Origin of the sequence: Ramlibacter sp. GCM10027632, from assembly GCF_042675325.1 — a bacterium.
Lineage (GTDB): Bacteria > Pseudomonadota > Gammaproteobacteria > Burkholderiales > Burkholderiaceae_C > Ramlibacter.
The window spans coordinates 1-55283 of record NZ_JBHTGW010000014.1 but is presented as its reverse complement, the minus strand read 5'-3'; the positions used below and the strand labels follow the sequence as shown (position 1 = coordinate 55283).

Here is a 55283-nt window from a genome sequence, read left to right as displayed (position 1 = left end):
CCTCCGGTGCCCGCGCCCTGATGCAGCGGCAGGACGGCCTCACGCACAACCTGGCCAACGCCAACACGCCCGGCTTCCGCGCCGACGAGGTGGCCTTCCGCGCGGTGCCCGTGCGCGGCGACGGCGCCAGCACCCGCGTGGTCTCGCTCGAGGCCACCGCCGGCTTCGACGCCAAGGCCGGCGCGGTGCAGTCCACCGGCCGCGATCTCGACGTCGCCGTCAAGGGCACCGGCTGGCTCGCGGTGCAGACGCCCGACGGCGGCGAGGCCTACACCCGCCACGGCGGGCTGGAGGTCAGCGCCGACGGCACCCTCGTCGTCTACAACGGCATGCCGGTGGTGGGCGAGGGCGGCACCGTCAACATCCCGCCCGGCACCAAGGTGTCCATCGGCGCCGACGGCACCGTCACCGCGCAGGCCGGCAGCGGCCCGGCCCAGGTGGTCGGCCGCCTCAAGCTGGTGAACCCCGCGCCGGGCGAGCTGCGCAAGGGGGCCGACGGCCTCATGCGCACCACCTCCGGCGACCCCGCCGAGGCCGACCCCGCGGTGCGGGTGTCGTCCGGCGCGCTCGAGGGCAGCAACGTCAACGTCGTCGAGTCGATGGTGGGGATGATCGCCGCCGCCCGCCAGTACGAGGTGCAGATGCAGCTGCTTCGCAACGCCGAGCAGAACGACCAGCACGCCGCGCAGCTGCTGTCCCAGCGATAACCCGAACCCGAACGGAGAGCCGCCATGATGCGTTCCCTTGCCACCGCCAAGACCGGCCTGGAGGCCCAGCAGACCCAGCTGGATGCCATCACCCACAACCTCGCCAACGGCAGCACGCACGGCTACAAGCGCGCGCATGTCGTCTTCGAGGACCTGATGTACCAGAGCATCCGCCAGGCCGGCGCGCCCGACACGCAGCAGACCCAGCTGCCCACCGGCCTGCAACTGGGCACCGGCGTGCGGGCCGTGGCCACCGCACGCAACTTCAGCCAGGGCGCGATCAATTCCACCGGCAACCCGCTGGACCTCGCCATCAACGGCGCCGGCTTCTTCCAGGTGCAGCAGCCCGACGGCTCCCTTGCCTACACCCGCGACGGCTCGTTCCAGGTCGACGCGCAGGGCCAGCTGGTGAACTCCAACGGCCTGGCGGTGAGCCCCGGCATCACCATCCCGGCGACCGCCACCGGCGTGACCATCGGCCGCGACGGCATCGTCACCGCGCAGATGCCCGGCGCCACCGCGCCGCAGCAGATCGGGCAGATCCAGCTGGCCTACTTCACCAACCCCGCCGGCCTGGACCCGCGCGGCGGCAACCTCTATGCCGAGACTGCTGCCTCGGGCAACCCGCAGACCGGCAACCCCGGCTCGCCGGGCCTGGGCGTGATCCACCAGGCGGCGGTGGAAGGCTCCAACGTGAACATCGTCGAGGAGCTGGTGGCCATGATCCAGACCCAGCGCGCCTACGAGGTCAACTCCAAGGCGATCCAGACCTCGGACCAGATGCTGGCCCGGCTGGCGCAGCTGTGAAGGGGGCCCCGCCATGCGCGCCCGCATCGCCCGATTCGCCCGCTTCGCCCGGCTCGCCCGCCTGCTCGTTCCCGCCGCCGCGGCCCTGGCGGCCGGCTGCGCCACGGTCACCGTGCCCCCGGTCGACATGCACGCCGGCAGCCCCGCGCCGCAGGCCGCGCCGCTGCCGCCGGCGCCCCACGGCGCCATCTTTCAGGCCGCCGGCCACCGCCCGCTGTTCGAGGACCGGCGCGCCCGCATGGTGGGCGACTCGCTGATCATCGTCATCGAGGAGCAGGTCAGCGCCAGCCAGCAGTCCACCAGCAAGATGGACCGCAGCGGCTCGGTCTCGGCCGGCGTCTCGGCCATCCCCTTCGGATCGGCCCGCCTGCTCGGGCGCCTGGGCGTGGACGCGAACTCCGCCGCCACCCACGACGCGGACGGCAAGACCGGCAGCAACAACAGCTTCTCCGGCACCATCACCGTCCTCGTGCGCGAGGTGCTCCCCAACGGCTACCTGCTGGTCACCGGCGAGAAGCAGATCGGCGTGAACCAGAACGTGGACGTGCTGCGCTTCTCGGGCATCGTCGACCCCGCCCGCATCCGCGGCGGCAACCTGGTCAGCTCGATGCACGTGGCCGAGGCGCGCCTCGAGCAGCGGGGCCGCGGCGACGTCGGCCGGGTCCAGGGCATGGGCTGGCTCACGCGCTTCTTCCTCAGCGTCGCGCCGGTCTGACCGGGGCGGGCAGGGCGGTTCCAAATCGCCCCCGAACCCCCGCCTTATCCGCGCTTAAGTTTCCGGCGCCGGCTTCCATACTCGGTCACGTCATGCAAGTCTGGAGGCCCCCCATGTTCCCGATCGCCCGGCACTTCCTCTGCGGCCTGGCCCTCGTCCTGGCAGCGGCCGCCCAGGCCGCCGGCGCCGCCAGTGGCGGCAGCGAGCGCATCCGCGACCTCGCCAGCGTCTCCGGCGTGCGCATGAACCAGTTGATCGGGTACGGCGTGGTCGTCGGCCTGGACGGCAGCGGCGACGCCACCAACCAGGTGCAGTTCACCGGCCAGAGCGTGCAGTCGCTGCTGCAGCAGTTCGGCGTGGCGCTGCCCCCGGGCGTGACGCCGCAGATGCGCAACGTGGCCGCCGTCATGGTGACCGCCGCCTTGCCCGCCTTCGCCCAGCCCGGGCAGCAGATCGACATCACCGTCTCCTCCCTGGGCAACGCCAAGAGCCTGCGCGGTGGCACGCTGCTGCTCACGCCCCTGAAGGGCGCCGACGGCCAGATCTACGCCATGGCCCAGGGCAACCTCGTCATCGGCGGCGCGGGCGCGCAGGCCGGCGGCAGCAAGGTCGCCATCAACCACATGCTGGCCGGCCGCGTGCCGGGCGGCGCCACCGTCGAACGCGCCGTGCCCAATGGCGCGCTGCAGGCCGAGACCCTGCAGCTCGAGCTCAATGCCACCGACTTCAGCACCGCGCGCCGGGTGGCCGCGGCCATCAACCGCAGCCAGGGCGCCGGCACGGCCGAGGCCCTCGACGCGCGGGTCGTGCAGGTGCGCCTGCCGACCCAGGGCTCGCGGGTGGACTTCATCGCCGAGATCGAGAACCTCGAGGTGCTGCTCGCGCCGCCGCAGGCGCGGGTGATCGTCAACGCCCGCACCGGCTCGGTGGTGATGAACCAGTCGGTACGCCTGGGTCCCGTCGCCGTGGCGCACGGCAGCCTGTCGGTCACCGTCTCCAGCACGCCCGTGATCAGCCAGCCCAATGCCTTCAGCGGCGGGCAGACGGTGCAGGCCGAGAAGGTCGACATCCGCGTGCAGCAGGACCCCGGCATCCTGTTCAACCTGCCCGCCGGCGCCGAGCTGGCCGACATCGTCAAGGCCCTCAACACCCTGGGCGCGACCGCGCAGGACCTGATCGGCATCCTCCAGGCGATCAAGGCTGCCGGCGCGCTCAAGGCCGAACTGGAGATCATCTGATGCAGGCGTCCAACGTCCTCGGGGTCGACGCCCGTTCGCTCGACGGCCTGCGCGGCCAGGCCGCCAAGGACCCGAAGGCGGCCAGCCGCCAGGCGGCGGTGCAGATGGAGTCGCACTTCATGCAGATGGTGCTGCAAAGCATGCGCGAGGCCACGCCCAAGGCCGACGGCAGCGCCGGCAACGACACCTTCACCCAGATGCTGGACCAGCAGTTCGCGCGCCAGTTCTCGGGCCGCCCGGGCGGGCTGGCCGACCTGATCGAGAAGCAGCTGAATGCGCAGATGAAGGCGCTGTCGCCGCCGGCTTCCGCGGCGGCACAGGCCGCGCCGGCCGGGCCCGCGCAGGACGCCGGCGCCCCGGCGGCGGCGGCTGCACCGGCCGGCCCCGCCGCGCCGCGCGCCGCGAACGCGAAGCAGCAGGCCTTCCTGGAGCGCATGCTCCCCCACGCCCAGGCCGCCGAGCGCGCCACCGGCGTGCCCGCCTCCTTCATCCTGGGCCAGGCGGCCCTGGAGTCCGGCTGGGGCAAGGGCGAGATCCGCAACGCCGACGGCAGCGGCTCGTTCAACCTGTTCGGCATCAAGGCCACGCGGGGCTGGCAGGGCGAGGTGGCCACGGTGAGCACCACCGAGTACGAGGGCGGCCAGCCGGTGCGCCAGTCCGCCCGGTTCCGCAGCTACGGCTCCTACGCCGAGGCCTTCACCGACTACGCCCGCCTGCTGTCCACCAGCCCGCGCTACGCGCAGGCGGTGCGCAGCGACAGCGCCGAGGGCTTCGCCGGCGCGATGCAGCGCGCCGGCTACGCCACCGACCCGCAGTACGCCGCCAAGCTGGCGCGCACCATCAACCACACGCTGGCGCTGCAGCGCGCGCTGGCCTGAGGAACGCCGCATGACCTCGCTCCTGAACATCGGCACCAGCAGCCTGGCCGCGGCCCAGGGGCAGCTGACCACGATCTCCCACAACATCGCCAACGCCAACACGGTGGGCTACTCGCGCCAGGAGGCGCAGCAGGCCACCGCCGGCGGGCTGATGACCGGCGCCGGCTTCTTCGGCCGCGGCGTCGACATGGCCACCGTGCAGCGGCGCTACGACCAGTTCGCCGCCGCCTCGGTGCTGGCCTCCACCTCGCAGGCCGCGGCCGACGCCTCGCGCTCCGAGGCCCTGTCCCAGCTCGACGCGCTGTTCGCCAACGGCGACCTCGGCGTGGGCGCCTCCATCGACCAGCTGTTCGCCGCGACCGGCGACCTCGCCAACCGCCCCGGCGACACCGCCACCCGCCAGGCCTTCCTGGCCCGCGCCGCGGACCTCGCGCAGCGCGCCACCAGCCTGGGCACGCAGCTGCAGGACCTGGCCACCCAGGCCGATGCCCAGCTCGCCCAGACCGCCACCCAGGTCAACGACCGGCTCGCCGAGATCCAGCGCCTGAACGAGCGCATCGCCAGCCTGGCCGCCGGCGGCCAGCCGCCCAACGACCTGCTGGACCAGCGCGAGCAGGCCATCGCCCAGCTCGGCGGCCTGATGGCGGTGCGCACCGTCACCGGCGCCGACGGCAGCATCAACCTCTTCACCCCCGGCGGCTCGCCCCTGATCGTGGGCACCCAGCGCAGCGTGCTGGTGGCGGCGCCCGACCCGTCCAGCCCCGGCACCACCGGCCTGCGCCTGGACATCGGCACCGGCACCAGCCAGTGGCTCGAGGGCCCCGACCTCGGCGGCGGCAGCCTGGCCGGCCTGATGCAGTTCCGCGACCAGGACCTGCAGGCCGCCCGCACCCGCCTGGGCAGCCTCGTGCAGGGCCTGGCCGACGCCTTCAACGCCCAGCACCAGCTCGGCACCGACGCCAATGGCGCGCCGGGGCAGCCGCTGTTCGCCGTGGCCCTGGCCACCGACGGCGTGGCCAACGGGCTGAAGGCGCTGGCGCTGTCCGCCGCCCAGGTGGCCACCGGCCAGGCCTCGATGGTCGAGGCCGGCGCCGCCAACACCGGCGGCGCGCGCGTGGCGGCCTTCTCGGTCACCCGCACCACGCCGGACAGCGCGCTGGCGGTCTCCATCACCTTCAACAACCCGCCGACCACCTTCAACATCACCGGCCTGGCCGGCGGCAACCTGAGCAACGTGCCGTACACGCCGGGCCAGGCCATCCCGCCCGCGCCGGCCGACTACAACGGCTGGCGCCTGACGCTGGAGGGCGCGCCCGCCGCGGGCGACAGCTTCGGCCTGCAGGCCACTGCCTACCCGCGCTCGGACAACCGCAACGCGCTGGCCCTCGGCCAGCTCGCGCGCCTGGCCGGTGCCAACGGGACCTTCAACGAGGCCTATGCCGGGCTGCTGGCCGATGTCGGCAACCGGGTCCAGGGGGCGCGCGAGATGGCCAATGTCTCCGCCGCCATGAAGGACGAGGCGCTCGCCCGCCAGGCCAGCGCCGCGGGCGTGAACCTCGACGAGGAGGCTGCCAACCTGCTGCGGTTCCAGCAGGCCTACCAGGCCTCCGCCAAGATCATCCAGGCCAGCCAGCTGCTGTTCGACACGCTGCTGTCGGCCACGCGCGGATAAGCGCCCAGCGAAGGACCCGCCATGCGACCCACCACGCTCCACACCTCCCAGACCGCCTTTGCCGGCATCGAGGCGCGCCAGACCCGCCAGTCGCAGCTGCAGCAGCAGCTGGGCACGGGCCTGCGTGTCACCCGCCCCGGTGACGACCCGGTGGCCGCGGCGCAGGCCGAGATGGCCCGCTCGCACCTGGCCCGGCTCGCGCAGGACAAGCGCGCCACCGACCTGGGCCAGGGCGTGCTCGCCAGCGCCGACGACGCCCTGGCCCAGGGCGTGAACCTGCTGCAGTCGGCGCGTGAGTCGCTGGTGGCGGCCGGCAACGGCGCCTACAGCCCGGGTGAGCGCCAGGCCCTGGCGCTGGTGCTGCGCGGCGCCCGCGAGCAGCTGCTGGCCCTGGCCAACACCCGTGACGGCGCAGGCGGTGCGGTCTTCGGCGGCCAGGGCACCAACGCCGACCCGCTGGCCGGCGACATGCCGGTGTGGTCCGCGCCCTCGGGCGTGCAGCGCATCGGCGAGGACGGCCGCTACGCCGCCAGCGTGGACGGGCGCAGCAGCTTCATGACCATCCCGCAGGGCAACGGCGTCTTCGTCACCGCCTCGGCCGCGGGCAACACCGGGGCCGGCTGGATCGAGCCCGGCGCGGTGGCCGACGCCACCCAGCTCACCGGCCACTCGCTGCGCATCGACATCGGCGGCGCGCCGGGCGCGCTGACCTACAGCGTGCAGGACCTCGACGCCGGGATCACCCTGGTCAGCGCGCAGCCGCTGCCGGCCGATGGCACGCTGACCCTGCAGGGCCAGCGCGTGAAGGTCTCCGGCACGCCCGCGCCGGCCGATGCCTTCAACGTGTCGCCGGCCGGCCGCCAGAGCGTGTTCCAGACGCTGGACGAGGCCATCGCCACGCTGGAGACGCCGATGTCCAACCCCGCCTATGCCGAGCGCCTGGCGCGGGTGCAGGCCGGCATCGACCGCGCCCTCGACGGCATGACGCTCACGCGCAGCCAGGTCGGCCAGGCGCTGCGCCAGGTGGAGGACGCCGCGCTCGCCGGCGAGGACCAGGCCCTGGCCGCCGAGACCCGCCGCAGCACCCTGCGTGACCTCGACTACGCCTCGGCCATCTCCGACATGCAGAACAACCAGACCGCGCTGGAGGCCGCCCTCAAGGCGTACTCCAGCGTCGGCCGGACCACGCTGTTCCAGCTACTGCAAGGCTAGGAACTCCCGCGTGGCGGCGTCCACGCATTCGGGGTCGAACGTTCCGGAAGGGCCCGCCATGATCTCCCTCTCGCTTTCGCTCCAGGCCCTGGCCCGCTGCTTCGGCGGCCGCCCGCGCTCCCGTCCCCCGGCCAGCTCCGGGGCATCGTTCCACGGCCGGGCGGTCTCGCCGCTGGACCCCGTCGCCAGCAGCCGCGGGGCCCCCCGGCCGACGCCGGCGCCATCCCCCACGCTGCGTGCCCGCGAGCCCCGCCAGGCGGCGGGTACGGGGCTGCTGGCATGGCTGCGGGCCCGGCTTGCCGCCGCGGGCCGGCCTCCTCGCGGCGGGACGGAGGACCGGCCGGCCCCGGCGCGCCACGAAGTCGTCCTGCTGCGCGCGGGCCATCCACAGGCCAATCGCAGCGCCGTCGCCTGCGGCCTGCGGCGGCAGCTGCGGACCCTGCCGGCCGGCGCCAGCGGCGAGGCCATCGTCCGCAAGGTCGGCGCCGACATCGTGGCCTGCAGGTCGTCGCTCACCGCCGCGGACAAGGCCCACATCCTGGCCGGCATGGCCGACGCGCTCCTCGAGCGCGAGGCCGACCCGCGGGCGCTGCGGGCGGTGCTCGCGCTGGCGAGCGGCGGCAGGTCGGCGGACGTCCTGTTCAACGATCCCCGCTACGGCCCGCGCATCGCCGGGATCCTGGCGCAGGCCCTGGGCCAGGCGGTGAGCGAGGCGGCCCCGGCCGGCGAGGCCTTCGGCCGGGAGGTCTGCGTCCATCTCGCCGCCCGCTGCGAGCCCGAGGCCCTGGCGCAGGCGCTGGCGCAATTCAACGAGGCCTGCGCCGAGCGCCTCGACCGGGCCTACGCCTTCCTCTGAGACGCTGCGAGCGAATCCATCACGCCCGGGCGGGCCGCCTTCATTCCCGGCTCCTGCGCGGGGGGCGCCTCAGCCCTCCACCTCCCGCACCAGGGCCGCCGCCGCCGGCGCCGGCAGGTGCAGCAGGGTCCCGAGCTGCGCGAAATCCTCGGCCAGCGCCGGGTTGTCCCAGCCGCGCTCCAGGTGGCGGGCGATGCGCACGGCCAGCGCCACGCACTGCTCGCCCGGCGCCGCCAGCCCGGTGGGCAGCAGGTGGGCGCGCAGCGAGGGGGGCAGCCCCCAGGCCTGCAGGAGTCGGTGCTCGATCACTGCCAGCTCCACGCCCAGCTCCGCACGCTGCGCCTGCGTCTGGCGCATCTGCGGGTCCTGCGCCAGCCGGGCGGCGATGGCGGCCGCCTCCTGCGGCGCCTCGCACCAGAGCAGCAAGCCGCCGAACTGGGTGAGGAGGGCGGCCTGGTGCAGCACCTCGGCGTCCTCGTCCTGGCGGTGCACCGCGAAGGCCGCGGCCAGGCGCGCCGCGCGGTGGGCCCGCTGGACCAGGTCCAGCGCGCCCGCCAGCGCCGTCGGGTTTCCGTCCAGGCGCTCCTCCAGCGTCTCCAGCGGCGGCGGGCCGTCGAGCGCATGGAAGAAGGGCTCGATCCCGAGCAGCACCAGGCCGGCCGTCACCGTTTCCACCGGCCGCGACAGCCGCGGCCCGAGCCGCTGCGACACCAGGGCCAGCAGCCGCAGCGTCATCAGCGGGTCGCGCAGGACCACGTCGGCCAGGGCGTTGGCGTCCACCCGGTCGGGCCGCGCGCGCCAGGCCTCCAGGGCCTCGCGGGTGGCGGCGAGGACCGGCGCGGGTCGGCCGGCGAGGCGGTCGGCCCAGCGGTCGGTCGTGGCGGCAGGTGCGGCGTGCATGACGCCTTCTTCGGCGCGCCGCGCCGAAGCTGTAGCCGGGTGGAACCATTACGGATGAGCAGCCACTGACGGACCATCCCGGAGGAGCCCGCCATGAGCCTGCCGTCCCTGCGTACCCGACTGGTTCGCTGGCTGCGCCGCCTGCGTGACGCGGCCCGGCGCTGGGCCGGCCGCATGCCCCTGGCCACCGAGGCGCCCGCCCCCTTGCCTGCGGGCCCCCTGTCCCCCCTCCCGGCCCGCGGCGTCGACGGCGCGGCGGGCGCCCGGTCCCGGCCTGGCGTCGAGTCCGTGGCCCTCAGGCCGGCGCAGGCCCTCGTACGCCGCGCGGCGGGCGCGCCGCCCGTGCCGCTGCCCCTGCGGCTGGTGCGCGCCCTGCGGCGCGTCCTCGATCGCATCGACCCGCCCGCCCGGCCAGCCCCGGCCCGCGCAGGCCGCCTCACGCTGGCGCCGGTCGCCCCGGTGCTGCGGGTCGGCCCGTCCGCGGCGCCTGCCCGGCTGCCGGCACCCGAGCCTCCCGAGGCCGTTCGGTCGGCGGCGACGGCCCCGGCTTCCCAGGCGCCGGACCCGGACCCGGACCCGGACCAGGTGGCCATCGACGCACTCTTCGCCGAGCATGCCGGCGACATGCCGGGTCTGCTCGCCGCCTTGCGCGACCACCTGGCCCGTCAGGACTTCGCGGGCCAGCCGCACCGGCTGGCGCCGGTGGTGGCCGCGGTCACGCGGGACCCGGGGCCGATGCGCGAGGGGCCCACGCTGTTCGCCTTCTCGGCGCTGGTGGAGTTCCTGGTCCGGCACGCCGACCCGGCGCCCGTCGTGCGCGAGGTGCTGCTGACGGCCATCGCGCGCTGCCGGCCGGAACTCGCGTGGAGCCTGATGTTCGAGCTGTGCGCCCAGCTGGGCGGGGAGTGCATGCGCGAGGGCACCCGCGGCGCGCTGCATGCGTTCCTGATGGACCCGGGCCACCCGATGTCCAGTGCCACCCGCGCCCACATGCTCGATGCCTTCGTCAAGCGCGCACCGATGGTGATCGAGGACACGCCCGCGCCCTGAGGGGCCGGGCTGCCGGGAGACGCGGCCCGCGCGCCCCGCGTTCAGCGTTCAGCGTTCAGCGTTCAGCGTTCAGCGTTCAGCGTTCAGCGTTCAGCGTTCAGCGTTCAGCGGGCCCGGGCGACCTTGGTCGCCGCGGCGGCCTTGGGCGCCGCCTTCTGGGCCACGGCGCGCGCCGGGCCGGTGGCCTTGGCCGTCGCCTTGCCCCGGGCCTTGCCGCCAGCGCCGGCAGCGGCCACGCGCACCGGCAGTTCGACCACCACCGCCTGGCCCGGCTTGAAGCGGGCCGTGGGCGCGACATCGTTCCACTGCGCCACGTCGGTGGGCTTCAGGCGCAGGCGCGCGGCCAGGCTGGCCACGGTGTCGTTCTTGCCGGCCTTGACCGTGGTGCGGCGGGTCAGGATCTCGGGCGCGAGGCTCAGCTGCGCGTTGTCGGCGACATGGCCGGCCACGTCCTCGACCACGCCCGCGCCGCGCGGCGCCAGGACGGTGGAGCCCGCGCGAATCAGCATGCGCGGCGGGATGTTGTTGATCCCGCGGAATTCGGACTCGCTCATGCCCACGCGGCGGGCAGCATCGGCGACCGACATGGTGGCCGGCGCGGTCCAGGCCGTCCAGCTGGCATAGCGGCCCGCGGTGTAGCCGTCGAGGTTGCGCTGGAACACCTTGGCGTTGTCCCAGGGCAGCAGGATCTGCGGCGTGCCGGCGGCCAGGATCACCGGCTGCTTGAACGAGGGGTTGAGCGCCTTGAAGTCCTCCAGGCGGATGTCGGCCAGGCGGGCTGCCAGCTCCACGTCGATGTCGCGGGTGAGGGTGACGGTCTGGAAGTAGGGATGGTTCTCGATCAGGGGGAGCTCGACGCGCAGCGATTCGGGGCTGGCGACGATGTTCTTCACCGCCTGCAGCTTGGGCACGTAGTTGCGGGTCTCGTCGGGCATGTTCAGGTCCGCGTAAGAGGTGCCCAGGCCGGCGCGCTGGTTGCGCTGGATGGCGCGCGAGACGTTGCCCTGGCCCCAGTTGTAGGCGGCCAGCGCCAGGTGCCAGTCGCCGAACATGCCATGCAGCTTCTGCAGGTAGTCGAGGGCGGCGCGGGTGGAGGCCAGCACGTCGCGGCGGTCGTCGCGGAAGATGTTCTGGCGAAGCTCGAAGTCCTGCCCGGTCGCGGGCATGAACTGCCACATGCCGGCGGCGCGCGCGCTGGAGACGGCTTGCGGGTTGAAGGCGCTCTCGATGTAGGGCAGCAGCGCCAGCTCCAGGGGCATGTTGCGCCGCTCCAGCTCCTCGACGATGTGGAACAGGTACTTGCGCGAGCGCTCGGTCATGCGCTGGATGTAGTCCGGCCGGGTGGCATACCACTGCTCGTGCCGGCGCACCAGCTCGCCGTCCAGGTCCGGCATGGCGAAGCCGCGGCGGATGCGGTCCCACAGGTCCGGTGGGGTTTCCAGCGCCATGACGCCGCTGCCATGGGCGTCGCCCGGCGTGATCGGCTTGAGGGTCCCGCGGTAGGTGCGCGGCGCCGGGGTGGTGGCGGCGGCAGCAGCGGTGGGTGTCGGGACGGCGGCCTGGGGGGCGTTCCCGGCGGGTTCGGGCGGGACCTGGCCCGGTCCGGTGGCGCAGCCGGCCAGCCCCAGGAGCAGGGCCAGCGCGGCGAGGTGCAGCAGTTTCTTCATCTGAATTGGTTCTTCCATTCGCGCAGGGCGGCGAAGACCGCGGCCTCGTCGCCGCCGCCGGCCGCGGCATCGAAGCCGCGGGCCGCCTCGCGCACCGCGGGCAGCCGGGTGCGCAGGAACGGGTTGACCTCGCGTTCGAGCGAGATCGTGGAGGGCAGGGTGGGTTCGCCACGCGCACGCAGCTGTTCGCAGGCGTGCAGGTGATGGAGCAGCTTTTCGTTGCCGGGTTCCACGGCCAGGCCGAACTTCAGGTTGGACAGGGTGTATTCGTGCGCGCAGCACACCCGGGTGTGCCCCGGCAGCGCCGCCAGCCGGCCCAGCGAGGCCAGCATCTGCGCCGGCGTGCCCTCGAACAGGCGGCCGCAGCCGCCCGAGAACAGGGTGTCGCCGCAAAACAGCAGCGGCGCGCCGCCGGCGTCGTCGCAGTAGTAGGCGACATGGCCGGCGGTGTGGCCGGGCACGTCGATCACCTGGAACCGCAGGCCCAGCACGTCGACGGTGTCGTCGCCGCTCACGCGGGTGCAGGGCTCGGGAATGGGCTCGCGGGCCGGGCCGTAGACGGCGGCACCGGTGGCCTCGCGCAACGCCTGCACGCCGCCCGTGTGGTCCGCGTGGTGGTGCGTGACTAGAATCGCCTCGAGCCGCGCCCCGGCCCGCTGCAGCCCGGCGAGGACGGGGGCGGCATCGCCCGGGTCCACCACCACGGCCCGTTGTCCGTCATGCAGCAGCCAGAGATAGTTGTCCTGGAAGGCCGGCAGGGGTGTCAAGTTCATGAGCGAGCGGATTATAGGAATGCAGTCCTGGTTCGACACGCCCCCCGGCCGCTACCTGCGGGCCTGGGAGCAGGCGGCCTTCGACGAGGCCGTGGCCGACATCTTCGGCTACCACGCGCTGCAACTGGGCCTGGGCCCGCTCGACGCCCTGCGCACCAACCGCATGCCCCACCGCTGGCTGGGCCTGGAGCCCGGCGAGGACTGCCCGCCAGGCCCGGCCCCCGCCCTGCGCACCGGCCTGCATGCCTTGCCCTTCGACGCCGCCAGCCTGGACCTGGTGGCCCTGCCGCACTCCCTGGAGAGGAGCCAGGACCCGCACGCCACGCTGCGCGAGGTCGAGCGGGTGCTGGTGCCCGAGGGCAAGGTGGTGATCTCCGGCTTCAACCCCGCCAGCCTGTGGGGCCTGCGCCAGCGCCGGGCGCACCTGTACCGGCGCCTGGGCCTGGGAGAGCTGTACCTGCCGGCCGCGGGCGAGTTCATCGGCTGGCACCGGCTGCGGGACTGGCTGCGGCTGCTCAATTTCGAGGTGGAGGCCGCGCATTTCGGCTGCTGGCGCCCGGCCCTGGGCACCGAGCAGTGGCTGCAGCGTTTCGAGTGGATGGACGCGGTGGGCCAGCGCTGGTGGCCGATCTTCGGCGCGGCGTATTTCATGGTGGCGGTCAAGCGCGTGCGCGGGGCCCGGCTGATCGGCCCGGCCTGGAGGCGCCCGGCGACAATCGCGTCCGCGCCGATGCCCCTGGCCAATCGGGGGCACCGGGTGCGGCACCATCGACAAGACTCCACACAAGACATCGCTTCGTGAATTCCATCGTCATCTACACCGACGGCGCCTGCAAGGGCAACCCGGGCCCGGGCGGCTGGGGCGTCCTGCTCAAGTCCGGCCCCAATGAGAAGGAGCTGTTCGGCGGCGAACTCGGCACCACCAACAACCGCATGGAGCTCATGGCCGTGATCCAGGCGCTGCTCGCCCTCAAGCGCCCCTGCCACGTCACCCTCTACCTGGACAGCCAGTACGTCCTCAAGGGCATCACCGAGTGGCTCCCCGGCTGGAAGGCCAAGGGCTGGCGCACCGCGGGCAAGACCCCGGTGAAGAACGTCGAGCTGTGGCAGCAGCTGGACAAGCTGGTCAACGAGGGCGAGCACAAGATCGACTGGCGCTGGGTGCGGGGCCACAACGGTGACCCCGGCAACGAGCGCGCCGACGCCCTCGCCAATCGCGGCGTCGAGCTGGCCCTCAAGCGCTGAGGCGCCACGACCTTTCGACCTACCCCTTTCGGGGTGGGCTGTCGCGGGCTTGACGCGCCGTTCACACGGCGCTGATACATTGGCCTGTTACGCATCGAGACAAGTGCTGCGGGCACCTTCCTCCCCACCAGAGAATCAAAAGAAAGTTCGCGTCAATGGCAACCAGACCCCTTTACACCGTGGTGGCCGCCGTCGGCATCGCTGCCGCTTCCGGCGCTGCCTGGTGGTACCAGAACAAGCCCCAGCGCCCGGCCGATGCGGTTGCCGGCGCGGCGGCCCCGGCCGCTTCGGGGGCGGCCTCCGGCCCGGCGCGCGCGCCGTCCGTGGAGGTGGCGAAGGTGGAGGTGGCCCGGCTGGTGGATGACGCCCAGGCCGTGGGCACGCTGCGCTCCCGGCAGAACGTGGTGGTGCGCCCCGAGGTGAGCGGGCGCATCGCGCAGATCAATTTCCGTGACGGCCAGCGCGTGAAGCGCGGCCAGGTGATGGTGCAGCTCGACGACGAGCTGCCCCGCGCCCAGGTGGCCCAGGCCCGCGCCGAGTTGTCCATCGCGCAGGCGAACCACAAGCGGAACCAGGAGCTGGTGGCCCAGAACTTCATCAGCCAGCGCTCGGTCGACGAGAGCGGCGCGGCGCTCCAGGTGGCCCAGGCCAAGCTGGCCCTGGCCGAGGCCACCGCCAACCGCCTGCGCATCCTCGCGCCGTTCGACGGCATCGCCGGCATCCGCTCGGTGAACGTGGGCGACTACCTCAAGGACGGTGCCGACATCGTCAACCTCGAGGACCTGGACGCGATCCTCGTCGACTACCGCCTGCCGGAACGCTTCCAGACCAAGCTGCGCCCGGGCCAGGTGGCCAAGGTCGGCATCGACGCGCTCCCGGGCCGCAGCTTCAACGCCCGCATCCTGGCCATCGACCCGCTGGTGGACGCCAACGGCCGCTCGGTCGGCGTGCGCGGTTGCATCGACAACCGCCTGCAGCAGCTGCGTCCCGGCATGTTCGCCCGCGTGACCGCCGTCTTCGGCGAGCGCAGCGAGGCCCGCGTGGTGCCCGAGGAGGCCATCGTGCCCCAGGGCGGCAGGCAGTTCGTGATCAAGGTGGCCGACGGCGCGGACGGCAAGGTCGCCCAGCGCGTCGAGGTCAAGGTGGGCCTGCGGCTGCCCGGTAAGGTCGAGATCCTCGAGGGGCTCGAGCCGGGTGACACGGTGGTGGTCGCCGGCCAGCAGCGCGTGCAGCGCGATGGCATGGCGGTGCGCGTGGTCGAACCGGGCCGCGGCCCGGGCAATGGCGCGGCACCGGGCGCGTCGGCGCCGGCTGGCGCGGCCTCGGGCGCTGCGGCGCCGAATGCGACCGCGGCCTCCGCACCGGCCGCCGCGGTTGCCGCCACACCGGCTCCCGCCGCCGCGGCGTCTGCCCGCGCCGCCGGCAGGCCCGAACCCAAGCCCGAGGGCGTCGATCCGTGCCTGGCGCTGCTGGGCGGCGGGCCGGGCACCGGCGCCGGCCGCGACAAGCGCTCCTGATCGCGCAGGGAGGCCACCATGCAACTGCCCGAAATCTCCATCCGCCGGCCGGTCTTCGCGACCGTGCTGTCCCTGCTGGTGCTCCTGATCGGCGCAGTCAGCTTCAATCGGCTGTCGGTGCGCGAGTACCCCAAGATCGACGAGCCGGTCGTCACCGTCAGCGTGAAGTACCCCGGCGCCTCTGCCGAGGTGGTCGAGTCGCAGATCTCCAAGCCGCTGGAGGACTCCATCGCCGGCATCGACGCGGTCGACGTGATCACCTCGATCAGCCGGGCCGAGCAGAGCCAGATCTCGGTGCGCTTCCGCCTCGAGAAAGATGCCGATGCCGCCGCCGCCGAGGTGCGTGACCGCACCTCGCGCGTGCGAAACCGCCTGCCGGCCACCATCGACGAGCCGGTGATCGCCAAGGTGGAGGCCGACGCCTTCCCGGTGATCTGGCTGGCCTTCAGCAGCGACACCCTCAACCCGCTGCAGATCAACGACCTGGTGAACCGGGTCGTCAAGCCGCGCCTGCAGACCGTCACCGGCGTGGCCGACGTGCGCATCTTCGGCGAGCGCAAGTACGCGATGCGCGTGTGGCTGGACCCGGACCGCATGGCCGGCTACCGCCTGACCCCGCAGGACATCGAGGACGCGGTGCGCCGCAACAACCTGGACGTGCCGGCCGGCCGCATCGAGTCGAGCCAGCGCGAGTTCAGCGTGACCTCGCAGACCGACCTGGTGCGCGCCGGCCAGTTCGGCGACATCGTGATCCGTACCGTCAACGGCTTCCCGGTGAAGCTGCGTGACGTGGCGCGCATCGAGGAAGGGCCCGCCGACGAGCGCAGCGCGGTGCGCCTCAATGGCCGCCAGGCCATCTCCGCGGGGGTGATCCGCCAGGCCACCGCCAACCCGCTGACGCTGTCGGCGGGCGTGCGCGACATGATCCCCAAGCTCAAGGCCGACCTGCCCGAGAGCATCAACATCGAGGTCGCCAACGACAACTCGCTGTTCATCGACCGCTCGGTCAAGAACGTCTACAAGACCGTCGCCGAGGCCATCATCCTGGTGGCCCTGGTGATCTTCGTGTTCCTGCGCACGCTTCGCGCCTCGGTCATTCCCATCGTCACCATCCCGGTGAGCCTGATCGGCACCTTCGCGCTGATGGCGCTGGCCGGCTTCACCATCAACACGCTGACCCTGCTGGCGCTGGTGCTGGCCATCGGCCTGGTGGTGGACGACGCCATCGTGATGCTGGAGAACATCTTCCGGCACATCGAGGAGGGCATGGACCCGTTCTCCGCCTCCATCAAGGGCGCGCGCGAGATCGGCTTCGCGGTGGTGGCGATGACGCTGACCCTGGTGGCGGTGTATGCCCCCCTGGCCTTCACGCCGGGGCGCACCGGCCGCCTGTTCGTGGAGTTCGCGCTGGCCCTGGCCGGCGCGGTGCTGGTCTCGGGCTTCGTGGCGCTGACGCTCACGCCCATGATGTGTTCCAAGCTGCTGCGCCACAACCCGAAGCCGACCTGGTTCGACCGCAGCATGGAGCGCTGGCTCACCGCCCTGTCCACCGGCTACGCCCGGGCCCTGCGCTGGGTGCTGCTCACGCGCTCGGGCGCCGGCGGCGCGCGCGGCTGGCTGCTGCAGGCGCGCTGGCTGGTGCTGGCGGTGATGCTCGCCAGCGCCGGCGCCATCGCCTGGGTCTGGCCCTCGATGAAGTCGGAGCTGGCGCCGCTGGAGGACCGCGGCACCATCCTCACGGTGGTCAACGCGCCCGACGGCGCCACCCTCGAATACACCGACCGCTACGCCAAGGTGATCGAGCGCATCGCCAGCCAGTACCCCGAGTTCGACCGCATCTTCGCCAGCATGGGCAACCCCACCGTGTCCCAGGGCTCGGTGGTGATGCGCGCCCGCGCCTGGGAAGAACGCAACCGCACCACCCTGGAGGTGGCCCGCGAGATGGGGCCGCGCATCGCCGGCCTGGCGGGCGTGAGCGCCTTCGTGATCACGCCGCCCTCGCTGGGGCAGGGCTTCCGCGACCGGCCGCTGAACTTCGTGATCCAGACCTCGGACAGCTACGAGAACCTGAACCGGGTGACCCGGCAGTTCCTCGACGAGATGGCCAAGAACCCCGGCATCCTGCAGCCCGACGTGGACCTGCGCCTGAACAAGCCGGAGCTGCGCATCACCGTGGACCGCGACAAGGCCGCCGACCTGGGCATCGGCGTCGACGTGGTGGCGCGCGCGCTGGAGACCACGCTGGGCGGCCGCCAGGTCACCCGCTACAAGCGCGACGCCGAGCAGTACGACGTGATCATCCAGAACCGCGCCAGCGACCGCACCGTGCCGGAGGACATCGACTCGATCTACGTGCGCGGTCGCAACGACACCATGATCCCGCTGTCGGCCCTGGTGAAGACCCGCGAGAGCGTGAGCCCGCGCGAACTCAATCACTTCGGCCAGCGCCGCTCGGTCACCATCACGGCCAACCTCTCGCCCGACTACTCGCTGGGCCAGGCGCTGGAGTTCATGAACCAGACCGCGGCCAAGGTGCTCAAGCCCGGCTACAGCACCGACCTGAACGGCACCTCGCGCGAATTCCGCAACTCGCAGGGCGCGCTGGCCATCGTGTTCGTGCTGGCGCTGCTGTTCATCTTCCTGGTGCTGGCGGCGCAGTTCGAGAGCTTCGTCGACCCGTTCGTGATCATGCTGTCGGTGCCGCTGTCCATGATCGGCGCGCTGCTGGCGCTGAAGTGGTCGGGCGGCTCGCTGAACGTGTACTCGCAGATCGGCCTCATCACGCTGGTGGGCCTGATCACCAAGCACGGCATCCTGATCGTGGAGTTCGCCAACCAGCTGCGCGAGCAGGGGCTGGAGCTGGTGGATGCCGTGGTCAAGGCCGCGGAGCAGCGCCTGCGCCCCATTCTCATGACGACCGGCGCCATGGTGCTGGGCGCTGTGCCCCTGGCCATCGCCACCGGCGCTGGTGCCGAGAGCCGCCAGCAGATCGGCTGGGTGATCGTGGGCGGCATGTCACTGGGCACGGTGCTGACGATCTTCGTCGTGCCCACCATGTACCTGCTGTTCGCGCGCCAGGCCGTGCCGGGCGCGATCAAGGCCGAGGCCCGCGAGGCGTCGGCCCACCACGGCGACCTGATCGCCAAGTGAGCCTGGCCGCTCGCACCTCGTGAGGGTGCGGGCTGGTGAGCGCTGGCGGTGCCGGCGCCTCCTGCGGCGCGGTCGGCCCGGGGCCTCAGGCCTCCTCGGGCGCGGCCTCCTCGGCGCTGCGCGCGAACTGCTTGCGCACCAGCGCCTCGAAATCATCCAGCGGCAGGGGCCGCCCGAACAGGTAGCCCTGGAAGCGGGCGCAACCCACCTCGGCCAGGGCCGCCTGCTGCGCCTCGGTCTCGACCCCTTCGGCCAGCACCTGCAGGCCCAGGCTGTCGCCCAGGGCGACGATGGTGCGGGCGATGGCGCGGTCCCCGCCGCTGCCGGCGATGCCCACCACGAAGCGCCGGTCGATCTTGAGTTCGTCCAGCGGCAGGTGCTGCAGGTAGGCCAGGGACGAGAACCCGGTGCCGAAATCGTCCAGCGAGAAGGAGACGCCGTGCGACTTGAGCGTGCGCATGCGGCTGGCGGTGGCGCCGGGGTCGTCCAGCAGCACGCTTTCGGTCAGCTCCAGCTTCAACCGGTCGGGGCGCGCGCCGGTGGCCTCCAGGCGCGCCAGGATGTGGTCCACGAACGCCGGCTCGCGGAACTGGCGGGGGCTCACGTTGACGCCGATGGTCAGCGCCGCCATCACCGGGTCGCTGGCCCAGAAGGCGAGCCTTCGGCAGGCGCTGTCCACGGCCCATTGACCCAGCGCGGTGATCAGCCCGCCGCGCTCGGCCACCGGAATGAATTCATCCGGCGGCACCAGCCCGCGCACCGGGTGGCGCCATCGCAGCAGGGCCTCGGCGCCGATGATCCAGCCGGTGCCATCCACCTGGGGCTGGTAGAACAGCTCGAGTTCGCCGTCGGCCAGCGCCTTGCGCAAGCCCGCCTCGGTCTCGGCGACCGCCACCGCGCTGGCCTGCATGCCCGGCTCGAACAGCGTCACCGCATGCGCGCCGGCGCGCCCGTGGGTCAGGGCCAGTTCGGCCTGCTGCAGCAGGCCCTCGGCCGTTTCGGCGTCGTCGTCGCCGACGCGGGCGATGCCCACGGTGGCCGTGCAGTGCAGGTTGCGGCCCTCGACCTGCACCGGCTGCTGCGCCAGGTCCAGGAGGACTGCGGCCAGGCGGCGCATCTCGGTGGCCGCGATGTCCATCCCCGGCGACAGGCCCTTGGCCAGCACCGCGAACTCGCCGTTGCCCAGGTGGGCGACGACGCCCGAGTCACGCGCGCCCATGTCCAGGCGGCGGCCGATCACCTGCAGGAGTTCGTCGGCCTGCATCGTGCCGATGCGGGCATGCAGCGCGCCGAACTGCTCCAGGCCCACCAGCACCAGGGCGCCGCGCTCCCCGCGCCGGCGCATGTCGGGCAGGGCCTGCTCGAGGCGATCGAGGAACAGGCGGCGATTGGGCAGACCGGTCTGGGCGTCGGTGAAGGCCAGCACCTCGATCTGCTGCTGCGCCTGCTTGCGGGCAGTGATGTCGTGGACCACGCCGAGCAGGCATTCCACGCCTTCGAGCTCGAGCCGGGTGGCACTCATCTCGGCGACGATCACGCGCCCGTCGCGGGTGACGAACTCGACCTCCTGGTTGTCGCAGTGGCCGTGGAGCTGAAGGGTCCGCGTGAGCGCGATCCGGTCGCCGGGGCGTCGCCACAGCGATATCTCCAGCGCGGACCGGCCGATGATCTCGGAGGCCTTCCAGCCGAAGATCCGGGCAAAGCTGTCGTTGGCGGCGAGGAAGACGCCGTCGTCCAAGCGGGAGAGGCTGACCGCGTCGGGGATCGTGCGGAACGCGGTGCTGTAAAGCAGCTCGCTCTTTTCGAGCGCGTCATTCTGCCGCCGCAGGTTCATCAGCAGCATGTTGAACCGCTCGATCAGCTGCCCGATCTCGTCGGCGCGCCCGGGCGGCAGCGGCTGCACCCGGCCGGTGGCCAGGTCGTCCTCGGACAGGCCGGCGATGGCCTCGGCGGCCGCCTGCAGCGGCTCGAGCTGGCGGCGGATCACCCACCAGACCAGCAGACCCGAGGCCAGGGCCAGCACGGCGGAGGCCGCCAGCAGGCGCAACTGCATCTGGCGCGCCGGGGCGAAGGCGATCTCGGTGGGCATGGAGGTCACCAGGTACCAGTTGGCGACGGGGATGCGCTTGGCCGACGACAGCGATCGCACGCCCTGCGGGTTGGTGAGGATGGCGGAGCCCTCGAAGCCCTCGGCGAAGCGGTCGATCGCCGGCACGGCGCCCGGCGGCGGCATGGCGTCCATCACCCGCTTCGGGTCGGAGGCGGTGATCACCAGCCGGTGGTCCGGCGCCACCAGCAGGAAGGTGCCCTGCTGGCCGAACGGGCTGGCCTTCACCGCGTCGAGGAAGTTGGGCCTGTGCAGTTCGATGACGCCGGCGACCACCCCGGTGACCTCGCCGCGGATGTTGCGCACGGGCGCGGCCAGTACCAGCACCGGCACGCCCAGGGCCTTGCCCACCGTGGGGCGGCTGACGACGCGCTGGCCAGTGGCCATCACGGCGCGCACGTAGTCACGGTCCGAGTAGTCGAGGCCGACCCGGGGCACCGCCGTGGGGACCGAGGCGACCGCGGTGCCGCCGGGGTCGGTGATGAACAGGCCGCCATTGAACATCTGCTGGAGCGTCACCGAACCGGCGAGCAGCGCCTGCATGTCGCCCGGGTCCGCATGGCGCTGGCCGGCGAGCCGGCCGATCTCGTCCAGGGCCGCCAGGCGCTCGGACAGTTGCTGGTCGATGGTGTTCGCGAGGATCTTGCTGGCCTCGAACTGCTGCGCGCTCAGGAGCCGCTCGAGGTCGTCCTCGAGGAGGCGGTTGCCGTAGAGGCTGGTGGCCAGCGCGCTGGCCAGCATGACGACCAGGACCAGGATGGTCACCCGGGCCTTGACCGAGCTTCGGGTGAAGGCCTGGATGATGCGGTGCTGGTGCGGGGTGGCGAGGGGCATGCCCGTGTTCTCCTCGCCGCCGAGCTTAAACGAGCCGCAGGGGGGTCAGATCGCCCCGTCGAACATCAGCACGTCCACCTCGTCGCCGACGGCGACGTTGCCCTGCGCATGGTGCAGGACGACCAGGCCGTTGCCCTGGACCATCGAGCTGAGGACGCCCGAGCCCTGGTTGCCGGTGGTGCGCACGGTGAGGGCGCCGTCCGGCCCGGGGGCAACGATGCCGCGCTGGTACTCGGTGCGGCCGGGTTTCTTGCGCAGGGCCTCGGCGCTGCGCGCCCGCAGCAGCACGGGCGCCGTGTCGCGCGCGCCCATCATCCGCAGCAGGGCGGGACGCACGAAGGCCAGGAAGGTGACCATCACCGCCACCGGGTTGCCGGGCAGCCCGAACAGGACGGCGCTGCGTCCGCCCTCGGTGATGCGGCCCACCGCCATCGGGCGGCCCGGGCGCATGGCGATCTTCCAGAAGGCGACGTCGCCTAGCTGGCGCATCATGGCCTTGGTGAAGTCGGCCTCGCCCACGCTGACGCCGCCGCTGGTGATGATGGCGTCGGCCTGCGCCGCGGCCTGCCGGAAGGCGGCCTCCAGGCGGGCCGGTTCATCGCGCACCACACCCAGGTCGATGACCTCGCACCCAAGGCGCTGCAGCAGGCCGCGCACCGTGTAGCGGTTGCTGTCGTAGACCGCGCCCTCGCGCGGCGCCTCGCCCAGGCTCAGGATCTCGTCGCCGGTGGAGAAGTAGGCCACCTTCAGGCGGCGCACGACCTTCACCTCGGCCAGCCCCAGGCTGGCGACCAGGCCGCAGGCCGCCGGACCCAGGCGCTCGCCGCGCAGCAGGGCGGGGCGGCCCGCCATCAGGTCCTCGCCGCACAGGCGGCGGTTGTCGCCGGCCTTGAGCGCGCCGGCGGGGACCTCGATGCGGCCCTCGCCGGCGGGGCGGGTGAACTCCTGCGGCACCACCGTGTCCAGGCCCGCCGGCATGATGGCCCCGGTCATGATCTTCACGCACTGGCCCGGTCCGACCGCGCCCTGCCAGGCCTTGCCGGCCAGGGCGGTGCCGACCGGCTCCAGCACCAGCGGCGCGTCGGGGCGCAGCTGCGCGCCGTCGAAGGCGAAGCCGTCCATCGCGGAGTTGTCGTGGGGCGGCACGCTGATGGGGGAGACCAGGTCCTCGGCCAGCACGCGGCCCAGGGCATCGAGCACGCCCACCGTTTCGGACCCGGCGACGGGCTCGGCCAGGCGGGCCAGGAAGTCGTTGACCGCGGCGGCCGGCAGGGCCTGCGGGTCATAGCCCTGGAGCTCGGCGGCGATCTGCTCCAGTGTCTTCATCGCGGCTGCTCCAGCTGGCGCAGCTCGGCCAGGGTGTTGGCGTTGAAGAAGGCGTTCGGGTCGTCGAAGGGCACGACCACCTGCCGGTGCTGGGCGGTCCAGGCGTCGATCTTGCGGCCGCCGGCCTGGGTGAAGCGGGTCAGGCTGTCGATCAGGTCGGCCCGCAGCAGGCAGAACACGGGCTGGGTGCGCACCTGGCCGTCGGCCTCGGGCGCAGCGGCCATGGCGATCTCGGCATCCTGCGTCTCGAGCGCGGCGGCCAGGCGCTCGACCAGGTCCAGCGGGAACAGCGGCGTGTCGCAGGGCACGGTGACGAGGTAGGGCGTCTCGCAGTGCGACAGCCCGGTCATGAACCCCGCCAGCGGGCCGGCGAAGTCGGGCAGGGCGTCATGCCACACCGGCGCGCCGAACGACTCGTAGGCCGAGAGGTTGCGGTTCGCATTGACCAGGACCTGCGCCACCTGCGGCTGCAGCCGCATCAGGGTGTGCAGGGCCAGGGGGATGCCGTTGAAGTTCTGCAGGCCCTTGTCGACCCCGCCCATGCGGGAGCCGCGGCCGCCGGCCAGGACCAGGCCGGTGATGTCGAGGGAAGTGATCATCCGCCGATGTAGCTCATTTCGACGCGACGGCGGCCGCTGCCCGTGTCGGGCGCCAGCTCGCTGCGCAATTGGGAATAGCGGTCCGCGCGGCCCTGCCAGAGGTGGCCCACGGCCGCGGCGAGTTGGGCATCGCTGGCGCCGCCGCGCACCAGGGCGCGCAGGTCGTGGCCCTGCGAGGCGAAGAGGCACAGGTAGACCTGGCCCTCGGTGGACAGGCGGGCGCGGTTGCAGTCGCCGCAGAAGGCCTGGGTGACGCTGCTGATGAAGCCGACCTCGCCGCTGCCGTCCGCATAGGCCCAGCGCTGCGCGGTCTCGCCCGGCGCGCTGTGTTCCAGGGGCGCCAGGGGCATCTCGGCGTGGATCAGGCGCTGGACCTCGGCCGAGGGCAGGACTTCGTCCATGCGCCAGCCGTTGGTGGCGCCCACGTCCATGTACTCGATGAAGCGAAGCACGTGGCCGGTGCCGCGGAAGTGCCGCGCCATCGGCACGATCTCGTGGTCGTTGGTGCCGCGCTTGACGACCATGTTGACCTTGACCGGGCCCAGGCCCGCCCGCTTGGCCGCGTCGATACCGGCCAGCACCTCGGCCACCGGGAAGTCGACGTCGTTCATGCGGCGGAAGACGAGGTCGTCCAGCCCGTCGAGGCTCACCGTCACGCGGTTCAGGCCGGCGGCCTTGAGCGCGGCGGCCTTGCGCGCCAGCAGCGAGCCGTTGGTGGTGAGGGTCAGGTCGGGCGGGGCGCCGTCGACGGTGCGCAGCTGGGCCAGCTGCGCGATCAGCACCTCGATGTTCTTGCGAAGCAGGGGCTCGCCGCCGGTGAGCCGGATCTTGCGCACGCCCAGGGCCATGAAGGCGCGGGCCACGCGGGTGATCTCCTCGAACGTGAGCAGGTCGGCATGCGGCAGGTAGGGGTAGTCCTTGTCGAACACCTCCTTGGGCATGCAGTAGCTGCAGCGGAAGTTGCAGCGGTCGGTCACGCTGATGCGCAGGTCGCGCAGCGGCCGGCCCAGGGCATCGGCGACGCGCCCGTCAGCGGGCAGGGGCTGTTCGGGCACGGCCATCGGCCGGCCGGCGGGGCGATGGGGTACCAGGGGAATCACGCGTTCAGCCATGGCGTGATTGTCCTTCACCCGGGAGGCCCATGGCGTGGCGGCCCGCGTGGCGCCAGAACGCGCTGAACGAGCGCGCCGCCGCCGGAGGCGCCGCGAACAGGCGGGGCACCGGCCGGGCCTGCACGCCCAGGCTGGCCCAGGCCTGCCGGTAGCCCGGGAAGGCGCAGGCCGTCGCGGTGGCTGGCCGGCGGGCCAGGTGCAGTCGGTGCAGGTCACCGAGCCAGATCGCGTCGCAGCTCGCCGCCATCGCGCCCAGCATGAAGCGCCAGCGCCGCTCGCTCCAGGGCCAGTCCACGTGGGCGGGCAGGTGGACCACGCCGAGGCGGAAGGCGCCGGGCGTGCCGCCCGGGCCCAGGGCCCAGGGGTGCACGAGTTCCAGCGGGCGGCCCGCGGTGTCGGGGGCTTCGCCCCGGGACAGGGGACAGGACAGGCCCGCGAGCAGGCCGGCCGGCGGGGCCGCCAGCAGCGAGGGCTCGGCCACGCCTGGCGCGTCGGGGCGCTGCGGGCCGAGGTCCGCAGCGCGGTAAGCCAGCCCCGCCAGCGCCTCGTCGCCGGCGTCGATCACGGTGCCGGTGCTGTCCCAGGCCGCGGCCGCGCCGGCCGGGGCGAACGCTGCCACGTTCCGCGCGTTGAACAGGTAGGGCTTGGCCGAAAAGCTGCCCGCCACCCACTGCCAGCCGAGGTGGTTGCTGGCGAGGTCGCCATCGAGCAGGTGGCCCCACAGCCAGTCGGCCCCGGCGCGCCAGCGGACCTTGCGCAGGTGGACGAGGTAGCTCGCCAGCCAGAGGCGGGCGTGGTTGTGGAGGTAGCCGGTGGCGTACAGCACGCGTACCGCGGCATCGATGGCCGGCACGCCGGTGCGTCCCTCGCGCACGTCGGCCGGCACGGCGTCGGCATAGCGCCCGGGCCAGGGCAGGGTGGGGCGCATGTCCTCGAGGATCGCGTCGCCGGCGTGGGCCCAGGCGTGGTGGAAGAACTCGCGCCAGCCGAATTCGCTGGCCAGCTTGTCCTGCGGGCCGAGGCCGTGGCGGCGGTCCACGACGGCGGCCACCTCGGGCAGGGTCACCAGCCCGTGCGTCAGGTAGGGCGACAGGCCGGTGACCGCGCCATCGAGCCGGTTGCGGGTGCGGGCGTAGGGGCCTGGCTCGGCGCGGGCCGCCCGCGCCAGGGCGGCCTCGCGCGTCGGCTCGAAGCTGCGCAGGTGCGCAGGAACGCCGAGGCGGTCCAGGGTCTCGGGGGAAAACGGCATGCGCCGCATTGTTGGCGCATCGCGCCGCGCCCGCCCGCGCCGGGGCTTTCAGCGGGGCTGGCCGTGGCGGATCGCGACCGTCTTGACCGTGGTGAACCCGTACAGGGCCTCGAAGCCCTTCTGGCGGCCGTGGCCCGAGGCCTTCACGCCGCCGAAGGGAAGCTCGACGCCGCCTCCCGCGCCGTAGTTGTTGATGAACACCTGGCCGCTGCGGATGCGGCGGGCCATGCGCAGCTGGCGGCCGCCGTCACGGGTCCAGACGCCGGCGACCAGGCCGAACTCGGTGGCATTGGCCAGGCGCACCGCCTCGTCCTCGTCGGCGAAGCGCATGGCGGCCAGCACCGGGCCGAAGACCTCCTCGCGGGCCAGCCGGTGGCCCGCGGGCACGTCCCGCAGCAGCGCGGGGGCCTGGTAGAAGCCCGACTCCGGCGCCTCGTCGACGATGCGGCCCTCGGCCACGATGGGAATGCCGGCATGCTGCGCGTCGGACAGGAAGTCCCAGACCCGCTGCATCTGCCCGGGGCGGATCAGGGGGCCGAGGTCCAGGTCCATCGACGCCGGCCCCACCCGCAGCCTGGCGAAGGCCTCGCCCAGGCGCTCCATCAGGGGCTCGTACAGGCCGTCCTGCACCAGCAGGCGCGAGCCGGCGGAACAGGCCTGGCCGCCGTTCTGCGAGATGGCGGCCAGCACCGTGGGCACGGCCAGGCCCAGGTCGCAGTCGGCGAACAGGATCTGCGGGCTCTTGCCACTGAGCTCCAGCGTCACCGGGCAATGCCGCAGGGCCGCGGCCTGCTGCACCTGCACGCCGGTCTGCGAGCTGCCGGTGAAGCTGATGTGGTCCACCTCGGGGTGGCGCACCAGCGCGTCGCCGGCCTCGTGGCCCAGGCCGGTGACCACGTTGATCGCGCCGGCGGGAAAACCGCAGTCGGCCGCGAGCTGGGCCACCCGCAGCACCGACAGGCAGGCGTCCTCGGCCGGCTTGACCACGCAGGTGTTGCCCGCGGCCAGGGCCGCCGCCACGCTGCGCCCCAGCAGCTGCATGGGGTAGTTCCAGGGAATGATGTGCCCGGTGACGCCGTACGGCTCGCGCCAGGTCAGGACGGTGTAGTCCTCGTCATAGGGCAGGGTCTGGCCGTGCAGCTTGTCGCAGGCGCCGGCATAGAACTCGAAGTAGCGCGCCAGCATGGCGGCATCGGCGCGCGCCTGGCGGGTCGGCTTGCCGCAATCGCGCTGCTCGATCCCGGCCAGTTCCTCGGCATGGGCCGCCACCGCCTGGGACAGCCGCATCAGCAGGCGCCCGCGCTCCGGAGCGCCCATGCGGCTCCAGACCGCCTCGAAGCACTGGCGCGCGGCCCGGGCCGCGCGGTCGATGTCCTCGGCGCTGCCCCGGGCGATCTCGTCGTAGGGCAGGCCGTCGGAGGGGTCGACGACCGGCAGCGTGCGGCCGGTCGACCCCGGGGTCGGCGCGTTGGCGATGAAGTGCTGTTGCATGCAGCCCCCTCGGCGCCGCCGCGATCAGCCGCCGTGGAAGCGCACCACCAGCGGCACGATCAGGAGCGCCACGATGTTGATGATCTTGATCAGCGGGTTCACGGCCGGGCCGGCCGTGTCCTTGTACGGATCGCCCACGGTATCACCGGTGACGGCGGCCTTGTGGGCTTCCGATCCCTTGCCGCCGTGGTGGCCGTCCTCGATGTACTTCTTGGCGTTGTCCCAGGCGCCGCCGCCGGTGCACATGGAGATGGCGACGAACAGGCCGGTGACGATGGTTCCCATGAGCAGGCCGCCCAGGGCCTTGGGGCCCAGCGCCAGGCCGACCACGATCGGCACGACCACGGGCAGCAGGGAGGGGATCACCATCTCCTTGATGGCGGCGCCGGTGAGCATGTCCACCGCCTTGCCGTACTCGGGCTTGCCGCTGCCGTCCATGATGCCCTTGATCTCGGCGAACTGGCGGCGCACCTCCACCACCACCGCGCCGGCCGCGCGGCCCACGGCCTCCATGGCCATGGCGCCGAACAGGTAGGGGATCAGGCCGCCGATGAACAGGCCGATGATCACCATCGGGTCGGACAGGTCGAAGCTGATCGCCTTGCCGTAGGTCTCGAGCTTGTGGGTGTAGTCGGCGAACAGCACCAGCGAGGCCAGGCCCGCGGAGCCGATGGCGTAGCCCTTGGTGACTGCCTTGGTGGTGTTGCCCACGGCGTCCAGCGGGTCGGTGATGTCGCGCACCGAGGCGGGCATCTCGGCCATCTCGGCGATGCCGCCGGCGTTGTCGGTGATCGGGCCGTAGGCGTCCAGGGCGACCACGATGCCGGCCATGGACAGCATGGACATGGCGGCCACCGCCACGCCGTACAGGCCGGCCAGCGTGTAGGCCGCGATGATGGCGGCGCAGACGAACAGCACCGGCCAGGCGGTCGAGCGCATCGAGACGCCGAGGCCGGCGATGATGTTGGTGCCGTGGCCGGTGGTGGAGGCCTGGGCGATGTGGCGCACCGGCGAATACTGCGTCCCGGTGTAGAACTCGGTGATCCAGACCAGCGCGCCGGTCAGCACCAGGCCCACCACGCAGGCGCCGAACAGGCGCATCTGCGAGCCGGAGGCGGCGACGGCGTCGTCGGGCACCAGCCACACGGTCACGCCGTAGAAGGCCACCAGCGAGAGCACGCCGGCGATGGCCAGGCCCTTGTACAGGGCGGGCATCACGTTGCGCATGCCGGGCGTGGCCTTGACGAAGCCGCAGCCGATGATGGAGGCGATGATGGACACGCCGCCCAGCGCCAGCGGGTACAGCGTGGCCGCCACCGGCGCGGCGGTCACCAGCAGGGCGCCCAGCACCATGGTGGCGATCAGCGTGACCGCGTAGGTCTCGAACAGGTCGGCGGCCATGCCGGCGCAGTCGCCGACGTTGTCGCCCACGTTGTCGGCGATCACCGCGGGGTTGCGCGGGTCGTCCTCGGGAATGCCGGCCTCGACCTTGCCCACCAGGTCAGCGCCGACGTCAGCGCCCTTCGTGAAGATGCCGCCGCCCAGCCGGGCGAAGATGGAGATCAGCGAGGAGCCGAAGGCGAAGCCGATCAGGGGATTGAGCACCACCGAGAGCTTGCGATCCGGGGTGGCCGCGCCGTTGCCGACCAGGAACCAGTAGAAGGCCGTCACGCCCAGCAGGCCCAGGCCCACCACCAGCATGCCGGTGATGGCGCCGCCGCGGAAGGCCACGTCCAGCGCCGGGCCGATGCCGCGGGTGGCAGCCTGGGCGGTGCGCACGTTGGCGCGCACCGAGACGTTCATGCCGATGAAGCCGCAGGCGCCAGAGAGCACCGCGCCGACCACGAACCCGGTGGCGGTCAGGCCGTCCAGGAAGATGCCGATCAGGATGGCCAGCACCACGCCGACGATGGCGATGGTGGTGTACTGGCGCGCCAGGTAGGCCGCCGCGCCGGCCTGGATGGCCGCGGCGATCTCCTGCATGCGGGGGTTGCCGGCGTCCTGCGAGAGGATCCAGCCGCGGGCCCAGAAACCGTAGATCACGGCCGCCAGTCCGCAGACGAGCGCCAGGATCAGCGCCGAGTTGCCTGTCATCTTCTTCTCCTACAGTCTTTGTTGAACTTGGAGGAAGCCACGCAGGCGGGGCTTCCGCTGCGTTGCTTCCTCGTGGCTCCCTGACTGCCGGAGACGATTGGCCAACAAGGGCAATATACAGGTGGGTTGGCGCGTCAGAACCGGGAAAGGCGAGGATGAGAAACTAAAATCAGGGTTTTTCCCGAGACATTCACGAGACAACACGAGACTTCCACCATGTCCCTCGACCAAGTTTCCGCCGGCAAGAACATCCCCGATTCCTTCAACGTGATCATCGAAATCCCGATGAACGCCGACCCCGTCAAGTACGAGGTCGACAAGGAGTCGGGCGCCATCTTCGTGGACCGCTTTATGAGCACCGCGATGCACTACCCGACCAACTACGGCTACGTGCCCAAGACCATCTCCGGTGACGGCGACCCGGTCGACGTGCTGGTCATCACCCCCGTGCCCCTGATCCCGGGCGTCGTCGTACCCTGCCGCGCCATCGGCATCCTGAAGATGCAGGACGAGGCCGGCGAGGACGGCAAGGTGCTGGCCGTGCCGATCGACAAGATCCTGCCGATCTACACGCACTGGCAGAAGCCGGAGGACATGAACCCCCTGCGCCTGAAGACCATCGCCCACTTCTTCGAGCACTACAAGGACCTCGAGGCCGGCAAGTGGGTCAAGGTCCTGGGCTGGGAAGGCCCCGAAGCCGCCAAGAAGGAAATCCTGGACGGCGTCGAGAACTACAAGAAGGCCCAGCAGGGCTGATCGTCCCCGGCCTGGTCGCCAGGCCGGCTTCAGGCGGCCCGGAACGGGCTGCGGGCTTCGAGGTGCTCCAGGTACGCCTCGACGCCCTGGCCCTCCCGTTCGAGGAACCGCTCCACCGCATCGGCGAACGCCGGGTGCGCCAGCCAATGGGCGCTGCATGTCTTCACCGGCATCAGCGCCCTTGCCATTTTGTGCTCGCCCTGCGCGCCGCCCTCGAAGCGGTGCAGGCCCCGGGCAATGCACCACTGCAGCGGCTGGTAATAGCAGGCCTCGAAGTGCAGGCAGTCGACCCGCTCCAGCGCACCCCAGTAGCGGCCGTAGGCCACGCCGTCACCGGTGGCCACCAGGCTGGCGGCGATCGGCCGGCCGCCGCGCTCGCCCACGAACATGACCCAGTGCTGCGGCATGTCGGTCGCCATGCGGGCAAAGAAGTCCCGGGTCAGGTACGGGGGGTTGCCGTGCTCGCGGTAGGTGCGCTCGTAGCACCGGTAGAAGAAGTCCCAGTCGGCCGGCGAGATCGCCGCGCCCTCGAGCGCGCGGAAGCCCACGCCGGCCTCGGCCACCTTGCGCCGCTCCTGGCGGATCTTCTTGCGCTTGTCCTGCGCCAGGCTGGCGAGGAAGGCGTCGAAGTCGGCGTAGCCGGCGTTGTCCCAGTGGAACTGCACGGTGCTGCGGGCCATCAGGCCCTCGGCTTCGCAGGCGGCCGCGTCCGCCTCGGAGAGGAACAGCAGGTGCAGGGAGGACAGGCCTTCCTCGCGGCACCAGGCGACCAGGGCCCGCACCAGCGCCCGGCGGGCTTGCGCGTCGCGCGCCAGCAGCCGGGCGCCGGGCACCGGCGTGAACGGCACGGCGACCAGCCCCTTGGGGTAGTAGGCCAGGCCGTGCTGCTCGTAGGCGTTGGCCCAGGCCCAGTCGAACACGTACTCGCCGTAGGAGTGGGCCTTGCGATAGAGCGGGCAGGCTGCCTGCAGTTCGCCCCCGCGCCACAGGGTCAGGAAGGCCGGGGTCCAGCCGGTGCGCGGCGCGGCGCTGCCGCTGGCGTGCAGTGCGCCCAGGTACTCGTGGCGCATGAACGGGGTCGGCTGGGCCTCGTGGGCCAGCAGCGCGTTCCAGGCGTCGCGCGGGATCCCGGCGGGGTCGGCGAAGAGGCGGGTGACATAATCGAACGAGTTGTTTTTCACTGCTGGAATGGCCCTCAACATCTGTATAGCCCAGCTCAATGTCGTGGTGGGCGACATGGCCGGCAATGCCCGCAAGATCATCGACGCCGCGCGCGAGGCCTACGCCCGGGGCGCCCGGCTGGTCGTCACCCCCGAGCTGTCCCTGTGCGGCTATCCCGCGGAGGACCTGCTGCTGCGCCCGGCCTTCATCGCCGCCTGCGATGATGCCCTGGACGCGGTGGCCCGCGAGCTCGCCGGGTTGAAGGGGCTGCACGTGGTGGTGGGGCACCCGAAGGGCGGCGACGTCCGCAGCCGCTCGGTCCAGGTCCAGCGCCGGCTCAATGCCGCCAGCGTGGTCTGCGAGGGCCGCGTCGTCGCCAGCTACGCCAAGCGCGAGCTGCCGAACTACCAGGTCTTCGACGAGCGCCGTTACTTCGCGCCCGGCGAGGGCAGCTGCGTCTTCGAGGTCGAGGGCGTGCGGGTGGGGCTGCTGGTCTGCGAGGATGCCTGGTTCGAGGCGCCGGCCCGCGACGCGCGCGATGCCGGTGCCCAGGTGCTCGCCGTCATCAACGCGTCCCCGTTCCATGTGGGCAAGGGCACCGAGCGCATCGCCCGCATGGCCGAGCGCGCCCAGGCCGTGGGCCTGCCCCTGGTCTATGCCCACCTGGTGGGCGGGCAGGACGAGGTGGTGTTCGACGGCGCCTCCTTTGCGGTCTCGGCCGCCGGCGCCCTGGTGGCCCGCGCGCCGGCCTTCCGCGAGGCCGCCTTCATGCTCCAGGCGCAGGCCGGGGCGGGCGGCGTCACGCTGTCCGGCGCCCTGTCCCAGGTGCACAGCGACGAGGCTGACCTGTGGGATGCGCTGGTGCTCGGCGTGCGCGACTACGTCGGCAAGAACGGCTTCCCCGGCGTGCTGCTCGGGCTGTCGGGCGGCATCGACTCCGCCCTGGTGCTGGCCGTCGCGGTCGATGCCCTCGGCGCCGACAAGGTGCGCGCGGTCATGATGCCCTCGCCCTACACCGCCGACATCTCCTGGATCGACGCTCGGGAGATGGCCCGGCGCCTGGGCGTGCGGTATGACGAGATGTCCATCGTGCCGATGTTCGAGGCCTTCAAGGCCACGCTCGCCACCGAGTTCGCCGGCCTGCCCGAGGACACGACCGAGGAGAACCTGCAGGCCCGCATCCGCGGCACCCTGCTGATGGCGCTGTCCAACAAGTTCGGCAGCATCGTGCTGACCACCGGCAACAAGAGCGAGATGGCCACCGGCTACTGCACGCTCTATGGCGACATGGCCGGCGGCTTCGCGGTGATCAAGGACCTGCTCAAGACCCGCGTGTTCAGCCTCGCGCGCTGGCGCAACGCCAACGACCCGTACGGCACCGGCGCCAGCCCGATCCCCGAGCGCATCATCACCCGCCCGCCCAGCGCCGAGCTGCGCCCCGACCAGAAGGACCAGGACAGCCTGCCGCCCTACGAGGTGCTGGACGCGATCCTGGAGCGCTACATGGAGGAGGACGAGGGGGTGGAGGAAATCGTCGCCGCCGGCCATGACCGGGCCACGGTCGAACGCATCGCCCGCCTGATCCGCATCAACGAATACAAGCGTCGCCAGGCGCCGGTGGGCATCCGCGTGACCCACCGCAGCTTCGGCAAGGATTGGCGCTATCCTATTACCGCGCGTTTTCGCGCCTGACTCCCCGAAAGAAGCAAGACAAGTTCCATGAAACAGATCACCGCCATCGTCAAGCCGTTCAAGCTCGAGGAAGTCCGCGAGGCCCTGGCCGAATGCGGCGTCACCGGCCTGACGGTCACCGAGGTCAAGGGCTTCGGCCGCCAGAAGGGCCACACCGAGCTGTATCGCGGTGCCGAGTACGTCGTCGACTTCCTGCCCAAGGTGAAGGTCGAAGTGGTGGTGCGCGACGACGTGGTCGACCAGTGCGTGGACGCCATCGTCAAGGCCGCCCGCACCGGCAAGATCGGCGACGGCAAGATCTTCATCACCTCGGTCGAACGCGTGGTTCGCATCCGCACCGGCGAGATCGACGAAACCGCGATCTGACGGGCCCGGCCGCGCGGCGCCAGGCGCCGCGCGGGTCGCCTCAGATCTGCGAGAGGTCGGCCGGCGCCTTGAGCCCGGCTTCCTGCACCAGCGCCGCGAGCAGTTCCGGCGCGTCGCCGCCGGTGCGCACCAGCCCCATCTGCCAGTCGTTCATGAAGCCGTGGCCCACGGCCGACCGCATGAACGCCATCATCGGCGCCCAGTAGCCCGCCACATCCAGGATGCCCACCGGCTTGTCGTGGTAGCCGAGCTGGCGCCAGGTCCAGACCTCGAACAGCTCCTCGAAGGTGCCGATGCCGCCGGGCAGCGCCAGGAAGGCGTCGGCGCGCTCGGCCATCATCCGCTTGCGCTCGTGCATCGTTTCCACGATGTGCAGCTCGGTGCAATCGCGCTTGGCGAACTCCTTGTCCACGAGGGCGCGGGGGATGATGCCGACCACCCGGCCGCCTGCCGCCAGGGTGGCGTCGGCGACCTGGCCCATGAGCCCGTTATTGCCGCCCCCGTAGACCAGCTGGCCGCCGTGGCGGCCGATCCAGTGGCCGACCTCGCGGGCCACCTCGGTGAAGACGGGGTCGTTGCCGGGGCGCGAGCCGCAGTAGACGCAAATGGAAAAATTCGGGGTCATCAGACGAAGAAGCGTTGGTGGAGGGCGGCAGCCCAGATGCCGCCGGCCAGCAGCAGGCACAGCAGGACGGCCGCGCTGCCCATGTCCTTGGCGCGCTTGGACAGGCTGTGCCACTCGGGGCCGATCCGGTCGATCGCGGCCTCGATGCCCGAGTTGAGCAACTCCACGATCATCACCAGCAGCACCGAGCCGGCGAGCAGGGCGGTTTCGACCCAGGAACGCCCGAGCCAGAAAGCGGCGGGCACCAGGACCAGGGCGGCGATGGCCTCCTGGCGGAAGGCGGTCTCGCCCCAGCCCGCACGCAGGCCGGCCAGCGAGTAGCCGGTGGCGTGCCAGACGCGGTCCAGGCCGGTGCGCAGCTTCTGGGGATTGGCGGGGGAGGGCGCGGAATCGGCGTCGGGCAGCGTCGGCATGCGCGCCATTCTCGCGTACCCGGACGGCGCCGCTTCAGGCCTTGGGCGCCGCTGTGACCAAGCGGGTGCCGGCCAGGGCGTCGTGCCAGAACTGGCGTTGCGGATGGAAGCGGCTCAGGAGCGCCCAGACCGAGACCCAGCCGATCGTGAGCACGGCCACCTCGCCTGCGGGCAGGCGCATCGGGGCCAGTACCGCCAGCGGCGGCAGGAACCAGATCCAGGCCAGGAAGTAGCGCAGCAGCGCACGGCCCTGGCTGACGGGGCGGCCCTGCGGGTCGACGATGCGGATGCCCCAGGTCTTCATGGCCAGGGTCTGGCCCTTGGCCCAGAACCAGGCGAAATAGATGCCGAAGACGATGAACAGGAATGCCTGGAGCAGGGGGCGGCGCGCGTCCATGGCGTCGCGCATCTGGCCGAGGGTGCTGAACAGCCAGCCGGAGATGAAGACGATGGCGAACAGGAGCACGCCTTCGTACATCCAGCAGGCCATGCGGCGGCGCAGGCTGGGGGCGCGCAGGGCGTCGACCGGGGAGGCCGCGCCGGCGGCGACCGCCTCGGACCGGGGGGAGGAACTCACGCTGGGAAAGCCTTCAATGGGTGGGTGGGGTCGACTCGCCCGGCGGCACCACCACGATTCGCGGGGGCTTGGGTTCGTCCTGGCCGGGGCGGGGCACGTTGGCCAGCTTGCTGTGGGGCACCGGCTTGAGGGCGGCGGCGGTGGCCGGCGGCTGCTTCGGGGTAGCGCCCTCGGCCAGCTTGCGGCGCTCCTCGGGCGGGAGCGCCTGGTAGGCCTCCCACTTGGCGCGCTTCTCGTCCGCCGACAGCTGCTGGGCCTCGCCGAAGTTCAGGCGTGCCTGGGAGCGCTGCTGCGGGCTCAGCGAGGCCCATTCGGCCATGCGGCTGTGCATCTTGGCTTGCTCGGCCGGCGGCAGGCGGGAGAAATTGGCCGCCAGGGCGATCCACTTGCGGCGATGGGGCTCGTTCAGCTGATCCCAGCTGCGGGACAGGGGCGACAGGGCCTGGCGCTGGTCCGGGGAGAGCTGGCTCCAGTTCGGGACCGATGGCGTGGCGACGGCCCGTAGGGCCGAGGACGCGACCGTGGCGGCCGAGGCCTGCGCGGGCGCCTGGGCCTGGACGGCCGTGGCTGCTAGGGCCAGCGGCCAAGCAGCCAGTGCGGCCAGCCGCCCGAGGCGACGCAGGCGAGGGGAGGTCGGGGCCAGGAACACGCGGGGTCCCCTGGCCTTACTGTCCGGTCTTCAGGAACTGGGCGAAGCCCGGGTCGGCATAGGCGGCCGGCGGCAGGTCGTCCGTGAGGAGGGCGGCATCGACCTCGGCGACTTCACTGGCGCGGATCTCGTTCTGGACCAGGTGGATCGCGACCAGGCCGGCGGCCAGCACCACCACCGGCAGGGCCGAGGCCAGGCGGCCCCAGAAGCCCAGGTGCTCCTGGGCGCTGTTGAACCCGGCCAGGGCGAAACCGCGGACGCGGCTGACGATCGGCTCGGGCTTGCGGCTGGCGACGGCCCGGACACGGGCGGCACGCAGGCGCTCGGACACGTCATGCGGCAGCGACTGGCTGCCCTCCGACAGGCGCGCGGCAACGCGCCGGCCGAACTGGTCGTGCAGTCTTTGCGTGCGTTGTGCGGGCGAGTTGGTCATGCTTGTATTCCCCGAGCCTTCAGTGCTTTGCTGAGGGCCTGAACCGCGCGGGAGCAGTGCGTCTTGACACTGCCTTCCGAACAGCCCATGGCCGCCGCCGTTTCGGCCACGTCCATGTCCTCCCAGTAACGCATCAGGAACGCTTCCCGTTGACGTGCTGGCAATTCCTGGATGACGGTTTCGATCTCTCGCAAGATCTGGGCCCGGCGCGTGGCGTCTTCGGCACTCTCCACCCGTTCGGAGGCATCGGAGGGCAAATAAGTTTCCAGCAGGTCGAAATCCTGGCCATCCTCGGAGTCCGTCTCGAACTCGCTGAGGTTGGAAAACAGGGCGCTGCGGGTCTTCTGGCGGCGGAACCAGTCCAGCGTGCAGTTGGACAGGATCCGCTGAAACAGCATGGGGAGCTCGTCCGCCGGCTTGTCGCCATAGTGCTCGGCCAGCTTCATCATGCTTTCCTGCACGATGTCGAGGGCGGCTTCCTCGTCGCGGACGTGGTAGACCGAGCGCTTGTAGGCTCGTTTTTCCACGCTTCGCAGGAAGTCGGATAGTTCTCGTTCGGTGGCCAAGGGGCGGCTGCGGGGTGTCTTCTCGGGTACCGCCCGCGCCCAGTCGGCTGGGTCTCGGCGGCGCGGAATTATGGCATTGGCCGGGATCCGGGCTGGCGCGGCTGTGCTGCAGTGCGATAATGGCGGCTGCACGTCATAGGCAAACGAGCCCTGATCCGGCGGATGAACCCTCCCGCCCATGGTCCGGCGCTCTAAGTCCCGACGCTGCCTCACGAGGGCGGGCGAAGGGGCACCCCACGTTTTTCGTCAGAGAAGAATCGGAAGGTTGATCATGGAAATCTCCAAGGCCGAAATCGCTTCGGCAGCTGCCGCTGGCGCCGCCTCGCAAGAGCTGCGTGGCGCCGAAATCCTCGTCAAGTGCCTGCAGGCCGAGAGCGTCAAGTTCATCTGGGGTTACCCGGGCGGCGCGGTCCTGCACATCTACGACGCCCTGTACAAGCAGGACACCATGCAGCACATCCTGGTGCGCCATGAGCAGGCCGCCGTGCACGCGGCGGATGGCTATGCGCGCGCCACCGGTGACGTGGGCGTGGCCCTGGTGACCTCGGGCCCGGGCGTGACCAATGCCATCACCGGCATCGCCACCGCCTACATGGACAGCATCCCGATGGTGATCGTCACCGGCCAGGTGCCCACCGCCGCCATCGGCCTGGACGCCTTCCAGGAGTGCGACACCGTCGGCATCACGCGCCCCATCGTCAAGCACAACTTCCTGGTGAAGGACGTCCGCGACCTGGCCGATGTCATGCGCAAGGCCTTCCACATCGCCCGCAGCGGCCGCCCCGGCCCGGTGGTGGTGGACATCCCCAAGGACGTCTCGTTCAACAAGACCGCCTGGACCGGCTACCCCGAGAAGGTGGAGATGCGCTCCTACAACCCGGTGCGCAAGGGCCACGGCGGCCAGATCCGCAAGGCGCTGCAACTGCTGATGTCGGCCAAGCGCCCGTACATCTACACCGGCGGCGGCGTGGTCCTGGGCAATGCGACCGCGGAGCTGCGCGAGCTGGCCGACATGCTCGGCTACCCCTGCACCAACACCCTGATGGGCCTGGGTGCCATCAAGGCCAGCGACCCGAAGTTCCTCGGCATGCTGGGCATGCACGGCCGCCTGGAGGCGAACAACGCCATGCAGCACTGCGACGTGCTGCTGGCCGTGGGCGCGCGCTTCGACGACCGCGTGATCGGCAACCCCAAGCACTTCGCGCAGAACGAGCGCAAGATCATCCACATCGACATCGACCCCTCCAGCATCTCCAAGCGGGTGAAGGTCGACATCCCCATCGTGGGCGACGTGAAGGAGGTTCTGGCCGAGCTGATCGCCATGATCAAGGAGTCCGGCCTGAAGCCCGACACCGACGCCCTGGCCGGCTGGTGGGAGACCATCGAGGGCTGGCGCCAGCGTGACTGCCTGCGCTACGACCGCGACAACCAGGAAGTGATCAAGCCGCAGTACGTGATCGAGACCCTCTCGAAGCTCACCCGTGGCGTGGACACCTACATCACTTCCGACGTCGGCCAGCACCAGATGTGGGCCGCGCAGTACTACGAGTTCGAGGAGCCGCGCCGCTGGATCAACTCCGGCGGCCTGGGCACGATGGGCGTGGGCATTCCCTATGCCATGGGCATCAAGCTCGCCAAGCCCGACTCCGAGGTGTACTGCGTGACCGGTGAAGGCTCGGTGCAGATGTGCATCCAGGAGCTGTCGACCTGCCTGCAGTACAACACCCCGATCAAGGTGATGGCGCTGAACAACCGTTACCTGGGCATGGTGCGCCAGTGGCAGCAGCTGGACTATGAAGGCCGCTACAGCCACAGCTACATGGACGCGCTGCCCAACTTCGTGAAGCTGGCGGAGGCCTATGGCCATGTGGGCATGCTGATCGAGCACCCGCGCGACGTCGAGCCGGCCCTGCGCGAGGCTCGCCGGCTCAAGGACCGCACGGTCTTCATGGACTTCCGCACCGACCCCACGGAGAACGTGTTCCCCATGGTCAAGGCCGGCAAGGGCATCACCGAGATGCTGCTCGGTTCCGAAGACCTGTAAAGTCCATCCCTTTCCCCTGCAGCGAATCTATTGACCGCCGAGCCCGCGCATTACCGTGCGCGGGGGAGGGCGGCGAAAGCGCAAGCTTCCGCGAAGTCGAAAAGAGGAGTCTCGTCAAAATGAAACACATCATCGCAGTCCTGCTCGAGAACGAGCCGGGCGCCCTGTCCCGCGTGGTGGGCCTGTTCTCGGCCCGCGGCTACAACATCGAATCGCTCACCGTGGCGCCGACGGAAGACCCGTCGCTGTCGCGCATGACCATCCAGACCACCGGGTCCGACGACGTGATCGAGCAGATCACCAAGCACCTGAACCGCCTCATCGAGGTGGTCAAGGTGGTCGACCTGACCGAGGGTGCCTACACCGAGCGCGAGCTGATGCTCGTGAAGGTGCGCGCCGTGGGCAAGGAACGTGAGGAGATGAAGCGCATGGCCGACATCTTCCGCGGACGCATCATCGACGTCACCGAGAAAAGCTACACCATCGAGCTGACCGGCGACCAGTCCAAGAACGACGCCTTCCTGGAGGCGATCGACCGCACGGCCATCCTCGAGACGGTCCGTACGGGTGCCTGTGGCATCGGCCGCGGCGAGCGCATCCTGCGCGTTTAATCCCGCCGCTGCTGGCGACAACCTTTTTTTAAGAGAGACGAAAAATGAAAGTTTTCTACGACAAGGACTGTGACCTGAGCCTGATCAAGGGCAAGACCGTCGCGATCATCGGCTACGGCTCGCAGGGCCACGCCCACGCCCAGAACCTGAACGACAGCGGCGTGAAGGTCGTGGTCGGCCTGCGCAAGGGCGGCGCCTCCTGGGACAAGGTCGGCAAGGCCGGCCTGACCGTGATGGAAGTCAACGAGGCCGTCAAGGCCGCCGACGTGGTCATGATCCTGCTGCCCGACGAGCAGATCGCCGAGGTGTACAAGAACAACGTCGAGCCGAACATCAAGCAGGGCGCTTCCCTGGCCTTCGCCCACGGCTTCAACGTGCACTACAACCAGGTCGTCCCCCGCGCCGACCTGGACGTGTGGATGGTCGCCCCCAAGGCCCCCGGCCACACCGTGCGCAACACCTACACCCAGGGCGGCGGCGTGCCCCACCTGGTCGCCGTGCACCAGGACAAGTCCGGCCGCGCCCGTGACCTGGCCCTGTCCTACGCCATGGCCAACGGCGGCGGCAAGGCCGGCATCATCGAGACCAACTTCAAGGAAGAGACCGAGACCGACCTGTTCGGCGAGCAGGCTGTTCTGTGCGGTGGCGCCGTCGAGCTGATCAAGATGGGTTACGAGACCCTGGTCGAGGCCGGCTACGCCCCCGAGATGGCCTACTTCGAGTGCCTGCACGAGCTGAAGCTGATCGTGGACCTGATCTACGAGGGCGGCATCGCCAACATGAACTACTCGATCTCCAACAACGCGGAGTTCGGCGAGTACGTGACCGGCCCCGAGGTGATCAACGAAGAGTCCCGCAAGGCCATGCGCAACGCCCTCAAGCGCATCCAGAACGGTGACTACGCCAAGATGTTCATCCAGGAAGGCCGCCTGAACTACCCGAGCATGACCGCCCGCCGCCGCAACACCGCCGACCACTCCATCGAAGTGGTGGGCGCCCAGCTGCGCGCCATGATGCCCTGGATCGCCAAGAACAAGCTGGTCGACCAGACCCGCAACTAAGCCGCTCCCGCGCCGCGAACAAGGCCGCCCCCCGGGGCGGCCTTTGTTTTTCGGGGGCTTGGTTACACTGCGCGCATGCATGATGGTTCCGAATCGCAACCCGCGCCCCTGACCGAGGGAGTGCCGGTGCGCAAGCCCCGCAAGGGCATTTACGTCCTTCCCAACCTGTTCACGCTGGCCGCCTTGTTCGGCGGCTTCTATGCGGTCGTGATGGCCATGAACGGCCGCTTCGACCTGGCGGCCGCGGGTGTCTTCAGCGCCATGGTGCTGGACAGCCTCGACGGGCGGGTGGCCCGCATGACCAACACCCAGAGCGCGTTCGGCGAGCAGATGGACTCGCTGTCGGACATGGTGTCCTTCGGCGCCGCGCCGGCCCTCATCGCCTACGAGTGGGCGCTCAAGGGCCTGGGCCGCTGGGGCTGGATCGCCGCCTTCGTCTACTGCGCCTGCGCGGCGCTGCGCCTGGCCCGCTTCAACGTGAACACCGCGGTGGTCGACAAGCGCTACTTCCAGGGCCTGCCGTCGCCGGCCGCCGCGGCCCTGGTCACCGGCTTCATCTGGCTCATGGAGGAGCAGGTGGTGCAACCGGTCGACGTGGCCTGGCTGATGTTCGCCTTCGCGCTGTTCGCCGGTCTGACCATGGTCACCAACGTGCCCTTCTACAGCTTCAAGGACGTGTCCATGAAGAAGTCGGTGCCGTTCGCCGCGATCGTGCTGATCGCCCTGGGCATCGCCGTGATCAACATCCACCCGCCGATCGTGCTGTTCGGGCTGTTCGTGGCCTACAGCCTGTCCGGCTACGTGATCTACGGCTGGCGCAAGGCGAAGGGACACCCCACCAGCGTCATCAGTACTTCCACCGATGAGCCTGACGAACGTGGCTTGCACGATTGATGCTCGTCTGTGATAGAGTGCATTTCATGTCGCGCATCTCGCTGGCCCTGCTGCTAATCCCCCACGGGCGGAGACGGTAGCGCGCGCGCACACCCCACTCACGGCCCGTTTGCACCCGCAGCGGGCCGTTTTGCTTTCGGATCGTTTTTCAGGAGCTCCCATGGCAGACAAGCTGATCATCTTCGACACCACCTTGCGTGACGGCGAGCAATCGCCCGGCGCCTCCATGACCAAGGACGAGAAGCTGCGCATCGCCCGCCAGCTCGAGCGCCTGAAGGTCGACGTGATCGAGGCCGGCTTCGCCGCCAGTTCCAACGGGGACTTCGAGGCCGTCCAGGCCATCGCCAACGCGATCAAGGACTCGACGGTGTGCTCGCTCTCGCGCGCCAACGACCGCGACATCTCCCGTGCCGCCGAGGCCCTGCAGGGCGCCAGCCGCGCGCGCATCCATACCTTCATCGCGACGTCGCCGCTGCACATGGAAAAGAAGCTGCGCATGTCGCCCGAGCAGGTGCTCGAGCAGGCCAAGCAGGCCGTGCGCTTCGCCCGTAACGTCTGCGCTGACATCGAGTTCTCCGCCGAGGACGGCTACCGCAGCGAGCTGGACTTCCTGTGCCGTGTGGTCGAGGCGGTGATCAAGGAAGGCGCGACCACCATCAACATCCCGGACACCGTGGGCTATGCGGTGCCTGAGCTGTACGGCAACTTCATCCGCGAGCTGCGCGAGCGCGTGCCCAACTCGGACAAGGCCATCTGGTCGGTCCACTGCCACAACGACCTGGGCATGGCCGTGGCCAACTCCCTGGCCGGCGTGAAGATCGGCGGCGCGCGCCAGGTCGAGTGCACCATCAACGGCCTGGGCGAGCGCGCCGGCAACTGCTCGCTCGAAGAGGTGGTGATGGCGGTGAAGACCCGCCGCGACTACTTCGGCCTGGATGTCGGCATCGACGCCTCGCACATCGTCGCCGCCAGCCGCATGGTCAGCCAGACCACCGGCTTCGTGGTCCAGCCGAACAAGGCGGTCGTTGGCGCCAACGCCTTCGCCCATGCCTCCGGCATCCACCAGGATGGCGTGCTCAAGGCGCGCGACACCTACGAGATCATGCGTGCCGAGGACGTGGGCTGGGCCGCCAACAAGATCGTGCTGGGCAAGCTCTCCGGCCGCAACGCGTTCAAGCAGCGCCTGCAGGAACTGGGCGTGGCGCTCGAGAGCGAGGCCGAGACGATTGCCGCCTTCGCCCGCTTCAAGGAACTGGCTGACCGCAAGAGCGAGATTTTCGACGAGGACATCCTGGCCCTGGTCAGCGACGAGAGCGCGGCCAGCCACCAGGAACACTACGGCTTCGTCTCGCTCGCGCAACACAGCGAGACCGGCGAGCGTCCCCATGCCAAGGTGGTGTTCACTGTCGAGGGCAAGGAAGTGACCGGCGAGTCGGACGGCAACGGCCCGGTCGACGCGTCCCTCAAGGCCATCGAGAGCCATGTCCGCAGCGGCGCCGAGATGGTGCTGTATTCGGTGAATGCCATCAGCGGCTCGACCGAGAGCCAGGGCGAGGTGACGGTGCGGCTGCAGAACGCCGGGCGCGTGGTCAACGGCGTCGGCGCCGACCCCGACATCGTGGTCGCTTCCGCCAAGGCCTACCTGGCCGCCCTGAACAAGCTGCAAAGTAAATCTGAGCGGGTGGCTGCACAAGGCTAGTTTCAATACCTATAATTCGGAAACAGACTTAGGAATTGCTTCTAAGTCGTTGAATTAGTGCAGTTTTCCCTCGTTGTTTGACGCTTTGGAATGGCGTTTTCCGAGCGTGGCGGGGGAAATGCATCCTTTGGTATTGGATGGCGATGAAAAAAACCTGGAACGGCCTGGTACACGCAGTTGCAGCCCTGATGATCCTGTCAGGCACCGGCATTGCCGCTGCTGCGCCGACCTCGCCTTCCAAGGAGCCGGCCGTCCGCAAGGCCAAGGCCCAGGCGGTGTCGTCCAAGGCCAAGCGCCGTGCCGTCGTCGGCGCGGCCGTGGCGGGTGCCGCCGTCGTGGCGGCCCGTCCGTCCTACGGCCAGATGGCCGGCCTGCACTCCACCCAGGACGACCTCGACCTGCGCTCCAGCGTGGCCCTGGTGATTGACCAGGACACCCGCGAGGTGCTGCTGCAGAAGAACGACACCGCAGTGCTGCCGATCGCCTCGCTGACCAAGCTGATGACCGGCATGATCATCTCCGAAGCCAAGCTGCCGATGGACGAGGTCATCACCATCACCCAGGACGACGTGGACACCGAGAAGGGCAGCGGCTCCCGCCTGCGCGTGGGTGCCCAGCTGACCCGTGCCGAGGCCATGCACCTGGCGCTGATGTCCAGCGAGAACCGCGCCGCCCATGCTCTCGGCCGTACCTACCCGGGCGGCCTGCAGGCCTTCGTTTCCCTGATGAACGGCAAGGCGCGCCAGCTCGGCATGAACAACACCACCTACGTGGAGCCGACCGGGCTGTCCAGCCGAAACCAGTCCAGCGCGCGCGACCTCGCGGTGCTGGTGGCGGCCGCCTCGAACGACCCGATGCTGCGCGAGTACTCCACCTCGCACGGCGCCCAGGTGGCGGTGGGCAAGCAGACGCTGCAGTACAACAACACCAACCGCCTGGTGAAGCATCCCGACTGGGACATCGGTCTGCAGAAGACCGGCTACATCTCCGAGGCCGGCCAGTGCCTCGTGATGCAGGCGAAGGTCGCCGGCCGTCGGCTGGTGATGGTTTTCCTGGATTCCGCCGGCAAGCTCAGCCGTATTGCCGACGCCGAGCGCGTCCGTCGCTGGGTGGAGCACAACAGCAAGGCGGCCCTGGTGCCGGCGAACGTTTCCACGGCCCGCAACTCCCACAGCTGATCGCGCGACGCGGGGCGCCGCGGGGCGCAGAAGCACGAACGGCCCCGAGGGGCCGTTTTTCATGGGGTACTGGAAGGCGGCGGGGGCGCGTACGGTGTGCGCGTCATGCCCGCCGTGCGCCGTGCGCCGGCGCCGGCCTCAGGCCGCGGCCTGGCGCTTCTCGCCCTGGAAGCCGAGGGCGGCCGAGATCTCGTCGGCAGTGGCCTGCAGCTTGGGCAGCCAGTTCTCGTCCAGCCGGTCGGCCGGCGCGGAGATGGACAGGCCGGCCACCAGGCGGCCCTGGTCGTCGTAGATGCCGGCCGCCATGCAGCGCACGCCCAGCTCGAGTTCCTCGTTGTCGCGGGCCATGCCGTACTGGCGCGCCTTGGCGAGTTCGCGTTCCAGGATGGGCAACTGGGTGATGCTGTTGCGCGTGTGGCCCGCCAGGCCGGTGCGGGTGGCGTAGGCCCGCACGCGCTGCGGGTCGTCGGCCGCCAGGAACAGCTTGCCGGTCGAGGTGAGGTGCAGCGGCGCGCGGCCGCCGATGGCGCGCACCACCTGCATGCCGGAGCGCTCGCTGTAGGCGCGCTCGATGTAGACGATCTCGTCGCCCTGGCGCATGGAGAGGTTCACCGGTTGCTGGATCTGCTTGTGCAGGTCGCGCATGGGCATGAGGGCGGCATCGCGCACGTTGAGGCGGCCCTTGACCAGGTTGCCCAGCTCCAGCAGGCGCATGCCCAGGCGGTAGCTGCCGGCCTCCGGGCGATCGACGAAGCGGCCGATGGCCAGGTCGTTCAGGATGCGGTGGGTGGTGGACGGGTGCAGCCCGGTGCGCTCGGCGATCTCCTTGAGCGGCATGGGTTCCTCGCGCGAGGCCAGGACATCGATGAGCGCGAACATGCGCTCGATCACCTGGATGGTGGGCGTGGCGGGTGCGCCGCCATCGGTCTTCTTCATGGGCAATCCCTCCGGACCGGCGGGATTTTATCTGGTGAAACCGAATTTGGCTATCCGGCAGGTGTTCCGGGCACCCAGCGGCCGTCCTGCAGGGTCTCGAACGGCTGGAAACGGGACTTGTAGTTCATCTTCCGGCTTTCGGCGATCCAGTAGCCCAGGTAGACGTGGGGCAGCCCGAGCTGGCGCGCCTGCTCGATCTGCCAGAGGACGCTGTAGGTGCCGTAGCAGGCCTTCGGGTCGGGCTCGTAGAAGGTGTAGACCGCGGACAGGCCGTCGCCGAGCACGTCGAGGATGGAGACCATGCGCAGCGCGCCGGGCGAGCCGTCGGCCTGGGTTTCGCGGAATTCGACCAGCCGGGAGTTCACCCGGCTCTGGAGCAGGAACTGGGTGTACTGGTCGATGCTGTCGTGGTCCATGCCGCCGCCGCTGTGGCGGCCGGTCTGGTAGCGCAGGTACAGGTGGTAGTGCTCCGGGACGAAGCACAGCTTGAGCACGCGCGCTTGCAGGCCGGCGTGCTGGGCCCAGGCGCGGCGCTGGCTGCGGTCGGGCTTGAAGTCGTGCGCCCGCACGCGCAGGGGGATGCAGGCGCGGCAGCCGTCGCAGTACGGCCGGTAGGTGAACATGCCGCTGCGGCGGAAGCCGTTGGTGACCAGCTCCGAGTAGGCGTCGTTGTGGATCAGGTGGCTCGGGGTGGCGACCTGGGACCGGGCCTGGCGGCCTGGGAGGTAGCTGCAGGGGTAAGGCGCGGTGGCGTAGAACTGCAGCGTCTGTAGCGGTAGGTCCTTGAGGTGGGTCACGCTAGCTTCCGGGCGTCTGCGGCAGGAGTTCGCGCCAGTATACGGAATCGAAATGCCAGCGCAGCGGCGGGGCCTCGGTGCCGCGGGCGACGGCGGCGAGGAAGTCGCCGCGGTCGATCTCGCGGGCGCCGAGCGAGGCCAGGTGGCGGGTGTTCTGCTGGCAGTCGACCAGGGCCACGCCCTGCGCGCGGCACAGCGCGACCAGGCCGGCCAGGGCGATCTTGGAAGCGTCGGTCACCCGCGCGAACATGGATTCGCCGAAGACGGCGTGGCCGATGGCCACGCAGTACAGCCCGCCAGCGAGCTCGCCATTGATCCAGGTCTCGACGCTGTGCGCGAAGCCGGCGCGGTGCAGCGCGCGGTAGGCCGAGACCATGGCCGGCAGGATCCAGGTGCCGTTCTGGCCCTCGCGCGGGCTGCGGGCGCAGGCCTCGATGACGCGGTCGAAGGAGTCGTCGATACGCAGCTCGCAGCCGGGGTGCCGGATGAAGTTCTGCAGGGTCTTGCGCAGCGAGCGGTGGAGGCGGAACTCGGCGGGCATGAGCACCATGCGCGGGTCGGTGCTCCACCACAGGATCGGCTGGCCGTCGCTGAACCAGGGAAAGATGCCGCTGCGGTAGGCCCGCAGCAGGGTGTCGACGTCAAGCGCGCCGCCGGCCGCCAGCAGGCCGGGCGCAGGCGACTCCGGACCCCAGGCGCGGGCCGGTTCGGGGAAGTCGTCGCCCGGCTCGAGCCAGGGCAGGGCGGGGCGGCGGCGGACCATCAGGCGGCGTCCCACCGCCAGGGGCGCAGCATGGGGGCGGCGGACGGCCCCTGCCACGCGACCGCCGCGGCCCACTGGCCCGGCCGGTCCAGGGGTGCCAGCTGCCAGCGGCCGGGGGCGAGCCCCGGCAGGTCGCCGGCCACGATGCAAGCCGCCTCGCCGGTGCTCACGACGAAGCGGTCCAGCCCGCCGGCGAGGCCGCAGCCCAGGGCCTTGAGCACCGCCTCCTTGCGGACCCAGCAGCGCCAGGCGTGCCAGCGGCGCTCGGCTAGGGGAGCGGCGCCGATCTCGGCGCGCTCGGCCGCCGTGAAGGCGGGCAGCAGGTCCTCGAGCGACACGCGCGGGTCGAGCACCTCGATGTCGACGCCCACCGGGCCCTCGGCAGCCAGCGCCACCAGGGCGTGGTCGCCCGAGTGGGACAGGTTGAAGTGCAGGCCGCGCCCGGCTTCGGGGTGGGTGAGGTGGGGCTTGCCGAAGGCGCCGCGCGCCAGGCGCAGGGCACTCGCCTCGCAACCGAGCCGGCGTGCCAGCAGCGCGTGCAGGGCGGCCTGGGCGGCGGCGGCACGCCGTCGCAGCAGGGGGTGGCGCAGGCGCCGGGCCTGCGCGCGCTGGCCGGCGTCGAGCGCCGGTCGCCATCGGGCGACGGCAGCAGCCGGGATTCGCAGGGGGACGTGCCAGACCTCCACCGCGCCATTATGGCCAGCGCGGGCCGACCGTCCGGGCGGGCGGGTCGTGTGCGCCGGGAGAATTTGTACACGCCCGCTTTTGGCGCGGATTAAACGGTCGCGCATGACTCTTACAATTCCAACTTTGGGTAGTTCAACGGGCTTATGCAAGATTCGACGATCCCGACCGTCGCGGGCACCTTCGCGGTCGACATCGACCACCTGCACGCGCTGGGGGTGGTGGATCCGTATTCGCCCCAGAGCATCGAGCTGTACCAGTCGGGCAAGCTCACCAGCGACGAGCGCCTGTACTTCTCCCTCTGGGGCTCTTCGGAGCTCAGCACCTCGTTCTTCGACGCGCGCTCACGCATCTGCACCGCGGGCGGGCCGGTGGGCGCCGCCTACTTCGTGATCAAGGGCCATGCCCTGGGCGTGCAGGGCGAGACCATCTACCGGATGGGGCCGGGCAGCGTGATCGGCCTCGCCGAAGGCGTGGGCGGGCTGCCCTACAGCATGACCGTGGTGGCGGTGAGCCACTGCCAGGTGCGCGTGTTCCCGATGTCGACCATCGGCAAGCTGGTCAAGAAGATGCCCCAGGGGCTGCGCGGCATCCTGAAATCGGCCGTCATGCGCACGCTCAAACTCGAGAAACCGCCGGAGTTGCTGCTGTGAATACCTTCCAGGAAGTGGACCTCAAGGAGGGCGAAGTGCTGTTCGAGGCCGGCGCGCCGGCGGACAAGCTGTACTTCATCCAGTCCGGTGCGATCGACATGCGGGACAAGAACTCCGGCACCGTGTTCGCGACGCTGCGCTCCGGGGAGTCCTTTGGCGAGCAGGCCATGCTGCAGGGCGGCATCCGCGGCGCGACCGCGGTGGCGCGCGAGGCCTCCAAGTGCCTGGAGATCACCGCCGAGGGGCTGCGCGCGATGCTCAAGTCGCAGTCGGCCATCCTCACGCCCGTGTTCGAGGCGCTCATGCTGCAGCAGAACATGCACAACGCACTGCGTTCCGGAAAATGACCGCCATGGCCCATCCCCGCTGCGACGAACTGGCCCGCTCCCTCGACGATACGCTGCGCGCGCTGCGCGAGCCCTGGCCGGCGCAGTGGCCGGGCCTGGCGCTGGTGCTGCAGCGTTGCCTGGACCGGCTGGGCCCGATCGAGGAATCCGAGCGCGCGCGCGCGCAGCCCGTGGCACGGTGCGCGCTGGACGTGGCGGCCTTGGTCGAGGCGGATGGCCGCCAGCGCCATGGCGCCGGTTGCGAGCCGCAGTACCACAGCCGCCTGCACATCGCCGATACGCTGGTGTGCATGACCCACCTGCTGCTGGCGCAGCGCCGGGTCGACGGGCGCGAGTCCCGCGGCCTGGGCCTGCAGGAGGCCATCGCGCTGCTGGTGATGGCGGGGCACGACTACCTGCACACCGGCCTGATCAACCGCGTGCCGTACGAGTTGGAGAACCGCTCCCTGGAGGCGCTGCGCCCGGTGATGCGCCGGCACGGCCTCGATGCCCGCGACGAGGCGACGGTCACCCACTGCATCCTGCGCACCGAGCCCTCGCAGGTGAAGGCCTCGCACCAGGCGATCGCGGGCCGCCCGTTCAGCCTGGGCGATCGCGACTGCCTGGCGGTGATGGTGGAGGAGGCCGACATCATGGCCAGCACCCTGCCGGTGACCGCCGAGGCCCAGACGCACCGGCTGGCCGTGGAGTGGGAGGTGGCCAACCCGGTCGCAGCGAAGAACCTGCAGTCGCCCAAGGCCCGCCTGTTCTTCCTGGAGCATGCGGCGCTGTTCTCCACGCCGGCCGCCCGCGTGCTGGGGCTGGACGAGGTCAAGCGGCGCGAGATCGAGTCGATCAAGGCGACGCTGCCGGCGGCCTGAAGCCGGCGCGCGCCGCCCGGCGCGGATAATCCACCCGGCGGCTCCGGTGCGGGGCCGCACGCTCCTACGCCCCGGTCGCATGCCTGATCCCACGCCTTTCCAGGTGCTGAGCCTCATCCCCCCGATGACGCAGCTCAACACCCCGTATCCCTCCACCGCCTACCTCACCGGCTTCCTGCGCTCGCGCGGCATCGCGGCGGCGCAGGCCGACCTGGCGCTGGGGCTGGTGCTGCGGCTGCTGTCGCGCGATGGCGTGGCGCGCCTGCGGGAGGCCGCCCTGGCGCTGGACGAGGCGCGGCGCAGCGCGCCGGTGAACAGCTTCCTCGACCACTACCCGCGCTACGCCGCCACCATCGACCGCGTGGTTGCCTTCCTGCAGGGGCGCGACGACACGCTGGCCCACCGCATCGCCAGCCGCGGCTTCCTGCCCGAGGGCCCGCGCTTCGCGGCGGTCGATGCCTACGACGACGGCGAGTCCGGCGACCCCCTGGGCTGGGCCTTCGGCGCCCTGGGCAGCACCGACCGCGCCCGCCACCTGGCCACCCTGTACCTCAACGACCTTGCCGACGTGATCCGCGACGCGGTGGACGAGCGCTTCGAGTTCGTGCGCTACGCCGAGTCGCTGGCTGCGGCGCAGCCGAGCTTCGACCCGCTGGCGCAGGCGCTAGCGGCGCCCCCGAACCTGGTCGACGAGGTGCTGGCGGACCTGGCCCTGCAGGCCTTCGACGCGCATGCGCCGCAGCTGGTGCTGCTGTCCGTGCCGTTCCCCGGCTCGGTCTACGGCGCGTTGCGCATCGCGCAGGCCCTGCGCGCGCGGCATCCGCAGGTGCGCATCGTCCTGGGGGGCGGCTTCGTCAACACCGAGCTGCGAGAGCTGTCCGAGCCGCGCCTGTTCGACTTCGTGGACTTCGTCACCCTCGATGGCGGCGAGCGTCCGCTGCTGGCGCTGATCGAACACCTGCGGGGCGGGCGGGGGCGCGAGCGCCTGGTGCGTACCTTCGTGCGCGGGGACGATGGCGCGGTGCGCTTCGTCAACTGGCCCGAGCCCGACGTGCCCTTCGAGGAGGTCGGCACGCCCACCTGGGACGGGTTGCCGATCCACGACTACCTGAGCCTGCTGGACATGCTCAACCCGATGCACCGCCTCTGGAGCGACGGGCGCTGGAACAAGCTGACCGTGGCCCATGGCTGCTACTGGAAGAAGTGCAGCTTCTGCGACGTGAGCCTGGACTACATCAGCCGCTACGAGACCGCCGCCGCGAGCACGCTGGCGGACCGGATCGAGCGCATCGTCGAGGAGACTGGGCAGACCGGCTTCCACTTCGTCGACGAGGCCGCGCCGCCCAAGGCGCTGCGCGCGCTCGCCGAGGAGCTGATTCGCCGCGACCTGCCGATCTCCTGGTGGGGCAACATCCGCTTCGAGAAGACCTTCACCCCCGAGCTGAGCGAGCTGCTCGCGCAAAGCGGCTGCATCGCGATGTCGGGCGGCCTGGAGGTGGCCTCCGACCGCCTGCTGGCCCTGATGAAGAAGGGCGTGACGGTGGACCAGGTGGCGCGCGTCACGCGGGGCATGGCCGATGCCGGCATCCTGGTCCACGCCTACCTGATGTACGGCTTCCCCACGCAGACCCTGCAGGACACGGTGGACGCGCTGGAGTACGTGCGCCAGCTGTTCGAGAACGGCTGCATCCACAGCGGCTTCTTCCACCGCTTCACCTGCACCGTGCACTCGCCGGTGGGGCAGGACCCGCAGGCCTATGGCGTGCGCCTGGTGCCGCTGCCCGAGGGCCGTTTCGCGAAGAACGACATCGGCTTCATCGACCCCACGCCCATGCCCCGCGGGGTCGACCACGACCTGCTCGGTCGCGGCCTGAAGAAGGCGATCTACAACTTCATGCACGGCATCGGCCTGGAGCAGGACGTGCGTGCCTGGTTCGAGCTGCCCAAGGGCCTGTGCCCGAAGCCGACGGTCAAGCGCGACCGGATCGCGCGGGCGCTGGGCCAGGGCTGAGACCCCGGCCGCCGGCGCGTCATTCCGGCTTGTACTGGATCGAGCGCAGGATCTCCCCCTGCTGGTCGTAGGCGGCGCGCAGGTCCTTCGCCAGCTCCTCGCTCGTCAGGGGCAGCCCCGTCTCCATGCCCATGGCCTCGATGCGCTGGCGCACGGCCGGCTGCTTCAGGTACTGCAGCGTGATCTCGCGCACCCGGGCCTGGATGCCAGCGGGCAGGTCGGGCGTGGACCACAGGCCCATCCAGCCGACGTCGTTCAGCGCCGGGAACCCGAGCTCGGTGAACGTGGGCACCTCCGGCAGCGCCGTGAGCCGCGTCGGGAAGTTCACCGCGTAGGCCTTCAGCTTGCCCGCCTTGATCAGGGGCAGCGAGGTGGCCGGCGCGTCGAACATCAGCGGCACATGGCCCCCCATGACGTCCTGCAGCGCCGGGGGCGACCCCTTGTAGCCGACGTGGCTGAGGTCCACCCCAGCCAGGCGGCCGAACAGCACGCCGGACGTATGGGCCCGCATGCCGCTCGCGTAGGAGGCATAGCTCATGCGGCCTCCCTGGGACTTGATGTGCGTGACCAGCTCCTTGAGGTTGCGGGCCGGCAGCTGGTTGTTGGCCACCAGGATCAGGCCCTGGCGGCTGACCTGCACCAGCGGCTTGAGGTCCCGGAACGGCTGGAACGCGACCTTGTAGGCCTGCGGGGTCTCGCTCACGATGCCGCCCTGAATCAGCAGCAGGGTGTGGCCGTCGTGCGGAGCCTTGAGAAGGTCGGCGACCGCGATCGCGCCCGCCGCGCCCGGCTTGGCGTCGACGATCACCGGCTTGCCGATGGCCGGGGCGAGTCCTTCCGCGACGAGCCGGGCCAGGGCGTCCGCCGTGCCGCCGGCCGGGCCACCGACGACGATGCGTACCGGCCGGGCGGGCCAGTCCTGTGCCAGGGCGCCGAGGCTGGCGACCGCGGCCGCCGCGGCCACTGTCCAGGTTCGCAGGCGCCGCAGCGCAAGTCCGAAGCCGTTCATGGGGTGTCTCCTGTTGATTCTTGTACGGGGGGGGGCCGCCGCGCGGGCGGCCCGGGTTCAGCGCGACTTGTGCAGGTAGCCCTGGTTGCCGCCCTTGCGGTTCGGCGCGAAGCCGTTGGCCTGCAGGGCCTCCTCGGCCGTGTCGTAGAACACGCCGATGCGGCAGATCTCGCGGGCCTCCTTGGCGGTGGCGATCTCGCGGCCGAACTCGTGCGAGATGCGCACCAGCTGCTCGATCTGCCGGACCGAGCTCTGCCGGGCGGTGCGCTTCTGGTTCCAGAGCACGTCCTCGGTGCCGCAGCGCACATGCAGTCCCATGGCGATGCCCATCATATTGACCGGCAGCACGTTGCGCACGTTGCTCTCCACGGTGACCACGGCGCCGTCGGGAACGCCGCGCAGGAAGTTGCCCAGGCTGTAGACGTTGGGCGTGTCCATGCCGCCACCGATGGCGACCCAGTTCATCACCAGCGGGCCCTTGTAGAAGCCGCGGCGGATCAGGCGCTCGACCGACTCGAAGCTGTTGGTGTTGTAGCACTGGAAGGCGCTCTGGATGCCCGCTGCGCTCAGGCGGCGCACATGCTCCTCCACCCAAAGGGGATTGGCCGGGACGACCATGTCCTTGTAGGTGTCGAAGAGCTTGGGGTTCTCGCGCGAGGTGCCGATCACGTCACCGTCCTCCATGTGGTCGGTCACGTTCATCTGCGAGGTATTGACGGTCACGGTCACCTGGTCGGGTACCGGGTCGAGCTCGGCGAGCATGTGGCGGGTGTCGTCCGACAGCCACCTGGCCGCTTCGCCCTCGCTTTCCGGGGCGAACGAGATCGAGCCGCCGACCTGGATGATCATCTCCGGCACCGCCTTGCGCACGCCCGCGATCAGCTCGTTGAACTTGGACAGGCGCTTGCTGCCCTTGCCATCGAGTTCGCGCACATGCAGGTGCAGCACGGTGGCGCCGGCGTTGTAGCAGTCCACCGCCTTCTGGATCTGCGCCTCCATCGTGACCGGAATGTCTTCGGGGAAGTCGGAGGGCAGCCAGCCCGGGGCATAGGGGGCGGCGGTGATGATCAGCGGCTGCTGGTTTTCGGGGAAGAGGTGGCCGTCGAGGAAGTTCATGGTCGGGGGCGATGATGAGGGGAGGGGATCAGTACGGCCGGTCGCCGATGATGGCGGCGCGCTCCATCTTGCGGGGCTCGGGCCAGTAGTCCATGACCGCGTAGTGCTGGGTGCTGCGGTTGTCCCAGATGGCCACGCTGTTGGGCTTCCAGCGGAAGCGCACCTGGTATTCGGGGATGGTGGCCTGGCTGATCAGGTAATTCAGCAGGTGGCTGGCGCCCGGCGTCTTGTCGAGGCCGAAGCGCACGTTCCCGGGCGTGTGGTAGTTCACGAAGTGGGTGGTGAAGCTGCACACGTTCAGCACCTTCTCGCCGGTCTCGGGGTGGGTGCGGACCACGGGGTGTTCGGCCGGCGGGTTCTCCAGGGCCAGCTTCGTGCGGGCTTCCTGGCTCATGACGGCGCCGAAGGAATGCTCGATGCTGCTGCGGGCGCGCAGGCCGTCGATGCGCTTCTTGATGTCGTCGGGCAGCTGGCGGTAGGCCTCGACCATGTTCACCCAGATCGTGTCGCCGCCCACCGGCGGCACCTCGATGCTGCGCAGCACGCAGCCCATGGCCGGCGTCTGGCGCCACAGGCCGTCCGAGTGGTAGTTGTTCTCGTAGTTCTCGCGCTTGTCGTTGCGGTAGATCTGCACCAGGCCCGGATGGTCGGGGTCGCTGCCGGCGACGGGGTGATCCTCCAGCTCGCCGAAGCGCCGCGCGAACGCGACATGCTCGGCGCGGGTGATGTCCTGGTCGCGCAGGAACAGCACGCGGTGCTTCAGCAACAGCGCCTTGATCTCGGCAAACAGGTCCGGGGAGCGCGCGGCATCCCCCAGGTGGACGCCGGAAATCTCGGCGCCGATGGTCTTGGTGAGCTGTTCGACTCGCATGTCGTGTCCCTCGTTGAAATGCAGCAGGGGGCATTCTTCGGATCGGCCAGAGCGGGCGCTTGACATTGCACGCCAGCGCTTGACGATCCATGACAAACCAACCGGATTCCAGCGATCGCCAGCGCCAGCCGGGCGCTGATTCGCTTACGCTTGCGTCATGACGCCCCTGGTCCGAAGCGCCACCTTCGCGAAGTACTCGGCCGTTGCCCGCGGCCTGGGCATCGACCCGGTACGCATGGTCAGCCATGCGGGCCTGGACCGGTCATGCCTGGTCACGCCGGACCTGCGGGTGCCCGAGGCCTCGCTGGCCGAGGTGCTGGATGCCTCGGCCCGGGCGGCCTCCTGCGCCTCGCTGGGCCTGCTGGTGGGCGAGTCCTGGCGGCTGTCCGATTTCGGCGTGATCAGCCTGCTGCTGCAGCACCAGCCGACCCTGCGCCAGGCCCTGCAGGAGCTCAGGCACTACCGCCACCTGCTCAGCGACTCGGTGGTGGTGGACGTGAGCGATTTCCCCACCGTGTCGGTGGTGCGCCTGGCGCTGGTCACCGGCCGGGCCTACCCGGGCCGGCAGCCGATGGAGCTGGCGATGGGCGTGCTGCTGTCCCTGTGCCGCCACCAGCTCGGACAGCAGTGGATGCCGCGGTCGGTGCACTTCACGCATGCCGCGCCGCAGGGCACGCAGATCCACCGGCGCATGTTCGGCGGGCAGCTCGAGTTCGGCTCGGAGTTCGACGGCCTGGTGCTGGCCGCCGGCGAGCTGGACAAGGTCAACCCCCTGTGCGATGCGCGCATGGCCGGCTACGCGAAGGACTTCGTGGATCTGCAGCCGCGCAAGGCCCGCAGCGTCGCGCACGAGGTGCGCCGCGCCGTGCATGTGCAGCTGCCCCGGGGCCGTTGCACGGTCGACCTGGTCGCACAGTCGCTGGGGCTGAGCGCGCGCACGCTGCAGCGGCAGATGGAGCAGGAAGGGGTGAGCTTCCTGTCGGTGGTGAACGAGGTGCGGCGCGACCTGGCGGTGCGCTACCTCGCGGGGGAGGTCCACTCGGTGTCGCAGGTCGCGGAGCTGCTCGGCTTCGCGCAGGTCAGCGTGTTCTCGCGCTGGTTCAGCCAGCAGTACGGCTGCCCACCGTCGCGCTGGAACAAGCCCTGAGCGCCGGCGGCTCCCGGCGTCCGGGCCGCACTCAGGACGCGGCGCGCAGCATCTGCCGACCGATGACCAGCTGCTGGATCTGGGTCGTGCCTTCGTACAGGCGCAGCAGGCGCACGTCGCGGTAGAAGCGCTCCACCGGGTACTCGTTGATATAGCCCGCGCCGC

The 55283-nt window shown here is 70.9% G+C and carries 52 protein-coding genes (1 of these 52 running past the window's edge); 27 read left to right on the top strand and 25 right to left on the bottom strand.

The annotated features are described in order from the left end of the window. From flgF to ACFQZY_RS17665, 8 genes are all read left to right on the top strand, one after another. On the top strand, positions 1-707 hold the 3' portion of the coding sequence (flgF, locus tag ACFQZY_RS17700; protein WP_377418328.1) for a flagellar basal-body rod protein FlgF. The gene continues 25 nt to the left of window position 1, outside the view; 707 of the gene's 732 nt are visible here — the last part of the coding sequence; its start codon lies off the left edge, out of view; it ends in the stop codon at positions 705-707. A 24-nt stretch (positions 708-731) separates the two neighbouring features. Further along, positions 732-1514: a flagellar basal-body rod protein FlgG gene (flgG, locus tag ACFQZY_RS17695; RefSeq protein WP_377418325.1), complete on the top strand. Its 783-nt coding sequence runs from the start codon at positions 732-734 to the stop codon at positions 1512-1514. A gap of 13 nt (positions 1515-1527) precedes the next feature. Beyond that, positions 1528-2229, top strand: a complete 702-nt coding sequence (locus ACFQZY_RS17690) for a flagellar basal body L-ring protein FlgH (protein ID WP_377418322.1) — start codon at positions 1528-1530, stop codon at positions 2227-2229. A 113-nt stretch (positions 2230-2342) separates the two neighbouring features. Next, a complete protein-coding gene (locus ACFQZY_RS17685) occupies positions 2343-3467 on the top strand; it encodes a flagellar basal body P-ring protein FlgI (protein WP_377418319.1) in 1125 nt (374 codons plus the stop codon). Further along, positions 3467-4345: a flagellar assembly peptidoglycan hydrolase FlgJ gene (gene flgJ, locus ACFQZY_RS17680; protein ID WP_377418316.1), complete on the top strand. Its 879-nt coding sequence runs from the start codon at positions 3467-3469 to the stop codon at positions 4343-4345. Before ACFQZY_RS17685 ends, flgJ begins: the two co-directional genes overlap by 1 nt. Before the next feature lie 10 nt (positions 4346-4355). Next, positions 4356-6017 (top strand): flagellar hook-associated protein FlgK, encoded by a 1662-nt coding sequence (flgK, locus tag ACFQZY_RS17675; RefSeq protein ID WP_377418313.1) that lies wholly within the window; start codon positions 4356-4358, stop codon positions 6015-6017. 21 nt (positions 6018-6038) lie between these two features. Continuing rightward, the gene (gene flgL, locus ACFQZY_RS17670) at positions 6039-7229 is read left to right on the top strand and encodes a flagellar hook-associated protein FlgL (RefSeq protein ID WP_377418310.1); all 1191 of its coding nucleotides are present in this window, start codon (positions 6039-6041) and stop codon (positions 7227-7229) included. Positions 7230-7287: 58 nt separating this feature from the next. Beyond that, positions 7288-8085 (top strand): hypothetical protein, encoded by a 798-nt coding sequence (locus ACFQZY_RS17665; protein WP_377418307.1) that lies wholly within the window; start codon positions 7288-7290, stop codon positions 8083-8085. A 69-nt stretch (positions 8086-8154) separates the two neighbouring features. On the opposite strand, the gene ACFQZY_RS17660 is transcribed toward ACFQZY_RS17665, so the two are convergent. Beyond that, positions 8155-8985: an HDOD domain-containing protein gene (locus ACFQZY_RS17660; RefSeq protein WP_377418304.1), complete on the bottom strand. Its 831-nt coding sequence runs from the start codon at positions 8983-8985 to the stop codon at positions 8155-8157. 93 nt (positions 8986-9078) lie between these two features. Here ACFQZY_RS17660 and ACFQZY_RS17655 point away from each other — a divergent pair, with 93 nt between their 5' ends. After that, the gene (locus ACFQZY_RS17655) at positions 9079-10035 is read left to right on the top strand and encodes a hypothetical protein (protein WP_377418301.1); all 957 of its coding nucleotides are present in this window, start codon (positions 9079-9081) and stop codon (positions 10033-10035) included. A gap of 104 nt (positions 10036-10139) precedes the next feature. On the opposite strand, the gene ACFQZY_RS17650 is transcribed toward ACFQZY_RS17655, so the two are convergent. Together ACFQZY_RS17650 and gloB are read right to left on the bottom strand one after the other, a co-directional pair. Next, entirely contained in the window at positions 10140-11702 is a 1563-nt protein-coding gene (locus ACFQZY_RS17650; RefSeq protein ID WP_377418298.1) for a transglycosylase SLT domain-containing protein, read from the bottom strand. Further along, the gene (gloB, locus tag ACFQZY_RS17645; RefSeq protein WP_377418294.1) at positions 11699-12475 is read right to left on the bottom strand and encodes a hydroxyacylglutathione hydrolase; all 777 of its coding nucleotides are present in this window, start codon (positions 12473-12475) and stop codon (positions 11699-11701) included. Before gloB ends, ACFQZY_RS17650 begins: the two co-directional genes overlap by 4 nt. A gap of 19 nt (positions 12476-12494) precedes the next feature. Here gloB and ACFQZY_RS17640 point away from each other — a divergent pair, with 19 nt between their 5' ends. The 4 genes from ACFQZY_RS17640 (at position 12495) to ACFQZY_RS17625 (ending at position 18387) form a co-directional block, all read left to right on the top strand. After that, complete coding sequence (locus tag ACFQZY_RS17640) at positions 12495-13277, top strand: class I SAM-dependent methyltransferase (RefSeq protein WP_377418291.1); 783 nt, start codon at positions 12495-12497, stop codon at positions 13275-13277. Next, complete coding sequence (gene rnhA / locus ACFQZY_RS17635; protein WP_377418289.1) at positions 13274-13720, top strand: ribonuclease HI; 447 nt, start codon at positions 13274-13276, stop codon at positions 13718-13720. Before ACFQZY_RS17640 ends, rnhA begins: the two co-directional genes overlap by 4 nt. A gap of 155 nt (positions 13721-13875) precedes the next feature. After that, entirely contained in the window at positions 13876-15237 is a 1362-nt protein-coding gene (locus ACFQZY_RS17630) for an efflux RND transporter periplasmic adaptor subunit (protein WP_377418286.1), read from the top strand. Positions 15238-15255: 18 nt separating this feature from the next. Further along, a complete protein-coding gene (locus ACFQZY_RS17625) occupies positions 15256-18387 on the top strand; it encodes an efflux RND transporter permease subunit (protein WP_377418283.1) in 3132 nt (1043 codons plus the stop codon). Positions 18388-18472: 85 nt separating this feature from the next. Here the strand turns inward: ACFQZY_RS17625 and ACFQZY_RS17620 are convergent, their stop codons facing one another. The 7 genes from ACFQZY_RS17620 to ACFQZY_RS17590 are packed head-to-tail and all read right to left on the bottom strand — an operon-like array spanning position 18473 to position 29199. Continuing rightward, positions 18473-21328, bottom strand: coding sequence for an EAL domain-containing protein (locus ACFQZY_RS17620; protein ID WP_377418280.1), 2856 nt, complete (start codon positions 21326-21328; stop codon positions 18473-18475). 45 nt (positions 21329-21373) lie between these two features. After that, on the bottom strand, positions 21374-22654 hold the full coding sequence (gene glp, locus ACFQZY_RS17615; protein ID WP_377418277.1) for a gephyrin-like molybdotransferase Glp: 1281 nt from the start codon (positions 22652-22654) through the stop codon (positions 21374-21376). Next, positions 22651-23253 carry a molybdenum cofactor guanylyltransferase MobA gene (gene mobA, locus ACFQZY_RS17610; RefSeq protein ID WP_377418274.1) on the bottom strand — a complete coding sequence of 201 codons (603 nt, stop codon included), beginning with the start codon at positions 23251-23253 and terminating at the stop codon, positions 22651-22653. Before mobA ends, glp begins: the two co-directional genes overlap by 4 nt. Continuing rightward, entirely contained in the window at positions 23250-24365 is a 1116-nt protein-coding gene (gene moaA / locus ACFQZY_RS17605; protein ID WP_377418271.1) for a GTP 3',8-cyclase MoaA, read from the bottom strand. Before moaA ends, mobA begins: the two co-directional genes overlap by 4 nt. After that, positions 24358-25614, bottom strand: a complete 1257-nt coding sequence (locus ACFQZY_RS17600; protein ID WP_377418268.1) for an FAD-binding domain-containing protein — start codon at positions 25612-25614, stop codon at positions 24358-24360. Before ACFQZY_RS17600 ends, moaA begins: the two co-directional genes overlap by 8 nt. A gap of 48 nt (positions 25615-25662) precedes the next feature. After that, on the bottom strand, positions 25663-27105 hold the full coding sequence (locus ACFQZY_RS17595; RefSeq protein WP_377418265.1) for an aldehyde dehydrogenase family protein: 1443 nt from the start codon (positions 27103-27105) through the stop codon (positions 25663-25665). 24 nt (positions 27106-27129) lie between these two features. Next, positions 27130-29199 carry a sodium-translocating pyrophosphatase gene (locus tag ACFQZY_RS17590; protein WP_377418262.1) on the bottom strand — a complete coding sequence of 690 codons (2070 nt, stop codon included), beginning with the start codon at positions 29197-29199 and terminating at the stop codon, positions 27130-27132. Positions 29200-29415: 216 nt separating this feature from the next. Here ACFQZY_RS17590 and ppa point away from each other — a divergent pair, with 216 nt between their 5' ends. Next, entirely contained in the window at positions 29416-29955 is a 540-nt protein-coding gene (ppa, locus tag ACFQZY_RS17585; RefSeq protein WP_377418259.1) for an inorganic diphosphatase, read from the top strand. Between the two features lie 29 nt (positions 29956-29984). Here the strand turns inward: ppa and ACFQZY_RS17580 are convergent, their stop codons facing one another. Continuing rightward, entirely contained in the window at positions 29985-31157 is a 1173-nt protein-coding gene (locus tag ACFQZY_RS17580) for a GNAT family N-acetyltransferase (RefSeq protein ID WP_377418257.1), read from the bottom strand. Here ACFQZY_RS17580 and ACFQZY_RS17575 point away from each other — a divergent pair. Both ACFQZY_RS17575 and ACFQZY_RS17570 read left to right on the top strand, forming a co-directional pair. Next, complete coding sequence (locus ACFQZY_RS17575; protein ID WP_377418254.1) at positions 31144-32808, top strand: NAD+ synthase; 1665 nt, start codon at positions 31144-31146, stop codon at positions 32806-32808. The genes ACFQZY_RS17580 and ACFQZY_RS17575 overlap by 14 nt on opposite strands. Before the next feature lie 27 nt (positions 32809-32835). Beyond that, the gene (locus ACFQZY_RS17570) at positions 32836-33174 is read left to right on the top strand and encodes a P-II family nitrogen regulator (RefSeq protein WP_377418251.1); all 339 of its coding nucleotides are present in this window, start codon (positions 32836-32838) and stop codon (positions 33172-33174) included. 40 nt (positions 33175-33214) lie between these two features. Here the strand turns inward: ACFQZY_RS17570 and ACFQZY_RS17565 are convergent, their stop codons facing one another. From ACFQZY_RS17565 to ACFQZY_RS17540, 6 genes are all read right to left on the bottom strand, one after another. Continuing rightward, positions 33215-33799, bottom strand: a complete 585-nt coding sequence (locus tag ACFQZY_RS17565) for a TIGR00730 family Rossman fold protein (RefSeq protein ID WP_377418249.1) — start codon at positions 33797-33799, stop codon at positions 33215-33217. Then, on the bottom strand, positions 33799-34212 hold the full coding sequence (locus ACFQZY_RS17560) for a diacylglycerol kinase (protein WP_377418246.1): 414 nt from the start codon (positions 34210-34212) through the stop codon (positions 33799-33801). Before ACFQZY_RS17560 ends, ACFQZY_RS17565 begins: the two co-directional genes overlap by 1 nt. Before the next feature lie 34 nt (positions 34213-34246). Next, on the bottom strand, positions 34247-34702 hold the full coding sequence (locus tag ACFQZY_RS17555; protein ID WP_377418424.1) for an RDD family protein: 456 nt from the start codon (positions 34700-34702) through the stop codon (positions 34247-34249). A 100-nt stretch (positions 34703-34802) separates the two neighbouring features. Further along, positions 34803-35438 carry a DUF3106 domain-containing protein gene (locus ACFQZY_RS17550; protein WP_377418244.1) on the bottom strand — a complete coding sequence of 212 codons (636 nt, stop codon included), beginning with the start codon at positions 35436-35438 and terminating at the stop codon, positions 34803-34805. Between the two features lie 16 nt (positions 35439-35454). Then, on the bottom strand, positions 35455-35871 hold the full coding sequence (locus ACFQZY_RS17545) for a DUF3619 family protein (protein WP_377418242.1): 417 nt from the start codon (positions 35869-35871) through the stop codon (positions 35455-35457). Then, a complete protein-coding gene (locus ACFQZY_RS17540) occupies positions 35868-36437 on the bottom strand; it encodes an RNA polymerase sigma factor (RefSeq protein ID WP_377418239.1) in 570 nt (189 codons plus the stop codon). Before ACFQZY_RS17540 ends, ACFQZY_RS17545 begins: the two co-directional genes overlap by 4 nt. A gap of 271 nt (positions 36438-36708) precedes the next feature. Here ACFQZY_RS17540 and ACFQZY_RS17535 point away from each other — a divergent pair, with 271 nt between their 5' ends. The 6 genes from ACFQZY_RS17535 to pbpG all read left to right on the top strand — a co-directional run bounded on the left by ACFQZY_RS17535 (position 36709) and on the right by pbpG (position 43924). After that, on the top strand, positions 36709-38481 hold the full coding sequence (locus tag ACFQZY_RS17535) for an acetolactate synthase 3 catalytic subunit (protein ID WP_377418236.1): 1773 nt from the start codon (positions 36709-36711) through the stop codon (positions 38479-38481). 119 nt (positions 38482-38600) lie between these two features. Beyond that, complete coding sequence (gene ilvN / locus ACFQZY_RS17530) at positions 38601-39092, top strand: acetolactate synthase small subunit (protein ID WP_377418234.1); 492 nt, start codon at positions 38601-38603, stop codon at positions 39090-39092. 44 nt (positions 39093-39136) lie between these two features. After that, positions 39137-40153: a ketol-acid reductoisomerase gene (gene ilvC, locus ACFQZY_RS17525; RefSeq protein WP_377418231.1), complete on the top strand. Its 1017-nt coding sequence runs from the start codon at positions 39137-39139 to the stop codon at positions 40151-40153. 75 nt (positions 40154-40228) lie between these two features. Further along, complete coding sequence (gene pssA / locus ACFQZY_RS17520) at positions 40229-41047, top strand: CDP-diacylglycerol--serine O-phosphatidyltransferase (protein WP_377418228.1); 819 nt, start codon at positions 40229-40231, stop codon at positions 41045-41047. A 160-nt stretch (positions 41048-41207) separates the two neighbouring features. Next, positions 41208-42746, top strand: a complete 1539-nt coding sequence (locus ACFQZY_RS17515; RefSeq protein ID WP_377418226.1) for a 2-isopropylmalate synthase — start codon at positions 41208-41210, stop codon at positions 42744-42746. Between the two features lie 188 nt (positions 42747-42934). Next, positions 42935-43924 (top strand): D-alanyl-D-alanine endopeptidase, encoded by a 990-nt coding sequence (gene pbpG, locus ACFQZY_RS17510; protein ID WP_377418421.1) that lies wholly within the window; start codon positions 42935-42937, stop codon positions 43922-43924. Positions 43925-44062: 138 nt separating this feature from the next. Here the strand turns inward: pbpG and ACFQZY_RS17505 are convergent, their stop codons facing one another. Genes ACFQZY_RS17505 through ACFQZY_RS17490 form a run of 4 tightly spaced genes read right to left on the bottom strand, consistent with a single transcriptional unit; the run spans position 44063 to position 47106 of the window. Next, positions 44063-44860 (bottom strand): IclR family transcriptional regulator, encoded by a 798-nt coding sequence (locus ACFQZY_RS17505; RefSeq protein WP_377418223.1) that lies wholly within the window; start codon positions 44858-44860, stop codon positions 44063-44065. A gap of 50 nt (positions 44861-44910) precedes the next feature. After that, positions 44911-45657 (bottom strand): arginyltransferase, encoded by a 747-nt coding sequence (locus ACFQZY_RS17500; protein ID WP_377418220.1) that lies wholly within the window; start codon positions 45655-45657, stop codon positions 44911-44913. 1 nt (position 45658) lies between these two features. Next, complete coding sequence (aat, locus tag ACFQZY_RS17495; protein WP_377418217.1) at positions 45659-46420, bottom strand: leucyl/phenylalanyl-tRNA--protein transferase; 762 nt, start codon at positions 46418-46420, stop codon at positions 45659-45661. Next, positions 46420-47106 (bottom strand): 4'-phosphopantetheinyl transferase family protein, encoded by a 687-nt coding sequence (locus tag ACFQZY_RS17490; protein ID WP_377418214.1) that lies wholly within the window; start codon positions 47104-47106, stop codon positions 46420-46422. The genes aat and ACFQZY_RS17490 overlap by 1 nt, the downstream gene beginning before the upstream one ends. Before the next feature lie 144 nt (positions 47107-47250). On the opposite strand from ACFQZY_RS17490, the gene ACFQZY_RS17485 reads away from it, so the two are divergent. The 4 genes from ACFQZY_RS17485 (at position 47251) to ACFQZY_RS17470 (ending at position 50975) form a co-directional block, all read left to right on the top strand. After that, positions 47251-47757, top strand: coding sequence for a Crp/Fnr family transcriptional regulator (locus tag ACFQZY_RS17485; protein ID WP_377418211.1), 507 nt, complete (start codon positions 47251-47253; stop codon positions 47755-47757). Next, the gene (locus ACFQZY_RS17480; protein ID WP_377418208.1) at positions 47754-48104 is read left to right on the top strand and encodes a cyclic nucleotide-binding domain-containing protein; all 351 of its coding nucleotides are present in this window, start codon (positions 47754-47756) and stop codon (positions 48102-48104) included. Before ACFQZY_RS17485 ends, ACFQZY_RS17480 begins: the two co-directional genes overlap by 4 nt. A gap of 5 nt (positions 48105-48109) precedes the next feature. Next, a complete protein-coding gene (locus ACFQZY_RS17475) occupies positions 48110-48964 on the top strand; it encodes a hypothetical protein (RefSeq protein WP_377418206.1) in 855 nt (284 codons plus the stop codon). Between the two features lie 79 nt (positions 48965-49043). Then, positions 49044-50975 (top strand): B12-binding domain-containing radical SAM protein, encoded by a 1932-nt coding sequence (locus tag ACFQZY_RS17470; RefSeq protein WP_377418204.1) that lies wholly within the window; start codon positions 49044-49046, stop codon positions 50973-50975. A 19-nt stretch (positions 50976-50994) separates the two neighbouring features. Here ACFQZY_RS17470 and ACFQZY_RS17465 read toward each other — a convergent pair whose 3' ends face one another. Genes ACFQZY_RS17465 through ACFQZY_RS17455 form a run of 3 tightly spaced genes read right to left on the bottom strand, consistent with a single transcriptional unit; the run spans position 50995 to position 53971 of the window. Continuing rightward, positions 50995-51984: a tripartite tricarboxylate transporter substrate binding protein gene (locus tag ACFQZY_RS17465; RefSeq protein ID WP_377418202.1), complete on the bottom strand. Its 990-nt coding sequence runs from the start codon at positions 51982-51984 to the stop codon at positions 50995-50997. A 57-nt stretch (positions 51985-52041) separates the two neighbouring features. Further along, positions 52042-53100 carry a 3-keto-5-aminohexanoate cleavage protein gene (locus ACFQZY_RS17460; RefSeq protein WP_377418200.1) on the bottom strand — a complete coding sequence of 353 codons (1059 nt, stop codon included), beginning with the start codon at positions 53098-53100 and terminating at the stop codon, positions 52042-52044. A gap of 28 nt (positions 53101-53128) precedes the next feature. Further along, on the bottom strand, positions 53129-53971 hold the full coding sequence (locus tag ACFQZY_RS17455) for a TauD/TfdA dioxygenase family protein (RefSeq protein WP_377418198.1): 843 nt from the start codon (positions 53969-53971) through the stop codon (positions 53129-53131). 157 nt (positions 53972-54128) lie between these two features. Between ACFQZY_RS17455 and ACFQZY_RS17450 the strand changes: the two genes are divergently transcribed. Next, entirely contained in the window at positions 54129-55118 is a 990-nt protein-coding gene (locus tag ACFQZY_RS17450; protein ID WP_377418196.1) for an AraC family transcriptional regulator, read from the top strand. Between the two features lie 31 nt (positions 55119-55149). Here the strand turns inward: ACFQZY_RS17450 and ACFQZY_RS17445 are convergent. Beyond that, on the bottom strand, positions 55150-55283 hold a 134-nt coding region (locus ACFQZY_RS17445; RefSeq protein ID WP_377418418.1), incomplete at its 5' end, for an acyl-CoA dehydrogenase family protein.

Excerpts from the sequence above, each read along its gene's own strand:
- ACFQZY_RS17640 (WP_377418291.1), top strand. The coding sequence starts at position 12,495 with ATGCAGTCCTGGTTCGACACGCCCCCCGGCCGCTACCTGCGGGCCTGG.
- ACFQZY_RS17460 (WP_377418200.1), bottom strand. The coding sequence starts at position 53,100 with ATGAACTTCCTCGACGGCCACCTCTTCCCCGAAAACCAGCAGCCGCTG.
- flgL (WP_377418310.1), top strand. The coding sequence starts at position 6,039 with ATGCGACCCACCACGCTCCACACCTCCCAGACCGCCTTTGCCGGCATC.
- ACFQZY_RS17600 (WP_377418268.1), bottom strand. The coding sequence starts at position 25,614 with ATGCCGTTTTCCCCCGAGACCCTGGACCGCCTCGGCGTTCCTGCGCAC.
- ACFQZY_RS17630 (WP_377418286.1), top strand. The coding sequence starts at position 13,876 with ATGGCAACCAGACCCCTTTACACCGTGGTGGCCGCCGTCGGCATCGCT.
- moaA (WP_377418271.1), bottom strand. The coding sequence starts at position 24,365 with ATGGCTGAACGCGTGATTCCCCTGGTACCCCATCGCCCCGCCGGCCGG.
- ACFQZY_RS17545 (WP_377418242.1), bottom strand. The coding sequence starts at position 35,871 with ATGACCAACTCGCCCGCACAACGCACGCAAAGACTGCACGACCAGTTC.
- ilvN (WP_377418234.1), top strand. The coding sequence starts at position 38,601 with ATGAAACACATCATCGCAGTCCTGCTCGAGAACGAGCCGGGCGCCCTG.
- ACFQZY_RS17570 (WP_377418251.1), top strand. The coding sequence starts at position 32,836 with ATGAAACAGATCACCGCCATCGTCAAGCCGTTCAAGCTCGAGGAAGTC.
- ACFQZY_RS17515 (WP_377418226.1), top strand. The coding sequence starts at position 41,208 with ATGGCAGACAAGCTGATCATCTTCGACACCACCTTGCGTGACGGCGAG.
- ilvC (WP_377418231.1), top strand. The coding sequence starts at position 39,137 with ATGAAAGTTTTCTACGACAAGGACTGTGACCTGAGCCTGATCAAGGGC.
- ACFQZY_RS17470 (WP_377418204.1), top strand. The coding sequence starts at position 49,044 with ATGCCTGATCCCACGCCTTTCCAGGTGCTGAGCCTCATCCCCCCGATG.
- ACFQZY_RS17485 (WP_377418211.1), top strand. The coding sequence starts at position 47,251 with ATGCAAGATTCGACGATCCCGACCGTCGCGGGCACCTTCGCGGTCGAC.
- mobA (WP_377418274.1), bottom strand. The coding sequence starts at position 23,253 with ATGATCACTTCCCTCGACATCACCGGCCTGGTCCTGGCCGGCGGCCGC.
- flgJ (WP_377418316.1), top strand. The coding sequence starts at position 3,467 with ATGCAGGCGTCCAACGTCCTCGGGGTCGACGCCCGTTCGCTCGACGGC.
- glp (WP_377418277.1), bottom strand. The coding sequence starts at position 22,654 with ATGAAGACACTGGAGCAGATCGCCGCCGAGCTCCAGGGCTATGACCCG.
- ACFQZY_RS17590 (WP_377418262.1), bottom strand. The coding sequence starts at position 29,199 with ATGACAGGCAACTCGGCGCTGATCCTGGCGCTCGTCTGCGGACTGGCG.
- ACFQZY_RS17450 (WP_377418196.1), top strand. The coding sequence starts at position 54,129 with ATGACGCCCCTGGTCCGAAGCGCCACCTTCGCGAAGTACTCGGCCGTT.
- ACFQZY_RS17565 (WP_377418249.1), bottom strand. The coding sequence starts at position 33,799 with ATGACCCCGAATTTTTCCATTTGCGTCTACTGCGGCTCGCGCCCCGGC.
- pbpG (WP_377418421.1), top strand. The coding sequence starts at position 42,935 with ATGATCCTGTCAGGCACCGGCATTGCCGCTGCTGCGCCGACCTCGCCT.
- ACFQZY_RS17580 (WP_377418257.1), bottom strand. The coding sequence starts at position 31,157 with ATGTTGAGGGCCATTCCAGCAGTGAAAAACAACTCGTTCGATTATGTC.
- ACFQZY_RS17620 (WP_377418280.1), bottom strand. The coding sequence starts at position 21,328 with ATGCCCCTCGCCACCCCGCACCAGCACCGCATCATCCAGGCCTTCACC.
- ACFQZY_RS17660 (WP_377418304.1), bottom strand. The coding sequence starts at position 8,985 with ATGCACGCCGCACCTGCCGCCACGACCGACCGCTGGGCCGACCGCCTC.
- ACFQZY_RS17465 (WP_377418202.1), bottom strand. The coding sequence starts at position 51,984 with ATGAACGGCTTCGGACTTGCGCTGCGGCGCCTGCGAACCTGGACAGTG.
- ppa (WP_377418259.1), top strand. The coding sequence starts at position 29,416 with ATGTCCCTCGACCAAGTTTCCGCCGGCAAGAACATCCCCGATTCCTTC.
- ACFQZY_RS17560 (WP_377418246.1), bottom strand. The coding sequence starts at position 34,212 with ATGCCGACGCTGCCCGACGCCGATTCCGCGCCCTCCCCCGCCAATCCC.
- ACFQZY_RS17625 (WP_377418283.1), top strand. The coding sequence starts at position 15,256 with ATGCAACTGCCCGAAATCTCCATCCGCCGGCCGGTCTTCGCGACCGTG.
- aat (WP_377418217.1), bottom strand. The coding sequence starts at position 46,420 with ATGGTCCGCCGCCGCCCCGCCCTGCCCTGGCTCGAGCCGGGCGACGAC.
- ACFQZY_RS17535 (WP_377418236.1), top strand. The coding sequence starts at position 36,709 with ATGGAAATCTCCAAGGCCGAAATCGCTTCGGCAGCTGCCGCTGGCGCC.
- flgG (WP_377418325.1), top strand. The coding sequence starts at position 732 with ATGATGCGTTCCCTTGCCACCGCCAAGACCGGCCTGGAGGCCCAGCAG.
- ACFQZY_RS17595 (WP_377418265.1), bottom strand. The coding sequence starts at position 27,105 with ATGCAACAGCACTTCATCGCCAACGCGCCGACCCCGGGGTCGACCGGC.
- ACFQZY_RS17455 (WP_377418198.1), bottom strand. The coding sequence starts at position 53,971 with ATGCGAGTCGAACAGCTCACCAAGACCATCGGCGCCGAGATTTCCGGC.
- ACFQZY_RS17505 (WP_377418223.1), bottom strand. The coding sequence starts at position 44,860 with ATGAAGAAGACCGATGGCGGCGCACCCGCCACGCCCACCATCCAGGTG.
- flgK (WP_377418313.1), top strand. The coding sequence starts at position 4,356 with ATGACCTCGCTCCTGAACATCGGCACCAGCAGCCTGGCCGCGGCCCAG.
- ACFQZY_RS17685 (WP_377418319.1), top strand. The coding sequence starts at position 2,343 with ATGTTCCCGATCGCCCGGCACTTCCTCTGCGGCCTGGCCCTCGTCCTG.
- ACFQZY_RS17475 (WP_377418206.1), top strand. The coding sequence starts at position 48,110 with ATGGCCCATCCCCGCTGCGACGAACTGGCCCGCTCCCTCGACGATACG.
- ACFQZY_RS17650 (WP_377418298.1), bottom strand. The coding sequence starts at position 11,702 with ATGAAGAAACTGCTGCACCTCGCCGCGCTGGCCCTGCTCCTGGGGCTG.
- pssA (WP_377418228.1), top strand. The coding sequence starts at position 40,229 with ATGCATGATGGTTCCGAATCGCAACCCGCGCCCCTGACCGAGGGAGTG.
- ACFQZY_RS17655 (WP_377418301.1), top strand. The coding sequence starts at position 9,079 with ATGAGCCTGCCGTCCCTGCGTACCCGACTGGTTCGCTGGCTGCGCCGC.
- ACFQZY_RS17665 (WP_377418307.1), top strand. The coding sequence starts at position 7,288 with ATGATCTCCCTCTCGCTTTCGCTCCAGGCCCTGGCCCGCTGCTTCGGC.
- ACFQZY_RS17575 (WP_377418254.1), top strand. The coding sequence starts at position 31,144 with ATGGCCCTCAACATCTGTATAGCCCAGCTCAATGTCGTGGTGGGCGAC.
- ACFQZY_RS17690 (WP_377418322.1), top strand. The coding sequence starts at position 1,528 with ATGCGCGCCCGCATCGCCCGATTCGCCCGCTTCGCCCGGCTCGCCCGC.
- gloB (WP_377418294.1), bottom strand. The coding sequence starts at position 12,475 with ATGAACTTGACACCCCTGCCGGCCTTCCAGGACAACTATCTCTGGCTG.
- ACFQZY_RS17555 (WP_377418424.1), bottom strand. The coding sequence starts at position 34,702 with ATGGCCTGCTGGATGTACGAAGGCGTGCTCCTGTTCGCCATCGTCTTC.